At 42.0% G+C, this 57,671-nt stretch carries 54 protein-coding genes, 6 tRNA genes and 1 other RNA gene (1 of these 61 cut by a window edge); 29 read left to right on the forward strand and 32 right to left on the reverse strand.

All coding sequences use genetic code 11. From position 1 onward, the window contains the following. Positions 1 to 120 precede the first annotated feature (120 nt). Together FTU35_RS00555 and sdsA are read right to left on the reverse strand one after the other, a co-directional pair. Positions 121 to 2,181 (reverse strand): site-specific recombinase, encoded by a 2,061-nt coding sequence (locus FTU35_RS00555; RefSeq protein ID WP_154320983.1) that lies wholly within the window; start codon positions 2,179 to 2,181, stop codon positions 121 to 123. Positions 2,182 to 2,193: 12 nt separating this feature from the next. Then, on the reverse strand, positions 2,194 to 3,171 hold the full coding sequence (gene sdsA / locus FTU35_RS00560; protein WP_179991151.1) for an All-trans-nonaprenyl-diphosphate synthase: 978 nt from the start codon (positions 3,169 to 3,171) through the stop codon (positions 2,194 to 2,196). A gap of 472 nt (positions 3,172 to 3,643) precedes the next feature. Between sdsA and rplU the strand changes: the two genes are divergently transcribed. The 7 genes from rplU (at position 3,644) to FTU35_RS00595 (ending at position 9,809) form a co-directional block, all read left to right on the forward strand. Then, on the forward strand, positions 3,644 to 3,955 hold the full coding sequence (rplU, locus tag FTU35_RS00565) for a 50S ribosomal protein L21 (protein WP_004972275.1): 312 nt from the start codon (positions 3,644 to 3,646) through the stop codon (positions 3,953 to 3,955). 19 nt (positions 3,956 to 3,974) lie between these two features. Then, positions 3,975 to 4,229, forward strand: coding sequence for a 50S ribosomal protein L27 (rpmA, locus tag FTU35_RS00570; RefSeq protein ID WP_004760935.1), 255 nt, complete (start codon positions 3,975 to 3,977; stop codon positions 4,227 to 4,229). 230 nt (positions 4,230 to 4,459) lie between these two features. Beyond that, entirely contained in the window at positions 4,460 to 5,158 is a 699-nt protein-coding gene (gene lolA, locus FTU35_RS00575) for an outer membrane lipoprotein chaperone LolA (protein WP_179990204.1), read from the forward strand. 455 nt (positions 5,159 to 5,613) lie between these two features. Next, the gene (locus tag FTU35_RS00580; RefSeq protein WP_180050600.1) at positions 5,614 to 6,411 is read left to right on the forward strand and encodes an RsiV family protein; all 798 of its coding nucleotides are present in this window, start codon (positions 5,614 to 5,616) and stop codon (positions 6,409 to 6,411) included. Positions 6,412 to 6,531: 120 nt separating this feature from the next. Beyond that, the gene (gene serS / locus FTU35_RS00585; RefSeq protein ID WP_004972265.1) at positions 6,532 to 7,803 is read left to right on the forward strand and encodes a serine--tRNA ligase; all 1,272 of its coding nucleotides are present in this window, start codon (positions 6,532 to 6,534) and stop codon (positions 7,801 to 7,803) included. A gap of 63 nt (positions 7,804 to 7,866) precedes the next feature. After that, on the forward strand, positions 7,867 to 9,237 hold the full coding sequence (gene cysG, locus FTU35_RS00590; protein WP_179991149.1) for a siroheme synthase CysG: 1,371 nt from the start codon (positions 7,867 to 7,869) through the stop codon (positions 9,235 to 9,237). A gap of 92 nt (positions 9,238 to 9,329) precedes the next feature. Continuing rightward, positions 9,330 to 9,809, forward strand: a complete 480-nt coding sequence (locus FTU35_RS00595) for a tRNA (cytidine(34)-2'-O)-methyltransferase (protein ID WP_004972260.1) — start codon at positions 9,330 to 9,332, stop codon at positions 9,807 to 9,809. Positions 9,810 to 10,003: 194 nt separating this feature from the next. Here the strand turns inward: FTU35_RS00595 and FTU35_RS00600 are convergent, their stop codons facing one another. The 6 genes from FTU35_RS00600 to rpoD all read right to left on the reverse strand — a co-directional run bounded on the left by FTU35_RS00600 (position 10,004) and on the right by rpoD (position 16,563). Then, complete coding sequence (locus FTU35_RS00600) at positions 10,004 to 11,398, reverse strand: APC family permease (protein ID WP_004972258.1); 1,395 nt, start codon at positions 11,396 to 11,398, stop codon at positions 10,004 to 10,006. Positions 11,399 to 11,665: 267 nt separating this feature from the next. Next, positions 11,666 to 12,850 carry an iron-containing alcohol dehydrogenase gene (locus FTU35_RS00605; protein WP_096901030.1) on the reverse strand — a complete coding sequence of 395 codons (1,185 nt, stop codon included), beginning with the start codon at positions 12,848 to 12,850 and terminating at the stop codon, positions 11,666 to 11,668. Position 12,851: 1 nt separating this feature from the next. Continuing rightward, positions 12,852 to 13,385 carry a hypothetical protein gene (locus FTU35_RS00610; RefSeq protein WP_179991148.1) on the reverse strand — a complete coding sequence of 178 codons (534 nt, stop codon included), beginning with the start codon at positions 13,383 to 13,385 and terminating at the stop codon, positions 12,852 to 12,854. 75 nt (positions 13,386 to 13,460) lie between these two features. Further along, positions 13,461 to 14,117 carry a lipoyl(octanoyl) transferase LipB gene (gene lipB / locus FTU35_RS00615; protein ID WP_004972253.1) on the reverse strand — a complete coding sequence of 219 codons (657 nt, stop codon included), beginning with the start codon at positions 14,115 to 14,117 and terminating at the stop codon, positions 13,461 to 13,463. Positions 14,118 to 14,269: 152 nt separating this feature from the next. Continuing rightward, positions 14,270 to 14,563: a YbeD family protein gene (locus FTU35_RS00620; protein ID WP_019837061.1), complete on the reverse strand. Its 294-nt coding sequence runs from the start codon at positions 14,561 to 14,563 to the stop codon at positions 14,270 to 14,272. A 113-nt stretch (positions 14,564 to 14,676) separates the two neighbouring features. Continuing rightward, entirely contained in the window at positions 14,677 to 16,563 is a 1,887-nt protein-coding gene (rpoD, locus tag FTU35_RS00625) for an RNA polymerase sigma factor RpoD (protein WP_180050603.1), read from the reverse strand. Between the two features lie 373 nt (positions 16,564 to 16,936). On the opposite strand from rpoD, the gene FTU35_RS00630 reads away from it, so the two are divergent. Together FTU35_RS00630 and FTU35_RS00635 are read left to right on the forward strand one after the other, a co-directional pair. Then, positions 16,937 to 17,146 carry a PA3496 family putative envelope integrity protein gene (locus FTU35_RS00630; protein ID WP_004972246.1) on the forward strand — a complete coding sequence of 70 codons (210 nt, stop codon included), beginning with the start codon at positions 16,937 to 16,939 and terminating at the stop codon, positions 17,144 to 17,146. Positions 17,147 to 17,214: 68 nt separating this feature from the next. Continuing rightward, a complete protein-coding gene (locus FTU35_RS00635) occupies positions 17,215 to 17,739 on the forward strand; it encodes a YecA family protein (protein ID WP_004972244.1) in 525 nt (174 codons plus the stop codon). Between the two features lie 105 nt (positions 17,740 to 17,844). On the opposite strand, the gene FTU35_RS00640 is transcribed toward FTU35_RS00635, so the two are convergent. The 5 genes from FTU35_RS00640 to FTU35_RS00660 form a co-directional block, all read right to left on the reverse strand. Beyond that, entirely contained in the window at positions 17,845 to 18,387 is a 543-nt protein-coding gene (locus FTU35_RS00640; protein ID WP_096901027.1) for a hypothetical protein, read from the reverse strand. Between the two features lie 225 nt (positions 18,388 to 18,612). After that, positions 18,613 to 19,029 carry an ABZJ_00895 family protein gene (locus FTU35_RS00645; RefSeq protein WP_004972241.1) on the reverse strand — a complete coding sequence of 139 codons (417 nt, stop codon included), beginning with the start codon at positions 19,027 to 19,029 and terminating at the stop codon, positions 18,613 to 18,615. Between the two features lie 48 nt (positions 19,030 to 19,077). Further along, positions 19,078 to 19,692 (reverse strand): DedA family protein, encoded by a 615-nt coding sequence (locus FTU35_RS00650; RefSeq protein WP_004972240.1) that lies wholly within the window; start codon positions 19,690 to 19,692, stop codon positions 19,078 to 19,080. Between the two features lie 75 nt (positions 19,693 to 19,767). Then, complete coding sequence (locus FTU35_RS00655; protein WP_180064425.1) at positions 19,768 to 20,055, reverse strand: hypothetical protein; 288 nt, start codon at positions 20,053 to 20,055, stop codon at positions 19,768 to 19,770. A gap of 342 nt (positions 20,056 to 20,397) precedes the next feature. Continuing rightward, complete coding sequence (locus FTU35_RS00660) at positions 20,398 to 21,330, reverse strand: rhodanese-related sulfurtransferase (RefSeq protein WP_104853141.1); 933 nt, start codon at positions 21,328 to 21,330, stop codon at positions 20,398 to 20,400. Positions 21,331 to 21,547: 217 nt separating this feature from the next. Between FTU35_RS00660 and FTU35_RS00665 the strand changes: the two genes are divergently transcribed. Continuing rightward, on the forward strand, positions 21,548 to 22,033 hold the full coding sequence (locus tag FTU35_RS00665) for a DUF1289 domain-containing protein (protein ID WP_004972234.1): 486 nt from the start codon (positions 21,548 to 21,550) through the stop codon (positions 22,031 to 22,033). 95 nt (positions 22,034 to 22,128) lie between these two features. On the opposite strand, the gene panD is transcribed toward FTU35_RS00665, so the two are convergent. The 11 genes from panD to FTU35_RS00720 all read right to left on the reverse strand — a co-directional run bounded on the left by panD (position 22,129) and on the right by FTU35_RS00720 (position 28,230). Continuing rightward, on the reverse strand, positions 22,129 to 22,509 hold the full coding sequence (gene panD / locus FTU35_RS00670; RefSeq protein WP_004972232.1) for an aspartate 1-decarboxylase: 381 nt from the start codon (positions 22,507 to 22,509) through the stop codon (positions 22,129 to 22,131). 146 nt (positions 22,510 to 22,655) lie between these two features. Then, positions 22,656 to 23,237 carry an aminoacyl-tRNA hydrolase gene (gene pth, locus FTU35_RS00675; protein ID WP_004972230.1) on the reverse strand — a complete coding sequence of 194 codons (582 nt, stop codon included), beginning with the start codon at positions 23,235 to 23,237 and terminating at the stop codon, positions 22,656 to 22,658. A gap of 18 nt (positions 23,238 to 23,255) precedes the next feature. Continuing rightward, entirely contained in the window at positions 23,256 to 23,552 is a 297-nt protein-coding gene (gene rplY, locus FTU35_RS00680; protein WP_004972228.1) for a 50S ribosomal protein L25, read from the reverse strand. A 101-nt stretch (positions 23,553 to 23,653) separates the two neighbouring features. Next, positions 23,654 to 24,607, reverse strand: coding sequence for a ribose-phosphate pyrophosphokinase (locus tag FTU35_RS00685; protein ID WP_004972226.1), 954 nt, complete (start codon positions 24,605 to 24,607; stop codon positions 23,654 to 23,656). A 36-nt stretch (positions 24,608 to 24,643) separates the two neighbouring features. Next, positions 24,644 to 24,718, reverse strand: a tRNA-Gln gene (locus FTU35_RS00690). Positions 24,719 to 24,811: 93 nt separating this feature from the next. Then, positions 24,812 to 24,886, reverse strand: a tRNA-Gln gene (locus FTU35_RS00695). A 19-nt stretch (positions 24,887 to 24,905) separates the two neighbouring features. After that, positions 24,906 to 24,980: transfer RNA gene (locus FTU35_RS00700), tRNA-Gln, on the reverse strand. A 27-nt stretch (positions 24,981 to 25,007) separates the two neighbouring features. Then, positions 25,008 to 25,082 (reverse strand) — tRNA-Gln (locus FTU35_RS00705). After that, entirely contained in the window at positions 25,081 to 25,911 is an 831-nt protein-coding gene (gene ispE, locus FTU35_RS00710; protein ID WP_131260682.1) for a 4-(cytidine 5'-diphospho)-2-C-methyl-D-erythritol kinase, read from the reverse strand. The genes FTU35_RS00705 and ispE overlap by 2 nt, the downstream gene beginning before the upstream one ends. Positions 25,912 to 25,930: 19 nt before the next feature. After that, positions 25,931 to 26,509 carry a lipoprotein insertase outer membrane protein LolB gene (lolB, locus tag FTU35_RS00715; RefSeq protein WP_154320977.1) on the reverse strand — a complete coding sequence of 193 codons (579 nt, stop codon included), beginning with the start codon at positions 26,507 to 26,509 and terminating at the stop codon, positions 25,931 to 25,933. Between the two features lie 8 nt (positions 26,510 to 26,517). Beyond that, the gene (locus FTU35_RS00720) at positions 26,518 to 28,230 is read right to left on the reverse strand and encodes a tetratricopeptide repeat protein (RefSeq protein WP_180050609.1); all 1,713 of its coding nucleotides are present in this window, start codon (positions 28,228 to 28,230) and stop codon (positions 26,518 to 26,520) included. A 78-nt stretch (positions 28,231 to 28,308) separates the two neighbouring features. Between FTU35_RS00720 and hemA the strand changes: the two genes are divergently transcribed. Beyond that, entirely contained in the window at positions 28,309 to 29,583 is a 1,275-nt protein-coding gene (hemA, locus tag FTU35_RS00725; protein ID WP_131260679.1) for a glutamyl-tRNA reductase, read from the forward strand. A gap of 63 nt (positions 29,584 to 29,646) precedes the next feature. Here the strand turns inward: hemA and FTU35_RS00730 are convergent, their stop codons facing one another. After that, positions 29,647 to 31,602 (reverse strand): DNA primase, encoded by a 1,956-nt coding sequence (locus tag FTU35_RS00730; RefSeq protein ID WP_131260678.1) that lies wholly within the window; start codon positions 31,600 to 31,602, stop codon positions 29,647 to 29,649. Between the two features lie 198 nt (positions 31,603 to 31,800). Continuing rightward, positions 31,801 to 32,781, reverse strand: coding sequence for an outer membrane protein assembly factor BamD (locus FTU35_RS00735; RefSeq protein ID WP_154320974.1), 981 nt, complete (start codon positions 32,779 to 32,781; stop codon positions 31,801 to 31,803). Positions 32,782 to 32,852: 71 nt separating this feature from the next. Here FTU35_RS00735 and rluD point away from each other — a divergent pair, with 71 nt between their 5' ends. The 3 genes from rluD (at position 32,853) to FTU35_RS00750 (ending at position 35,329) form a co-directional block, all read left to right on the forward strand. Continuing rightward, entirely contained in the window at positions 32,853 to 33,905 is a 1,053-nt protein-coding gene (gene rluD, locus FTU35_RS00740) for a 23S rRNA pseudouridine(1911/1915/1917) synthase RluD (protein ID WP_004972212.1), read from the forward strand. A 71-nt stretch (positions 33,906 to 33,976) separates the two neighbouring features. Next, the gene (gene pgeF / locus FTU35_RS00745) at positions 33,977 to 34,720 is read left to right on the forward strand and encodes a peptidoglycan editing factor PgeF (protein WP_167845845.1); all 744 of its coding nucleotides are present in this window, start codon (positions 33,977 to 33,979) and stop codon (positions 34,718 to 34,720) included. A 39-nt stretch (positions 34,721 to 34,759) separates the two neighbouring features. Next, positions 34,760 to 35,329 carry a flavodoxin family protein gene (locus FTU35_RS00750; protein ID WP_004972210.1) on the forward strand — a complete coding sequence of 190 codons (570 nt, stop codon included), beginning with the start codon at positions 34,760 to 34,762 and terminating at the stop codon, positions 35,327 to 35,329. A 78-nt stretch (positions 35,330 to 35,407) separates the two neighbouring features. Here FTU35_RS00750 and smpB read toward each other — a convergent pair whose 3' ends face one another. Further along, positions 35,408 to 35,884 (reverse strand): SsrA-binding protein SmpB, encoded by a 477-nt coding sequence (smpB, locus tag FTU35_RS00755; RefSeq protein ID WP_004972209.1) that lies wholly within the window; start codon positions 35,882 to 35,884, stop codon positions 35,408 to 35,410. Between the two features lie 179 nt (positions 35,885 to 36,063). Here smpB and coaD point away from each other — a divergent pair, with 179 nt between their 5' ends. The 4 genes from coaD (at position 36,064) to FTU35_RS00775 (ending at position 37,375) form a co-directional block, all read left to right on the forward strand. Beyond that, positions 36,064 to 36,555 (forward strand): pantetheine-phosphate adenylyltransferase, encoded by a 492-nt coding sequence (gene coaD / locus FTU35_RS00760; protein WP_004972207.1) that lies wholly within the window; start codon positions 36,064 to 36,066, stop codon positions 36,553 to 36,555. Between the two features lies 1 nt (position 36,556). Next, positions 36,557 to 36,820: a YfhL family 4Fe-4S dicluster ferredoxin gene (locus FTU35_RS00765; protein WP_004972206.1), complete on the forward strand. Its 264-nt coding sequence runs from the start codon at positions 36,557 to 36,559 to the stop codon at positions 36,818 to 36,820. Positions 36,821 to 36,847: 27 nt separating this feature from the next. Beyond that, positions 36,848 to 37,225: RNase P RNA component class A (gene rnpB, locus FTU35_RS00770), an RNA gene on the forward strand. A gap of 73 nt (positions 37,226 to 37,298) precedes the next feature. After that, positions 37,299 to 37,375: transfer RNA gene (locus tag FTU35_RS00775), tRNA-Met, on the forward strand. 38 nt (positions 37,376 to 37,413) lie between these two features. Here the strand turns inward: FTU35_RS00775 and FTU35_RS00780 are convergent. Continuing rightward, positions 37,414 to 37,827: a hypothetical protein gene (locus tag FTU35_RS00780; protein ID WP_096901016.1), complete on the reverse strand. Its 414-nt coding sequence runs from the start codon at positions 37,825 to 37,827 to the stop codon at positions 37,414 to 37,416. A 193-nt stretch (positions 37,828 to 38,020) separates the two neighbouring features. Here FTU35_RS00780 and FTU35_RS00785 point away from each other — a divergent pair. Continuing rightward, positions 38,021 to 38,097, forward strand: a tRNA-Met gene (locus tag FTU35_RS00785). Positions 38,098 to 38,241: 144 nt separating this feature from the next. On the opposite strand, the gene FTU35_RS00790 is transcribed toward FTU35_RS00785, so the two are convergent. The 3 genes from FTU35_RS00790 to gltA all read right to left on the reverse strand — a co-directional run bounded on the left by FTU35_RS00790 (position 38,242) and on the right by gltA (position 42,208). Continuing rightward, positions 38,242 to 39,867, reverse strand: a complete 1,626-nt coding sequence (locus tag FTU35_RS00790; protein ID WP_004972204.1) for an NAD+ synthase — start codon at positions 39,865 to 39,867, stop codon at positions 38,242 to 38,244. Between the two features lie 355 nt (positions 39,868 to 40,222). Further along, entirely contained in the window at positions 40,223 to 40,738 is a 516-nt protein-coding gene (locus FTU35_RS00795) for a hypothetical protein (RefSeq protein ID WP_373683190.1), read from the reverse strand. Positions 40,739 to 40,933: 195 nt separating this feature from the next. After that, positions 40,934 to 42,208, reverse strand: coding sequence for a citrate synthase (gltA, locus tag FTU35_RS00800; RefSeq protein WP_004972202.1), 1,275 nt, complete (start codon positions 42,206 to 42,208; stop codon positions 40,934 to 40,936). A 1,156-nt stretch (positions 42,209 to 43,364) separates the two neighbouring features. On the opposite strand from gltA, the gene sdhC reads away from it, so the two are divergent. The 9 genes from sdhC to sucD all read left to right on the forward strand — a co-directional run bounded on the left by sdhC (position 43,365) and on the right by sucD (position 55,441). Further along, a complete protein-coding gene (gene sdhC / locus FTU35_RS00805) occupies positions 43,365 to 43,763 on the forward strand; it encodes a succinate dehydrogenase, cytochrome b556 subunit (protein WP_026438062.1) in 399 nt (132 codons plus the stop codon). Beyond that, positions 43,763 to 44,128, forward strand: a complete 366-nt coding sequence (sdhD, locus tag FTU35_RS00810; RefSeq protein WP_004972200.1) for a succinate dehydrogenase, hydrophobic membrane anchor protein — start codon at positions 43,763 to 43,765, stop codon at positions 44,126 to 44,128. Before sdhC ends, sdhD begins: the two co-directional genes overlap by 1 nt. 12 nt (positions 44,129 to 44,140) lie before the next feature. Beyond that, positions 44,141 to 46,039: an FAD-binding protein gene (locus tag FTU35_RS00815; protein WP_004972199.1), complete on the forward strand. Its 1,899-nt coding sequence runs from the start codon at positions 44,141 to 44,143 to the stop codon at positions 46,037 to 46,039. 14 nt (positions 46,040 to 46,053) lie between these two features. After that, positions 46,054 to 46,764 carry a succinate dehydrogenase iron-sulfur subunit gene (locus FTU35_RS00820; protein ID WP_004972196.1) on the forward strand — a complete coding sequence of 237 codons (711 nt, stop codon included), beginning with the start codon at positions 46,054 to 46,056 and terminating at the stop codon, positions 46,762 to 46,764. An 883-nt stretch (positions 46,765 to 47,647) separates the two neighbouring features. Continuing rightward, positions 47,648 to 50,470, forward strand: a complete 2,823-nt coding sequence (locus FTU35_RS00825; protein WP_178866163.1) for a 2-oxoglutarate dehydrogenase E1 component — start codon at positions 47,648 to 47,650, stop codon at positions 50,468 to 50,470. A gap of 16 nt (positions 50,471 to 50,486) precedes the next feature. Then, positions 50,487 to 51,701, forward strand: a complete 1,215-nt coding sequence (gene odhB / locus FTU35_RS00830; RefSeq protein ID WP_004972191.1) for a 2-oxoglutarate dehydrogenase complex dihydrolipoyllysine-residue succinyltransferase — start codon at positions 50,487 to 50,489, stop codon at positions 51,699 to 51,701. A gap of 60 nt (positions 51,702 to 51,761) precedes the next feature. Continuing rightward, positions 51,762 to 53,195, forward strand: coding sequence for a dihydrolipoyl dehydrogenase (lpdA, locus tag FTU35_RS00835; protein ID WP_004972188.1), 1,434 nt, complete (start codon positions 51,762 to 51,764; stop codon positions 53,193 to 53,195). A gap of 174 nt (positions 53,196 to 53,369) precedes the next feature. Further along, entirely contained in the window at positions 53,370 to 54,536 is a 1,167-nt protein-coding gene (gene sucC, locus FTU35_RS00840) for an ADP-forming succinate--CoA ligase subunit beta (RefSeq protein ID WP_180050621.1), read from the forward strand. 11 nt (positions 54,537 to 54,547) lie between these two features. Next, complete coding sequence (gene sucD / locus FTU35_RS00845; protein WP_180050624.1) at positions 54,548 to 55,441, forward strand: succinate--CoA ligase subunit alpha; 894 nt, start codon at positions 54,548 to 54,550, stop codon at positions 55,439 to 55,441. A 592-nt stretch (positions 55,442 to 56,033) separates the two neighbouring features. Here sucD and trpS read toward each other — a convergent pair. Then, positions 56,034 to 57,047 carry a tryptophan--tRNA ligase gene (trpS, locus tag FTU35_RS00850; RefSeq protein ID WP_004972183.1) on the reverse strand — a complete coding sequence of 338 codons (1,014 nt, stop codon included), beginning with the start codon at positions 57,045 to 57,047 and terminating at the stop codon, positions 56,034 to 56,036. A gap of 206 nt (positions 57,048 to 57,253) precedes the next feature. Between trpS and FTU35_RS00855 the strand changes: the two genes are divergently transcribed. Then, positions 57,254 to 57,671, forward strand: the 5' end (the start) of a protein-coding gene (locus tag FTU35_RS00855; protein ID WP_004972181.1) for a DUF808 domain-containing protein. The gene runs 509 nt beyond the window's last position; the window shows 418 of its 927 coding nt (coding positions 1–418); the start codon lies at positions 57,254 to 57,256; its stop codon lies beyond the right edge, outside the window.

The raw sequence follows: 57,671 nt of genomic DNA on the forward strand, positions 1-57,671 counted from the left end.
ACCGATTTGAGCACGGTTGATGAATGGAATAAAGTGTACTAGTCAGTACACTTTATTTCAAGCCAATGTAAATGAGAAGAATTTCTTTTTTTGTTACTTTGTGCGCAATGTAAATGTGCACTAAATTTTAGCATTTCGTTCAGTATTTGAGGATGAATCGTCATCCACTGTAATTGGTTGTTTCGGTGGCCAAAAGAAATCACTTGGACGGGTTAAGAAGTGAGTCAGCACCAATTTTGCCAAAGGTTTCCACTGTTCAAAACGTACCCGACGCGCACGCAATGCCACAATAATGGTTAAAGTAAAGCTGACAAATAAGTTGGTTAAACCAATTAGCAGTACGCCTAAAAAGGACACAATAATCAGGCCAATTTCAGGTGAGCCATTAATATTCATTAAACCCTGAATAAAGTTGGCAGAAGCGAAGGCAATGTGGCGAATATCAATCGGTAAACCCAAAATATAACCCAGTGTGGCGGTACTGCCGAGCATAATCCCGAACAGGAAATTACCTGCCAAAGCCCCTAAGTTTCGTTCTATATAATTGGCAAATATATTGAGACGTTCTTGCCCGAGTAGCTTTTTTAAATGCAGATGGGCTTTTAGGCGTGGCCCGACTTTACGATACACGGCCATGTTATCGAAATAACCTGCAATCAAACCAGACAGAAATAAAAATACCCCTGCAATGGCGGCATGTGGAATGGCAAGTGAAGTAAACGGATTCAAGTCGTGCAGCATATTGGATGCTTTGGCATGTGACATCAACGGTTCATGCAACATGGCATCCCAACTAAAAGCAATTAAGGCTGCGACTGGAATGGCAATCGAGATATTGCCCAAAATGGCGACGAACTGCGTGCGGATAATATTAATAATTAAGGCAGCAAGTTCGGCAATTTGTGCCATTTTAGAGCCTTTACGATGCTGTACCGTAGAAGCCAATGCTGCAGCAGTCATTGCGGGTTGTTTGGTGGCAACAGTAAAGTGCAAGACATGAATCAGCATAAAACCAAATGAATAAATCATGCTGTTGATGATGGCCTGCATCATCGGAGCGAGCACTAAACGCGAGGCGAGGGTTTTTAAAGTCGCCATCGTGGCAATTAAAACACCTGCACCTGCCGCAGCTTTATACATGCCCCAAAAGCCGTCTTTGTCGGTACTTACATAATGCTCACCCGTTTTACTGGCATTTTCAGTGACTTGTAAGGCAATTAACTCACTGTTTTCTGCAAGCAAGGAGCGTACACTGCGTTCGCTATACAATGCCGCAGTGACATCTACCAGTAATTGTCCTGCCGAAACATAACGGACTTTGTCTTGCGCCACGATTAAATTCAGCAACAGTTCAATCCGCTCTAAACATTGTTCAAGTAAAGACAATAAGTAGGTCAGACTGATGCTGACGCCAGTTCGTTTGGTGGCACGACGAATTTTACTGCTGACATCATGACATTGGTCAATCATCACCAAAGCTTGAGAGGCATCGGGTGGTTGAATGGCACTGATTTGATCGTGTTGTTGATCGGCAACTTTATAAAGCTGAATAAATTCGTTGATTTCACGGTTTTGTGCCAAAAAAGGTGAATCATATTCACTCAGTTCAGGGTAGGCATTAATAAATTCAGGATACAAACCAATGCCACTGACCCGATACGACAACACTGTCAGGGCTTTAATAATTTCACTGCGAATCAGGCGTTTTTGCGTTTGTCCACCATGTCCGCGATTCAGTAAAGTAAATAATTGCTGCCATTCGGTATCTTCAATATTGTCGAGCCAGTATTTATCACTACGTAGTGGAAAAACTCGACGGACTAAATCTTGCAGTTGGCTTTCATCATTAATCAGCGGTAAAAAGTGCGCGCCCAAACGCTGAAACAACTGATTCCAAAAACCATCGAGCGATAAAATTCCCGTGTCGGCATATAAACTGGTTTGTTTGTATTGATTGATTAGACGTAAAACAAAATGTTGCAAGGTTGAGCTGGCATCGGGTGTCAGCAGCAAGGCTTGTAAGAAAGCTTGAAACTTTTGATGAGTTTCTTCTAAATCTTGAGTGTCACTTGGACGGATACGATTGACCAGTTCAATCAGCAGATTTTCATCCAGAACAGCTTTTGGTGTATCCAGCTGTTCTTGCATTTTTCTAAATAAATCGTTGAGTTTTATATGCATAAGCTGCTTAAATTATTGAATGCGATGTAAAGCCAATAAGGCTAAATTCTTTAAGGCCTGACGATACTCCGAGTCTGGCAGTGCTTCTAAAGCGGCAATAGCGGCTTCTGTTTCTTCTGTGGCACGTTGGCGGCAATAATCGAGAGCGCCAGAGGACTGCACAATGGCAATAACCTGATCGAGGTCAGAAGTACCACCTGTCGCAATACTGCGACGAATAATTTGATGTTGTTTGCCAGTGGTATTTCTTAATGCAGAGATTAAAGGCAAAGTTGGTTTGCCTTCCATTAAATCATCGCCAATATTTTTACCTAATGTTTCAGCGTCTGATGTGTAATCTAAAATATCATCAATAATTTGGAAGGCATTGCCAAAGTGTCCTGCAAATAAACGCAACGGCTCACGGTACTGTGGCGTGCCTGTTAAAATTGCTGCACCTTCAGTGGCAAGTTCAAATAAACGTGAAGTTTTGCCGTGAATAATGTCTAAATAAATTTGTTCTGTAGTGTCAGGTTGATGCTGTGCCTGTAATTGTAAAACTTCACCTTCGGCAATTTCACAAGTCCCTGTAGAAAAGTCTTTTAGCAATACCAAATCGTTTAAATCGACCAATAAGTCAAAGGCGCGGGAGATTAAAAAGTCACCGACTAAAACCGCTGTTTGGTTATTCCAAGTGGCGTTAGCAGTAGGTCGACCACGACGTAAACCAGACTCATCCACCACATCATCATGCACCAAAGTTGCGGTATGCAGCATTTCAATAATTGCAGCCAGTTTACGTTGACGCTCTAAATCTTCTGCACCACAAGCTTTGGCAGCAAGTAAGCACATAATTGGACGCATGCGCTTACCGCCAGCTTCGACCACATGCTTACTAACCGCCATCACTAACGCGACTTTAGAGGTAATCCCTTCATTAATAAATGTATCCATCGCGGCAAAATCAGAAGCAACAGGGGCGAGAATGTCTTGCTTAAAGTCGATGGTCATGTGAAGAGAAACCTCAATAATATTGAATGACAACTTAGTTGAATCAGTTGTAACTTATGTTACAGCCAAGAAAACTGCTTAAGTCTGCGAAAATAACGCAATGAATGCAATAGTTAGGCACCTGCCAAATGCTGTAATTGTTAATTCTACTAGAAAACGAAGTCAATAACTTTGTGGGTAAATTCAGTTATTTGCTCAAGTTGGGCCTGATTTTAACAAGCACAGCAGTTTACGCCAACACAATCTGTCTGTATTGATTGATCCATTGAATATGGATGAGGCTGCAGAAAGTCATTTACGCGGCTGGGTATTAAATAATCAACCTTGTTGTGCAATAATTGCCGTAAATGGCTTGTTGTTTGTGCGAATATCGCTTAAAATCTTTGCCCTTGAATAACCCCCAGTGGCGTTCGTTTTAAGATCGATATATCCCTTTATCGGCACGACGACACGGGCATGTTTGGAGTACATTATGTACGCAGTAATCCAAAGCGGTGGTAAACAGCACCGTGTTGTTGAGGGTGAAACCCTTAAAGTTGAATTATTGAAAGCTGAAACTGGCGCAACTATTACGTTTGATGACGTATTAATGGTTGTAAACGGTGACAACGTTCAAATCGGTGCTCCAGTTGTTGCTGGCGCTAAAGTAACTGCAGAAGTGGTTGGTCATGGTCGTCACGACAAAATCCGTATTGTTAAAATGCGTCGTCGTAAACACTACCGTAAGCAACAAGGTCACCGTCAATGGTTTACCGAGTTGAAAATTACTGGTATTGCAGGCTAATCACTAGGAGTAAATAGACATGGCAACTAAAAAAGCCGGTGGATCGACTAAGAACGGTCGTGATTCGAATCCTAAGATGTTAGGTGTTAAAGTTTACGGTGGTCAAACTGTAACTGCTGGTAACATCATCGTTCGTCAACGTGGTACAGAATTCCACGCTGGTGCAAACGTAGGTATGGGCCGTGACCATACTTTATTTGCTACTGCTGACGGCGTAGTAAAATTCGAAGTGAAAGGTCAATTTGGCCGTCGCTACGTATCTGTTGAAGCGTAAGCTGAAATAGTGAAAAAACCCACAAGTGATTGTGGGTTTTTTTATGCTTGTATGATGGAAAATTAGGGTCAAAGGATAACTTTTAGTTCTTCATCATGATGGATAAATTTCTACATTTTATATTAATAAGCATACAAAACTTCTTATTTTCTATCATATTAGCGCCAGAAATTGGTTTAAGATGGGACATCCAAAACATTGCGATTGAGCAAATATAAAAAGGTGAATCTATGAATATGCTTCGTAAAACGATGTGTGCTGTGGCATTGGGTGCAACCACTTTGGCGCCAATCATGAGTACTACAGTGTTTGCTGCGCCAGTGGCAGCATCGGAGCAACAAGCGACAGCAAACCTTGTTAAACAATTGAATGGTATTAAAAGTTTTACCGCCAATTTTGAGCAAACCACAAAAGTTAGCAACAATGGCAAGGCTTTGCCAAACCGTGGTTTATCGGCACAGCACATGAACCAGAATTTTAAAGGGGTTATGAAAGTTGAGCGTCCGGGTAAATTCTTTTGGGAAACCACCAGTCCAGCCAAACAAACAATTGTGACTACGGGTAAAACCGTATGGATTTATGACCCAGACTTACAACAAGCTGTACGCCAAAGCCTAGATGATCAAGTGGCAAATACGCCTGCGTTGTTGCTTTCGGGCAATACCAATCAAATCATGCAGTCGTATCGTGTGACCCAGCCGAATAAGTCAAAGACTTATTACACCTTATACCCAAAAAGTGATGATGGCGTATTTCAAAGTTTAACCATTAGTTTTGGTGCACGTAACGCGCCAACCTTAATGATTTTGCAGGATTCATTGGGACAAACCACGCATGTGCGTTTTAACAATGTGAAAGTCAATGCCAAAATTCCTGCATCGACTTTTAATTTCACGCCGCCAAAAGGCACGGACATTATTGATCAATAATTGAATGTTTTATACGTTCTTTTAAAAGCATAATTTGCTATCCCTTTCTAGCCTTCTCCCACAGGGAGAAGGTTTTCAGCTTCAGCATAGCGGAAATTTATTTGAATATTCTTCCTGAGAAATCCACAATTTCTGTGGATAAATCTCGGGATAATTCATATTTTGCAGTATGCGGGATATAGATTGAGTCATCACAGATCATTATTTTATATTAAGGATTTGTTATCAAAATTTTGATTTATAATGAAAAAATAAAAATAATCACGCAAAAATTTGAGTAGTAATTTTAAACAGTTTTATCCACCGATTATTCCGTTACACAACTGCTCTAGGATTGAACAGCAAGAGTTATCTATAGTCTTGACTAATTCAATTGAAGCAATTTTATCGCAAGATTTGTGCAGGCTTGCATTTCAAATCATTAGACTTTGTGAATCGTGGCTGAGGGGAATTTAATGCAATATTTAAAATCACAGGTGTTTTTGGGTGCTGTCGCTTTAAGTTCAGTATTGCTATTGACTGCATGTCAGCCAAAGAGTGAGGCAACTTCTAAAACCGAAGCAGAGCAAGCTGCGCCTGCATCTATCGCAGCTGATATTCCTGTGATTCAAGCTAAAGTGGTGGCGCTTAAATTGCCACAACAGCAAATTTGTGATGAAGGTGGTTGTACTGCTTACGATATTCAGACGGTAAAAACCAATGTGGCGTGGATTGATGAATATTTTATGCAGCGCTTGCAAAAGGCAGACCCAATTGCATTTTCAAAAGCTGCGGCATCAACTGCAACGCCAAAGGTAGAAGAAACTGATCCTATGCGGCTGAGTCAGAGTTCAAGCTATGTGCGATATATCGGGCAACATGCCAATTTAGCGACGTTTAGTTTGCAAAGCTACAGTTACCCTGCGGGTGCGGCGCATGGTATCCATCACCAAGAATTTGTGACTTTTGATTTAAAACAGAAAAAGCGTTTGGCGTTGCAAGATATTATGCTGCCCAATACGGAAGCCAAAATGACCGAAGAATTGTTTAACCATAATTATAATTGGTTAAATGAACATGATATTTCCCGTGAAAAGTTTAAATTGAGCGATAATTTTTATTATGGCGCTAAAGGTTTGGTCTTTGTCTATCCGTTGTATGAATTAGCATCTTATGCAGAAGGTATGCCTGAGTTGATTCTGCCTTACTATGCGACGGAAAAATTAATTAAGCCTGAATATTTGCCAAGTTTGCCGCAGTATCCTCGCCAATAAAATTGCACAAAAATACGCAGAGATTGCTGTAATAAGGTGCAGCCGTGAATCGGGTTACTGTATTTTTTAACCCGAAGCGCTTACACTATAGCCAGTTTTTTTCTTATTCCAAGATTGGCTATGATTGACCCGAAATTACTCAGAAATAATATTGAGGCTGTAAATTTAGCCTTGGCAAAACGTGGTGTGCAATTAGATGTGGCAGAGTGGGCAGCACTTGAAGCACGTCGTAAAGAATTGCAATCTAAAACCGAAGCATTACAGGCAGAGCGTAATTCGGGCGCAAAACAAGTCGGTCAGATTAAAAAAGCAGGTGGTGATGCTTCTGAAATTATGGCGCGTATGGCTGCTATTGGCGATGAAATCAAAGCCGCTGAAGTGGCTTTGGCAGAGTTGCAAGATGAGTTAGAAGCTAAATCATTGTCTATTCCAAACTTGCCAGATGAGTCTGTGCCTGAAGGTAAAGACGAAGCTGATAATGTAGAAGTATTGAAATGGGGCACACCACGCCAGTTTGATTTTGAAATTAAAGATCATACCGACCTTGGCGAAATAATGGGTGGTTTGGAATTTGAAACTGCAACCAAATTAACAGGTTCTCGTTTTAGTGTTTTAAAAGGGCCATTGGCACGTTTACAACGTGCAATTACACAGTTCATGTTAGATACACATACTGTTCAAAATGGTTATACCGAAGCGTATGTGCCGTATTTGGTCAATGCAGATTCATTGCGTGGTACAGGTCAGCTGCCTAAATTTGAAGAAGATTTGTTCAAATTACAAGGTGAAAAAGAATACTATCTAATTCCAACTGCCGAAGTTCCAGTAACCAACTTTGTGCGTGATGAAATCATTGACCCTGAACGCTTGCCATTAAAATATGCAGCGCATACCCCTTGTTTCCGTAGCGAAGCAGGTTCTTATGGTCGCGATACTCGTGGTTTAATCCGCCAACACCAATTTGATAAAGTCGAAATGGTGCAGATTGTAAAACCAGAAACCTCAATGCAGGCTTTAGAAGAATTGACTGGACATGCAGAAGGTATTTTGCAGGCACTTGGTTTACCGTACCGTAAAATTATTCTATGTGGTGGCGATATGGGCTTTGGCGCAACCAAAACCTATGACTTAGAAGTTTGGGTGCCAAGTCAAAACACTTACCGTGAAATTTCATCATGCTCGAATATGGGTGATTTTCAGGCACGCCGTATGAAAGCACGCTACCGTGCCGACCAAAAGAAAACTGAATTTGTGCATACATTAAACGGTTCAGGTTTGGCGGTAGGACGTACTTTATTGGCTGTTATGGAAAACTATCAACGTGCCGATGGTTCGATTGAAATTCCTGCAGTATTACGTCCGTACATGGGCGGTTTAGAGTTTATTGACTAAGTTGAGTGCAGGTCGACTTAGGATGAAATTGCTTACAATCAGATTTAAATATTGAGGTTTAGTGTGGATATTTTTCCAATCTCGTTAAAGTTGCAGCAGCAACCTTGTCTGATTGTGGGCGGTGGGCATATTGCTTATCGCAAAGCGGTGTTACTGGCTAAAGCGGGCGCAAAAGTTGATGTGCTTGCCCCTGAAATTGATGTCAATTTATTGCAACTGGTGCAACAAAGTCAGGGGCAGTATGTACAGGATGTTTTTAGTCCATCTACTGCGTTACGTCACTATCGTTTGGTGATTGCTGCAACGGATAACAATTTGGTCAATCAGCAAGTTTTTGCAGCTTGCGAAGCCGAAAATGTGCTGGTCAATAGTGTTGATGATCCACCACATTGCCGTTTTATGGTGCCTGCCATCATTGACCGTTCGCCTTTGGTGATTTCAGTCGCGAGTAATGGCACATCGCCTGTATTGTCACGTCAAATTCGTACACAACTGGAAAGTACCATTCCGCATGGTATGGGCAAACTGGCAGAGTTTTCAGGTCAGTGGCGTGCCGCAGTAAAACAGAAAATTGTCAATCCAGATGAGCGCCGTATTTTTTGGGAGGAACTCTATGCGAGTCCCCTGAAAGAACAGGTGTTCAATGACAATCTTGAGGCTGCTAATCAAAGCATCCAACAAGCTTTGGCTGAATGGGACACGCCAAAAGGTGAAGTCTATTTAGTGGGTGCAGGCCCTGGTGATCCTGAATTATTGACTTTAAAAGCACTGCGTTTAATGCAGCAAGCCGATGTGGTGATTTATGACCGTTTGGTGTCTGCTCCCATTTTGGAGTTGTGCCGCCGTGATGCCGAAAAAGTTTATGTCGGCAAAGCACGTTCCAATCATGCCGTGCCGCAGGAAGGCATTAATGCCTTATTGGTCAAATACGCACAAGCGGGTAAACGTGTCTGTCGTTTAAAAGGCGGTGATCCCTTTATTTTTGGGCGTGGCGGTGAAGAAATTCAAGAATTGTATGAAGCAGGTGTGTCATTTCAGGTCGTACCGGGCATCACCGCAGCCTCGGGCTGTTCGGCTTATGCTGGTATTCCACTGACTCATCGAGATTATGCGCAAAGTGTGCGTTTTCTTACTGGACATTTAAAAGAAGGTTCGCCTGAATTGCCGTGGTCAGAATTGGTGTATGAACAGCAAACTTTGGTGCTGTATATGGGCTTGGTTGGCTTAGAAAGCATTTGTGAAAAACTGATTGCACATGGACAACGGGCGGATATGCCTGTCGCCTTAATTTCTAAAGGCACGACACCTGAACAAAAAGTGGTGGTGGGGACGTTGGCGGATATTGCCAGTAAAGTCGCACAGCACCACATTCAGGCGCCTACCTTGACCATTATTGGTGAAGTGGTCAATTTACGTGAACAGTTGAAATGGTAATGAATCTCCCCCAACCCCTCTTTTAAAAAGAGGGGAGTTCCTACATTTTCTAAAGGGAGCTGGGGAGGGATTGTGAAAAGTAGAGAAAATTTGTGATCCACGTTGTTTTATATGAGCCTGAAATTCCAGCCAATACAGGAAATATCATTCGTTTGTGTGCCAATACAGGTGCGCAATTACATTTGATTAAGCCATTAGGTTTTGAGTTGGATGATAAAAAGCTGAAACGTGCAGGTTTGGATTATCACGAATGGGCACGTATGCAGATTTGGGACAATCTTGAGCAATGCTTGGCTGATTTAGACAGCAAAGGCGTGGGTTTAGATGCGATTTATCCATTAACCACCAAAGGCACAGAAACACCACATACTTCGGATTTAAACCGACCTGTTGCCTTGTTGATGGGGCCTGAAACACGCGGTTTGCCAGAAGCCGTACGCATGTTGTTTCCGCAGCAGCACTGGATTCGTTTACCCATGGCAGAAAACTCACGTAGTTTAAACTTGTCCAATGCAACGGCTGTGATTGTGTATGAGGCATGGCGTCAGCAAGGTTTTAAAGCATTGCTCTAATTTGAGCATCAATTCATTTCAAATTTAATGCGATCTTTAGCATCAATGCGTACAATTGATAGATAAAAAGCTGAGACAAAACTGTACTCAGCTTTTTTGTTTTCGCTATTTTGCTGATTTAACGCTGCAATCCATTTGAGGCATAAGAAAAGGCGCATAAAGCGCCTGATCTTAAAGTTGTGATGCTATTTGTCTTAGCGATCATCAAACTCATTGTGCTGCGGAGCAGGGTGTTTAAAGCCTTTGGTTTTATAACCGAGGTATAAAACCCCAAACATTGCCCACCATAAGCCATACTTCAATGAAGTTTCATCGACTTCGAGCCATAAAGCAAAGACTGCAATAAAGCCGCACAACGGTACGATCACAAAATTGAGAAGGTCTTTAAAGCCTTTGGTACGACCATCACGTAGCGCGTAACGTGAAATCACCGATAAATTCACAAAGCTAAATGCGGTGAGGGCACCAAAACTGATTAATGAAATGACAAAATCCAAGTTCATAAAACCAGCAGTTAACGCCACAGCACCTACAATTAAAATATTGTATGAAGGTGTATAGCTACGTGGGCTGATATGACCAAAGATTTTTTTGTTAATCACGCCATCACGACCCATCACGTACATTAAACGCGAAACGCCTGCATGAGCCGAAATACCAGATGCCATTACCGTTACAATAGCAAAGGCAAGCACATAAGACTGGAACAGCGAGCCGCCTACCAAGAGCAGAATTTCTGGCTGCGTTTCTGCAATATTTTTAAAGTAGCTGCCCGGTTCATTTGGGAAGAAAATCTGCATGAAATAGGTGCTGACAATAAAAATTACACCCGCAATTAGCGCAGTTAAGAACATTGCCTTCGGTAAGGTTTTTTCAGTGTCTTTGGTTTCTTCTGCAAGTGAGCTGAGTGAGTCAAAACCTGTAAATGAGAAGCAGAGTAGGGTTGCACCTGTAATCAATGCGCCTACCGAAGTAAGTTCATTCCAGAAAGGTTCTAAGCTCCATAACTGATAACGTTGCTCGGCAGTAATTGGACCATCGGCATTGAAGCCTGCCTGAAGTTTGGTGTACATCATCCATGTAAATACGCCAATGACCACCAACTGTACCAAAACGATCATACTGTTAAAGTTGGCGACAAAACGCGCGCCACGCAAGTTGACACCCGTCATAAATGCCGTGAGTACCACCACCCAAATCCAGTGATTCACATCAGGGAATAAGGCTTCCAGATAAATCACCGCCAAGATGATGTTGACCATTGGCGAGAGTAAATAATCTAGCCAAGATGACCAACCCACCATAAAACCAACGTTGGGATGAATCGATTTTTGTGCATAGGTATACGCCGACCCAGAAGAAGGATAACGACGAATCATGTGACCATAACTTAAAGAAGTTAAAAGAATGGCAACCAGTGCAAAAATATAAGATGTGGGTACGTGAAAATGACTTTCTTCCGATACTAAGCCGAAAGTGTCGAATAACGTCATCGGTTGAATGTAGGCTAAACCAATAATAATAATGTGCCAGAGTCCTAGCGTTTTTTGCAGTTTAGCTGCCGATTGAGTCCCAGAGATATTTGTCAACGGCGTTATCCTCTTAATCGTTGATCAAGGATCAGTCATGTTTGTTCAGGATTGTTTGAGACGAACAATCCCCCCTACATAAAAAGTAAAAACGCGCCAATCTACTCCATAATGACGCGCCTTGTCAGTATCTTTGCTTTCTTTTTTAGCAGAAAAAACGCCATATTGATGAAAAAACATCAGACGCAGCAGTCTACCAATGAAAAGCCCGATGTTTAGAAAAACATCAGGCTAGATTTTCGGCTATGTTCGCCTATTTTGTAGGAATTACCAAGCCTTTTTTAAGATAGCTTTGAGTTCTTCTAAATTGGCTTCTTTCGGGTTGTAAATAATCGAACCATCGTTCAGGGCTTTTTCAGCGACTTCATCTAATTGTGCTTCGCTGACTTTACCAGTTTCTTGTAAAGTGCGTGGCAATTTGGTCAGTGCATATAAGCGGTCACGAATAGCTAAGAGTGTCGCAATGGTTTTATCGGCACGTAAATGTGCAGGGGTTTGCGCATAGACGTCTGCGCCTGCCAACGGTAATAGCAGCTCGGCAATTTTATCGGCATTGACGTCTTTGTTGTATTCCAACACGTATGGCAAGAATAAATTCATGCACAGTCCATGTGGCAAATGTGCCACAGCACCCAAGGCATGACCTAAGGAATGCACCAACCCGACCATAGAGTTTGAAAACGCAATCCCCGCCATAGTCGATGCTTGTGCCAGTTCCAAACGGCCTTGTTCATCGCTTGGGTTGTCTAATACATTGAACAGGTTATTGCTGATTTTTTTAATTGCTGCAGTAGCATAAGCATCAGAAATTGGGTTGGCTGCCATGCAACTATAAGCCTCAATGGCGTGCGTCATGGCATCCATAGCCGTCATTGCCGTTAAATGTGGTGGCAAAGTTTGCGTCATACGTGAGTCTAAAATGGCTGCATGTGGCATTAAGTAATACGATGCAAATGGCATTTTGACGTTCTTTTCGGTGTCGGATACCACCGCAACCATAGTCACTTCTGAACCTGTGCCTGATGTGGTTGGAATCACAAAAAAAGGTTTCAGTGGACGTGGTAAGTTATGCGCACCTGAATATTGCAATAAGTCATCACCACCTTCACTGACTAAAATATTGGTGGCTTTAGAGGTGTCAATGACTGAACCGCCACCCACCGCGATAATGGCATCACAGTTGTTTTCGCGGTACAACTGCGCAGCACGGCGAACTGTCGCCACACTTGAATCTTGCGGGACATCATCAAAAACATAGCCAATCACGGCATCGGTAGATTCAAAAGCCGCTTCAATCGGTGCAAGCAAATTGTTGGAACGCACGCCTTTGTCGGTAATGATCATTGGGCGCTGCGAACCGAGTGTCGCCAATTCAAACGGAATATGTTCAAGCGCGGCATGACCTGCAATGACTTTGACTGGGCAAAAAAATTCGTAATAAGGCTTCGCCATGTTATGCACTCCGTTTGAAATAAGATTGGGCAACTTTTAGATAGATACTGGCTGCACCTGATAGTTTTTCTTTTAAGCTGAGTTCAGTCGGATATTGTTTTACCGCCAGTTCTGCCAGTAATTTAGGCAAGATCAGTGCTTCCATTTTGTTCAGGCAACGTACCAAGCGAATTGCATAAGACACATCACCATCGGCAATCATGCGGTCATGCGCAAAGGCCTGTGCGGTACTTTCCTGAAATGAAAACACTAAAAATGCATGATTTAAGTGTTTAAAGGTAATGGTTAAATCGGGTTTTTGTGCCGTATTCTGTAACAGTTCTAATTGATGATCTGCAGTGACTTTGGCAACAAAGGCTGGACCATTCGGAAAAACTTTCATAGACAACACAAAGTTGCTGGGAAATTTGGCAACTTCTTGTTTAATTTCTTCATCGACCTGACTTGCCATGACTAAACCTCTGCCAATCACATCCATCATGAGTTTGACATAGGCCAGTTGCAAAGCGGGTTTCACAGATTTAGTTGAAATCACGCGCTGAATCCCTGTGTTATAAATCATTATTTAGAGTAAATACTCTATTTTATTTCTTATTGAAAAGAAAGCCATTTATACGTGAATGACTTGAACGTCATTAAAGTAACCGCTGTTTTGTAAAGTTTCAATGATATCTGCGCAGAAGTTTTCAAAATGTGGATAGTCATTGACTAAATCCATCACACGTACCATTTCCAAACCTGCATAGCCGCAAGGGTTGATACTTTGAAAACCAGTCAAGTCACAATCAATATTAAGGGCTAAACCATGATAACTACGGCCTTTACGAATTTTAAAACCAAGTGAGCCAATTTTCCGTTCATTGACATATACCCCCGGTGCATCGGCTTTGGCATAGGCTTCAATGCCGTATTTTTTAAGCAGCTCAATCATCAAGTTTTCAGCATAAGATACCAAAGTGCGGACATTCCAGCCTAAACGGTTCAGGTCAAACATGAAGTAGGCGACCAATTGGCCTGGGCCATGCCATGTGACTTGACCACCACGATCAGTCTGTACCACAGGAATATCTGTCGCCATTAAAATATGTTCGGCTTTGCCTGCTTGCCCTTGGGTCAGTACATTCGGATGTTGCAAAATCCAGAGTTGGTCAGGGCTGTCTGCATCACGTTGTTCAGTCCAGTCTTTCATTTCCTGAAAGCGAGCTTGATAGTCAGTCAGGTCATGATATTGACGAATAATCAGGTTTGGCCGTTGTGCAGTATCCACAGTGATGCAGTCCTATCCATAAAAGCAAGAAATTGATTTTATTATACGAAAATGTGGCGGCTGTAGGGGATTTGTGGATTGAATAAGATTTTGGCAGCGCAGAAACAAAAAACACGCCCGAAAGCGTGTTATTTGAAAATCAATCTACAAAATTACAATGCAGTTTTAATCAGTGGGCAAGCTGCCAAATCTGCATAAATGGCATGCACTTGTTCCAATTCTTCAAAACGCAATTGTGCTGTAATTGAATGATACTTGCCTGTGCGTGATGGGGTAATGCTGATGCTTTGTGCATCAAACTCAGGGAAGTGCTTCACTAAAATTTCAACCACAGCAATACGCAGTTCATCACCCGCGTCACCAATGAGTTTAATTGGGTAATCCATTGGAAACACCCAAAGATGCTCTTGTAGTTCACGAGATGGGGTACGGTTGAATAACGTCATAAGCGTGTGTCTCTATCTCTATATCAAACGCCTGCATAGGGCAGGCGTTTTTTGTCTTGTTGAATAAATGAGGCTGAATTTAAAAATTTCAATAGCTCATTTATGCAGCAATCTTAGTCATTTTCCAAGAACGAGCGTAAGTGTTCAGAACGAGAAGGGTGACGAAGTTTACGTAAGGCTTTGGCTTCAATCTGACGGATACGTTCACGGGTCACATCAAACTGCTTCCCAACTTCTTCCAAAGTATGATCGGTTGGCATATCAATACCAAAACGCATTTTCAGAACTTTGGCTTCACGTTCAGTCAAGTTTTCAAGCACTTCACGAGTCGCTTCTTTTAAGCCTTCAGAGGTTGCCGCATCAACAGGTGAGGTGATGTTGCTGTCCTCAATGAAGTCACCCAAATGTGAATCTTCATCATCACCAATTGGCGTTTCCATAGAAATCGGCTCTTTGGCAATTTTCAGAACTTTACGAACTTTAACTTCATCCATTTCCAAGCGTTCGCCTAATTCTTCTGGAGTCGGTTCACGACCCATTTCCTGAAGCAATTGACGCGATACACGGTTGATCTTGTTAATGGTTTCGATCATGTGTACTGGAATACGAATGGTACGCGCTTGGTCGGCAATAGAACGGGTAATCGCCTGACGAATCCACCATGTTGCATAAGTCGAGAACTTATAACCACGACGGTATTCGAACTTGTCTACCGCTTTCATCAAGCCGATGTTACCTTCCTGAATCAAGTCTAGGAATTGTAAACCACGGTTGGTGTATTTTTTTGCAATCGAAATAACCAGACGCAAGTTGGCTTCAACCATTTCTTTCTTCGCACGACGGGCTTTGGCTTCGCCTACTGCCATACGCTTAGAAATTTCTTTGATGCCTTTAACATCTAAGCCTAACTCTTTTTCAATGTCGGCAATTTTTTGTTGGAACGCCAAAATATCTGGACGTACTTTTTCCAAATAGCCTTTTTGGTCGGCAGGTGCTTTGGCAATGTGCTCGTCTAACCAAGCAAAGTTAGATTCCTGACCTGGGAATGAGGTACGGAATTGAGTACGATCCATACGACCACGACGCACCGCATAACGCATCACTTCACGTTCAGCAGTACGAATTTGTTCATGTGTACCACGAATCATTTCCGAAATAATATCGAATAAACGTGGCGTAAATTTAAACATCATGAATACAGTCGCTAAAGCTTCTAAAGCCTCTTGAGCTTCGGCACTTTCACGACCATGTTTTTCAATGGCAGCAATTTTTGCAAGATAAGCCTGTTCCAATTCACCAAAACGCATTCTTGCAATTTCTGGGTCTGGACCTGAATCTGCTTCAGATTCTTCTTCGGCTTCAGCTTCTTCTTCCTCATCGTCATCATCAAGTTTGACGTCTTTGGTTGGTTTGTTGCTGGTGTCTTCTTCTTTGTCTAACTCGGCTTCGTCTTCTAAAACTTCTGGAATTTCTTCATCGGTTTCAGGGTCTAAATAACCTGATAAAATATCGGCAAGGCGACGTTCGCCTGCTTCATAATCTTTATATTCTTGCAGTACCACTTGCACTGCGTTTGGCCAGTAGGCAATCGAGTGAAGTACATCGCGAATCCCTTCTTCAATACGTTTCGCAATGCTAATTTCACCTTCACGCGTTAACAGCTCAACCGTACCCATTTCACGCATATACATACGCACAGGGTCTGTGGTGCGACCAGGCTCATTTTCTACAGAGGCAAGTACCGCTGCAGCTTCTTCTTCAGCAACTTCGTCGGCAGCTTCCGCATTATCCTCGAACATTGCATCATCAGATTCAGGCGCACGTTCATGCACAGGAATACCGACGTCTTGAAGCATTTGAATAATGTCTTCAATCTGCTCGCTTTCTGTGATTGAGTCCGGGAGATGATCGTTAACCTCAGCGTAAGTTAGGTAACCTTGCTCTTTGCCTCGGCTAATCAGAGCCGCTACTTGCGAAGTAGGGGAATTCATATCGCTCATCTTTGCTTACTCTTCGTTGAATCTGTGGCAGTGAAAAACCGTGCATGATAGCACAATTCGCTTTAAATAGGGGGTGAATTGATCAATCAAGCATGATTTTAAAATGATGTTTGAATGAAGAATGTGATAGGAATATGGGGCTTCATTACTGTTTTTCAAGTCAATTTCCTTTTTGCCCGCAAAATATTTTTATGATTGGGGCGAATCTCAAATAATGATACTAACTTGTTCATAAATACACAAATTTGCCGCAATGTTGCAAGCTGTCTATGTTGCAGTTTTTTGAAAAAAATAAATAAAACTTGACAATATTTATAAAGGCAGATAAATAGCGGCTAGACCCTTCACATTTTTTCATTCTGAGGTAGTTTTAGTGTCTTCTACAGATTTTGAACTAGATGATAACTACGGTGATGATGATGTTAATTTCGATGAGGCATCAAACAAAATAAGCGCGAAAGAATCTTTAGAAAAGCGCCGTTTGATTGATGATTTACTCGCACAACGTCGTTTGGAACGTGAGCTCAAAGATTTTGATTATGATTTTGACGATGACGACGATTTTGACGATGAAGATGACTAAAATCAGGTACTGTATCTGGCATTGAAAATGCTATGCTACACCCCTAAATTGACACCGATGGATTTGAAATGACTGCTTTAGATTTAGACCTGTTAAGTGAATATCTAGATGGTGACCAAAACGAGTATGGTCTAGACTTCGCTGCAACGCATGGTTTCTTGTGTGCCATTGCAGTTGGACCTCAATTTGACCCATGGTTAAATGAATTGTTTGAAGGCAACCAAAAGAAAGTGCCTGCTGAAATTATTGCGCAAATTCAGGCTTGGTTAGAAAGCATTCGCCAAAGTTTAGCCAATGAAGAAGGCATTGAGTTTCCATTTGAAATTGAAGAAGCAGAAGTTGATTCAAGTTTGGGTGATTGGAGCGTTGGCTTTGTCGATGCGATGTTCTTAAACGAAGAAGCATGGTTTACGCCTGAATTTGAAGAGCAATTGGTTGATTTAACTTTGCCAATGATGGTGTTTAGCGGCATTGATGAAGAAGATCCACAAATGGAATCTTTCCGTCGCAATGGTCAGTTAATGGACGAAATTGCAGAAGAAATTCCTGAAAACCTGAATGAATTATATTTGATGTACCACACGCCTGATTAATGGCTTGGTTTACATATTGTGTAATATGTAATCCTCATAAAAAAAACGCACTGCGCAAATCGCAGTGCGTTTTTTATTATGGCGCTTCAATGATCATGTTACCAATTAGCGTGTCGCACGATCCCAAGCATCTTTGACAGCAAATTTAGCTTGTTCCCACGTTAAGCGTGAACTGCCTTTAATTTGCTCCCATTTGCTTCTTAGATCGGGCTCAACATCTTCGAAACGTGTGTGCGTATCATAATGTGGGCGGTTTTCATAACCAATGCGATAGGCATTTTGATAGTCACGATCATAATCTAAATCATGATAATGGTTGCGTGTTTCTGTAAAGTAGGTTGTATTTAAGCTATTGGTACGCCAGTAAGCTTCTTCTTCGGTAGGGTTCACAACTTCTGCTGCACCTTTACCTGCCAAACCACCCACTACAGCGCCTACAGCACCACCGACCACAGCACCTACTGGACCACCCAGCGCACCTACTGTTGCACCAGTAGCCGCACCGCCAACAGCACCTAAACCAGTACCGACAGGGTGTGCACCAGGTTCTCCTGTAATTGGATCGGCATTTAAGCGATCACGTTCTTCTTTTGGTAAGTTCTTAACCACATCACGGTCAATTTTTTCATTGCGTTCAAAATCTGACATTCGAATCACCTTTTTATCTTTGTATGCGTTATAGCGTTCCTATATTCATAAATCGCTATGAATAGGCTTAATCTACGCTGCTACAATGTAGGCTTATAGCCTATTCAGAATGCATTTCAGTTACAGCGCATGTCAGACGTAAATTTATGTGTGATATATCAGCCTGATGTTGATTTTAAGTGTTTGATGTTGCGGTTCAGTGTGAAATACGTACTTTAGGTAAGCTTATAAGTACTTTTTTTGATAATAACGGTTCGCATACCAACCATAGGCAACATGAAAAACTGCACCATGAATCGCAATCAAACACAGCATCACCACCGCAGCCAGTGCTAGTCCTGCTTTATCTGCAGCTTTTAAAATGGCTTCTGCATTCGGATTCATCAGCACCAAGAAAAACACAAAGAAGCTACCAATAATAATTGCCACCGCACTTGAGCCCCAAACCAGTTGAATTTTTTCATCACTGCTCGGTAAGCGTTGTTCTTTTTTGACAAAATGTCCTGCGCTAATGAATGCTGCGGCAATTAATGCAGGGAGCAAGGTCAAGCCACCTAAGTTCAGACCAAAAATCAATACGGTAATGAGTAAGACCAGCGTAATACTGTAAACCGCAGCAAAAAATAATAAATATGGTTTCATGTCTGATTTTCCCCAAAAAATTGATTCAATTGCGCAGCAACACAAGCATTAGTCACGCATTTTACGGCGATGCCTACGGTATAAAATAATTGCGATGACTAAGAGCACCAAGCCTATAATGACATGGCTGACCTGACTGAAAATTTGCTGCATCAATTGTTGGTTTTCACCAAAATAATAACCCACGCAAGCTAAAAAAGTGGTCCAAATAATTGTGCCTAAACCACTATAAAACATAAATTTCCAAAATGGCATGTGGCTCATGCCTGCAGGAATACTGATGAGAGAACGAATAGCGGGAATCATGCGCCCAAAAAATACAATCCGATGTCCATATTGTTCAAACCAATGCAGGGAGTTTCGGACGTCTTGTTCTTTAATCCATAGATATTTACCGTAGCGATTGACCCAGTGGTAAATACTTTCATGTTTGCAGCGATAACCTACCCAATATAACACTGCCGCTGCGAACAACGAGCCGATACAGCCTGCAATGATGACACCCAATAGCAGTAATTGCCCTTGCGATGCAGAATAGCCTGCAGAGGGCATAATAATTTCAGAAGGAACGGGTGGAAAAACATTATCCAGAAACATTAACAGGGCAATACCAAGGTAGCCCAGTTGTTCCATAATGGAAATAATCCATTCAGTTAAGTTCATGCCAGTTGTGCTTTAGAAAAGTGCTTCTATCCTAAGCAGTACTGGACGAACAGTAAAGTCTTGCGCAATCTAGACTTAATCAAGCTCTGCATGGGTCAGGGTATAGATATATACACGTCTTAAGCTATATGCCACAAGTATAGGAATGGCACAGAGCAGGGCGTAATTCAAGAAATGCGCTTGCAGATGGTAGCCCACAAATGCTGCAATAATACCGCCTAAAATTGCACCTAAAGCCACAATAAAAGTATGAGATTCATGTTCCAAACCATCTTGCATTGTTGTGCTATGCGCAGCAGTCACAGATTTTACAGGCGTAAAACGTAGTGTGTGAATTGAATTTGAAATTGTTGTTTTAGGCATAGCGTCACTCCTGATTGCGGCATATAAATTTAGGAATACATAACGATCCTTGAATTTTGGGTTATGGGAGATGTTGAGTTTGTGCTAAACATCTGCACCAATATAGCCACAGATTTTGTGGCTTATTTTGATTGAATGCTATCACCCAATCTGGGGATATTGCGCAATGCTTGGTAAACAAGCGTTGTATTTTTATGTTCTATGTAATCTTGCGTGAAGCATATATGTAGACATAAAAAATCCCCATACTGGATGAGGACTTTTTCAATATGATTAGAGTGGTCGATACAACATCAACATGGCTTTTGTTAGACCTTGTTGATGTGTATGAGCCTGTACGGATTACAGACGTTTACGTTTAGCTGCGGCAATTTGTGATTGGCGCATACGGAAACCTTCTTTTTGTTTCTCACTGGTTTTATCAATACAGTACACACAAGATACACCGTGTTCATAGCTTGGTAATTCAACTTCTTCAGGCAGTAATGGCCAACCGCAAGCATGACATTTGGTGTTTTGACCTTCTTGCATACCATGTGTCACCGCAGTACGGCCATCAAATACGAAACATTCACCTTCCCATAAGCTTTCATCTGCTGGTGTTTCTTCTAAGTATTTAAGTACGCCACCTTTTAAGTGGTAAACCTCGGTAAAACCTTCTTGCAACAATAAAGAGGTCGATTTCTCACAACGAATCCCGCCTGTGCAGAACATCGCAATTTTTTTATCTTTATGCTGTTCTAGGTTTTGTTTCACATATTCTGGAAATTCACGGAACGTTTCAGTTTTCGGGTCAATTGCGCCCTTAAACGTTCCTGCTTTGTATTCATAGTCATTACGGGTATCAATCAGAATGACATCGTCACGGGCAATCAGTTCATTCCATTCTTTCGGGTCTAGGTAGTGACCGACTAAATCACGTGGTTTTACTTCTACACCCAAAGTCACAATTTCTTTTTTCAGCTTGATTTTCATTTTACGGAATGGCTTTTCAGAGCTGTGCGACTCTTTGTATTCCATTGTAGTAAAGCCTTCATTCAACAGAAATTGGTGAACTTGATCAATCGCGGCACGATCACCCGCTACAGTTCCATTAATGCCTTCACCTGCCACAATAAGAGTACCGCAAAGGTTGATTGAATTTACCAAATCTAATAAGCGTTGTTGAAGATCGGCAGGATCTGCAACTTCTTTGAATTGATAAAGTGCGGCAACAACCCAAGTCGTGGTCGCTGGCTGTTCTACAGGTGCAAGCTGTTCTACAGTAGCGTTCATGGAGTACTCCAATAGATGAAAGACAAAAATTTAAGGCGCATATTCTAACCTGCTTTGTGTGAATATGCGAGAAAACCGAGTGCGGTACATGGTTTTAAAGCACGACACAACATTTTAAAAATGTAGCAGAACGGGGTATGATGCCACTCGTTTCAAAGAAGAATGTTGTGTTCATGTTGATGCGCCAACAGGTGTTGTTAAATATTGGAGTGTTGTGTTGAGTAAGGATCGTCAAATTGCCACTTTAACCCCGTGTGCAGGTCGTTGTTCTACGGTGTTTGGTGATGCTGTCTGTCGAGGTTGCCGTCGCTTTAACCATGAAGTGATTCAATGGAACAGTTATACGTCTGAACAACACACTGCCGTTTGGCGTCGTTTAGATGCACAGCTCGATCAGATTTTAGTGCCTATGTTGCCTTTTGCTGACCTGCGTCATGTCGAAGGGTTTATCCGCTCTAAGCGGGTGCGTTTACGTGATGATGCTTCAAAAGGGCGTAAGTTGTATCATGCACTGAAAATTTGTGAAAAAAATCGACATTTCACCGATGAAAGTGGCTTGGGCATTCACTACAAAGAAGTGCGACCTTTGTGGCAGGAATTTGAGCGTCGCGTGTTGGCGCTTGCAACCGCAAGTTATGATTTTGCATTTTTAAGGGCTGATGGTATTAGCCATAGCTTATTGCATAGCTTGCACGATGACTAATTTGTAATTCTTGCGATTAAAGACTAGAAAGACTTTTATTGAGCCATAAAAAAACTCGCAAAATTTGCGAGTTTTTTATTTTATACAGGAATGGCTTAAGCCACTTGTACAGGAATACAGTTTGCAGTGTGGCTTACGGTATTGTCTGGGTTTGCATAGACCAAACGTGGTTCGTGCGCATTGGCTTCTGCTTCAGTGAAGTCACCAAAGGTTGCAATAATAATAATATCGCCTACATCGGCTTGGTGTGCAGCACCACCATTGACTGAAATGATGCCTGAGTTGTCTTCACCACGAATTGCATAAGTTGTGAAGCGCTTACCATTGGTCACGTTCCATACGTGGATTTCTTCATATTCACGAATGCCAGCCAAATCCATGAGTGTTCCGTCAATTGCACATGAACCTTCGTAGTGAAGTTCTGCATGAGTTACAAAAGCACGGTGGATTTTGCATTTTAATAAACGAGATAGCATGGTGAGCGTCTCCTTAGTGGACCTAAGATTTTATCTTATGGTTGAATTCAAACACTGCTTGCTGGATGTCAGTTCCGAGCAGAAAGCGCATTTTGCTCTGAAAATTGCGACATGGCAAGTGTGATTGTTCAACAATTGTGGATTCATCAGTTCGGTTTATAGGCATTGATTTGATTCATGGCTTGTTGTACTTCGCCATTGACCAGTAACTTGATACGACCTAATGCATGTGCAAGTGCATCATCCATTAAAGTTTGCTCGCTACTTGGTGCTTTGCTCAGTACATGACCAGACACGCGTTCTTTTGAACCCGGATGCCCAATACCAATGCGTAAACGATGGAAGTTTGGACCTGTGTGCGGCACGATGTCACGTAAACCATTATGTCCACCATGACCACCACCCGTTTTTAGGCGAATGATCCCTGGGTTCATATCCAGTTCATCATGAGCAATCAGCATTGCTTCAGGTGCAATTTGATAGAATTTGGCGAAGGGAACAACACTTTGACCAGAACGATTCATAAAGGTTGTGGGTAATAACAGACGAACGTCTTGACCTTCGATATTACCACGTCCGCTGATCCCGTGAAATTTAGGATCGGCTTTTAATGTAATGCCATATTGATCTGCAAGGCGTTCTACAAACCAGAAGCCTGCATTATGGCGGGTTTGGGCATACTCTTTACCAGGGTTGCCCAAACCAACAATCAGTGAAATATTAGCCACTAATTATACCATGAACACTTATGCGCGTTTGAAGTCAGCGTGCATAGGTGTGTTTTTAGCAGGGTGACGTTGTAACGCTTGGATTTTCACGTTTTCAACTTTGTCGCCTACTTTGATTTCTACAACTTCTTCAAAGAAAGCATTGCTTTCTAAAGCTTTTACAAGCTCACGAAGTTCTAAAGTGATTGTTACAGGCTCAGCGTCGCCACCATAAATGATAGCTGGAACTAATGCAGCGTGACGAAGGCGGCGGCTCGCACCTTTCCCTTGGTTAGCTGCTTCACGCGCTTGAGCGTTTAATACGAAGTTTGCCATGATAGACATCCTTATTTTGAGTTTAAATAAACTAGATCTGCGACCAATCTAGTGATAGAAAACCCTGCCAAGTGGCAGGGCTTTGAAAATTTAGCGCTCTATTATAGATAAGAATCGAACATTGCGCTAATAGATTCTTCGTTGTTAATACGGCGAATTGTTTCTGCAACCATACTTGCTACAGATACTTGGCGAATTTTACCAAGTGCTTGAGCTTCTTCTGAAAGAGGAATGGTGTCTGTAACAACCAGTTCATCAATCACAGAATTTTTCAGGTTTTCAATCGCTTTGCCTGAAAGTACAGGGTGGGTAGCATAAGCAACAACGCGGCGAGCACCAAAAGTTTTAAGTGCATCGGCAGCTTTGCATAATGTACCTGCAGTATCCACCATGTCATCTACAATGACACAGTCACGATCTTTTACATCACCAATCAAATGCATCACTTGTGATTCATTCGCTTTTTGACGACGTTTATCGATAATTGCAAGATCGATATCACCCATTTGTTTTGCAACAGCGCGCGCACGAACCACACCACCAACGTCTGGTGAAACTACCATGAGATTGTCGTGTGACTGTTGACGCAGGTCAGCCAATAGCGCAGGCGTACCATAAATGTTGTCTACAGGGATGTCGAAGAAACCTTGAATTTGGTCTGCGTGCAAGTCAATCATCACTACACGGTCAATCCCTACAGTGGTGAGCATATCTGCAACCACTTTAGCGGTAATTGGAACACGTGTAGAACGAGGACGACGGTCTTGGCGGGCATAACCGAAGTAAGGAATAACGGCAGTAATACGACCTGCACTTGCACGACGCAACGCGTCAGCCATCACCAAGATTTCCATGAGGTTGTCATTGGTTGGCGCACAAGTAGGTTGTACGATAAATACGTCTTTACCACGGACATTCTCGGTAATCTCTACAGCAATCTCACCATCAGAGAAGGTAGAAACTGATGCAGCACCTAAAGGAATGTGCAAGTGGCTTACGACTTTTTGAGCGAATTGTGGATGCGCGGTTCCACTAAAAACGACAAGATTGGGCATGAAGCACCCTTGGCGGTTGGTGTATGTAAGAATAGATGGCAGGGGTAGCTGGATTCGAACCAACGGATGCCGATATCAAAAACCGGTGCCTTACCACTTGGCGATACCCCTAATGCGGCAGAACTTTAATATTTTTACTGCGTTCTGTCAAGGTAAATTAACAGGATAGCGGTAATATTGGGGGTTCTGTCTAATGCGAGAAAATGGCAGGGGTAGCTGGATTCGAACCAACGGATGCCGATATCAAAAACCGGTGCCTTACCACTTGGCGATACCCCTAGATTTGATCACTGTAAGATGGCAGGGGTAGCTGGATTCGAACCAACGGATGCCGATATCAAAAACCGGTGCCTTACCACTTGGCGATACCCCTAATACAGTAATCTACAGGTGAAAGAGATGGCAGGGGTAGCTGGATTCGAACCAACGGATGCCGATATCAAAAACCGGTGCCTTACCACTTGGCGATACCCCTATTGTACTGTGAAATGTCGTAATGGAGATTCATCTAAGCTGTTCACAACGTACGCAGTACATGGTGAGTGTGCCAAAATGTCGTCTACATTCATTTCTGCAGTCACTTCAGTAAAGACACAAGCACCTGTACCTGTAAGCTTTGCTTGACCAAATTGGTCTAAATAACGCATTGCTTCATCAACTTCGGGGTATAAATTTCGTGCCACAGGCTCAAAATTATTTCCAAAGTCAGATGGCTTTATCTGATAGCCGCAGAATTTAGTGGGCTTCGTGTTTCTTGTCAATGTTTTTTGTGAAAAAAGTAGTTGAGTGCTGATAAAACAGTCAGGTTTTAACACAATATATTGTTTTGGGGCTAAGTCTATGAATGTTAACTGTTCACCAATGCCTTCTGCCCATGCATTACGACCATGCACAAAGATCGGTACATCTGCTCCGAGCTGTAAACCAAGTTCAGCTAGTTTTTGAGTATCCAAGCCACATTGCCAAAGTTGATTGACTACAATTAAGGTGGTTGCGGCATTGGATGAACCTCCGCCAAGCCCTGCACCCATAGGGATGTGCTTCTCAATTTTAATATTTAAACCTGTGGCTTGTTTCGCGTAGGGTTTTAAAATTTGCGTGGCTTTGTAAATCAGGTTTTGCTCTAAATTGACACTGTTTAAACCCTGAATTTGAATGCTTTGAGTATCATTGACTTCAAATTCTAGCCAGTCGTATAAATCAATCAGTTGAAAAATAGTCTGCAATTCATGGTAGCCGTTGTCACGACGCCCAGTAATGTGCAAAAACAGATTTAATTTGGCAGGTGAGGGTACACGAATCATGGCGAAACTTGGCAAGTGATTAACGATTTTGGATGAGCATTGTAATACGGTTTTCTTGCCCTGATTCAAGTGCTTGTTTCAAAATCAGACGGTTTGGCAAACTGGCACTGTCGTTATAGCTCAAATCGACCGTCCAACCATCTTCAATAAATTGAGTCGGGCGCTGTTGGGGGTCTTTTTGAATTTGGGCATTGACCGTTGCAGGTCGGGCTTGTACCCAATCGACCAAGTGGGTGATGGGCGCTTGCCAACCTGTGGCTTGTTCTAACAGTTCTTCAGGACTTTCGGCATAAATTATCCCTGTTTTGGCACTGTTGAGGGTGACTTGTCCTGGTTGTCCGCTAATTTGCGTTTTACCAACGCCCAAAATGCCGCTCAGTTCAATATCAAACTGCTGTTGCTGCTGTACCCAAGTAAAAAAGGCACTGCCAGATTGCTGCGGAGTGCGCACACCAATTTTGCCTTGTAGGTTAAACTGATTTTCGGCTTCAACTTGCTGTGAAACATGGGCAGGAGATTGCACAAAAGGCTGACAACCTGTGATGAACAGACTGGTACTGACAAACAGGGTAAGACCTAATTTTGAGAATAAACGCATAAAATCACTTAACTCTTTTTAACGGGCTGCGCTAACAATAGCGAATTTAATTGTTGCAATTGCGGATCATTCGGATGATTTTGTTGTAATTGTTGTAACACTTGGCTGAATTTTTGAATATCTCCTTGCATATACAACGATTTTGCATAACGTGAGCCAATCGCGGCACTATGACTCAGCGCGTAGGCTTTTTCCAAAGCCTGTGCCGAAGCAGTGTAGTCATTTTGCAAATAGCTGACATAACCTAAAGTATCTAAAATAGAGGCTTGTTCAGGTGCAAACTCAAGTGCTTGCTCTACATAGCGACGCGCTTCATCCAAACGACGATTTTGCAGTGCAAGAGTATAGGCGTAGGCATTTAAATAGGTTGGGCTGTTCGGCTCAATTTCCAGTAACTTGGTGAGCAGTTGATCCAGTTTGTCTTTTTCCTGATGTGCATCCAATAGTAAGACTTCTGAATAGATCAGGTCAGGATCATCGGGCAGGTTTTTGATGGCTTCATCTAACAAACGCAGTACTGCTTTTTTATTGTCCATGCGTTTTAAAATATCGGCCTGTGCCTGATATAAAAAACTGGCGTGCTGCGGATAGTTGACCCGTTCCTGCGTTAAAAAGCGCAGGGCATCGTTCAGTTTATCTTGCTGGGCAAAAATACTGATCATGTTGCGACGTGAAACCGTATAAAGGCTACCATCGACCAAACGATAATAGGCTTTGGCTGTTTCAAAGTGCTGTTTACGCTCGGCATTGACTGCCAAATAGAAATAGGCTTCGTTTTGATATTGGGCTGAATAGCGCAACTCTACTAAATATTTTTCGGCTTTTTCGTATTGTTTCAAGTCAATACTGGTCAAACCTGCAATAAATAAGGCTTCATCTTCCGTAGGCCATTTTTTTAAAATAGCTTCTAGCTTTGTTAGCGCCAAAGTTGCTTCATTTTTTTTGACCAAATATTTGGCTTCGGCTAAACGGACTTCAAAATTATTTTTGTGTTTACGGCTGGATTTTGCATACCAAGCTGCCGTTTCTTCTTCATTGCCAAGTACGCTCAACAAATTGGCTTTCATTAAAATATAGCCAGTGACTTTCGGGCGTTTGCGCAACGCTCTGTTAATGGTGTCGAGCGCGGCTTGATATTGTCCATTTTGCGCTTTTAAACCTGCAATCAATACCAAAATAGATGGATTGTCTTTGGCTTTGCTGGTGCGCAGGGCTTGAATCAGAAATTCACGGTCTTCTACAGATTCAGGGGAAATTCCCGCCAAAATTTGTTCTAAGTCAGCCGTGGCATCAATATTTAGAATTTTATCTAAGGTTTCTGCAGCCAAGTCATATTCATGCGCTTTGAGTGCAATGTGCGCCAAATAAAACAGTGCAGGGACATCGGATGGTTCTTGTACCACCCAATGTGTTGCAATATCTAATGCGGCACGTAGGTCATTTTGTTCAATGGCAATATTCAGGGCGCGTTGTTTAATGGAAGTCGAATTGTTCTTAATTGCCAAGACCGTGTAGTTGTGTAATGCAGTTGGAATATCGCCATAAGCCAAGGCAAATTCTGCCACCATGGTTTGTTTTACCGCATTATAATTTGAATTTGCATGATAAATTTCTTCAGATGCTCTAAGATGAGCAACTGAAGCCATGCTACCGACCAGTAAGAATGTGGTAGAATATTGCTTAATTGTCGCGCCGTATGGTCGGCTATTTGTTTGACGCAATTTTTCTTGATCCAAGTAATGCTTTTTATGACACCGTTATTGCACAATAGCATAAATTTAGCGAAATGATGATCTGATATGTCTTTCTTTGCATTGGGTGTCAACCATCAAACCGCCTCTGTAGAGTTGCGCGAGCAAATTGCATTTAACCCAGAAAAGTTAAGTGCCTTACTTGCTGAGCAAAGCCAACATCCCGAACTGAATGATTTGGTGGTGGTGTCTACCTGCAACCGTACCGAAGTCTACGCCATGTCTGAACATCCAGAACAGGTGTTGGATTGGCTTGCACACGTCAATGGTATTGATGCGAAGCAATTGAGTCGTCATGTTTATCGTTATGAAAATGCACAGGCGGTGTCGCATTTAATGCGCGTAGCCAGTGGGCTAGATTCACTCATGTTGGGTGAGCCGCAAATTTTAGGTCAGGTCAAAACTGCGCTGTCTTTAGCCAAAGACTCACATACGGTTTCGCAACAACTCAACCGAATTTTTGAATATGCGTTTTATGCTGCCAAACGGGTACGTTCAGAAACTGCCGTAGGCAGCCATGCCGTGTCTATGGGTTATGCGGTAGCGCAACTGGCGTTACAAGTATTTAGCCATCCTGAAAAACTAACAGTGATGGTGGTGGCTGCAGGCGAAATGAATAGCCTTGTGGCGAAGCATTTGGCCGAGATGGGCGTCGCTAAAATTTTAATTTGTAACCGTACCCGCGCTCGTGCCGAAGCTTTGGCACAAGAAATTGCGCATCGGGTTGAAGTTGAAATTATTGAATTTGATCAGTTAGCGGCCAATTTACACCGCGCTGATGTAATTTCAAGCTGTACGGGTAGTTTGCATCAGGTGATTGCTTATCCTGAAGTAAAAGCAGCGTTAAAGAAACGTCGCTATCAGCAAATGTTGTTGGTCGATTTGGCCGTACCACGTGATATTGATCCTAAAATTGAAAACTTGGATGGCGTGTATTTGTACGGGGTCGATGACCTGCAAAGCGTGATTGATGAAAACTTGGCGCAGCGTCGTCAGGCGGCTGTGGAAGCAGAGCTAATGGTCAATCAGCTTGTGACTGAGTTGGTGACCCATCAAAAAGTTCAGCAAGCAGGTGCGACCATTCATGCTTACCGTGAACATGGCGAAAGCTTGCGTCAGGAAGAATTAAATTTGGCGATGGCGCGTATTGCCAAAGGTGAAGATGCTGCACAGGTTCTGCAGGAATTTTCCTATCGTTTAACCCAAAAACTGCTGCATCCAACTTCTATTTTATTGCGTGAAGCAGCCAAAGGTGATGAGCCTGAATGTTTTGAGTTTATGCAGGAAAATTTAGCAGCGACTGCCAAACATCGTCGCAAATAAGCAAGATTAACGTGATTCACAAAAAAGATTTTTGATGATACAAACTTAATCTAATCAGATCGCTTATTCCTCTAACAAGGTCAGCGATCTTTTTTTATCAATTTCATAAATTTGATGTTTCAATCGCTTCATTTCTTCAATACTGCTGAATTTTTTGGAGCGAATTTTTTGCTGTAAACAGTCGTATTGCAATTTGGTTGAAAAATCCTGCGCCAACTTATCAACATGCTCAGGAGAAGTTGTGTAATCACTGACATTGGCTTGTTGCAAAATGCGCTGCAATTCATAGTGATATGCTGAGCATGCACCCAAAATATAATATTTGGCTTGTTCAGGATCGTCGGGTAGATCATCAAAAATAGTATTTAAAATATTTAAGATTTGATGCAGCAGGTGATCATTTGGAATCAGCGCACGTAACGGTTCAAAGTGAATATATAAATATGGATGATTGATAAGAATCGCAATCACATATTCTTCGGCATCGACTTTGGTGCTAAAACTCAAAGATGCATCGTTATTGGTCTGTGCCTGCCATTTACGGTTAAAGCCTAATTTTTCGCGGAAAAACTGTTGCAGCAAATAGCGATAAGAACCCGTTTTGGGCAAAAGTTCGGTCAACTGCCGCAGTTCACCCATGACCTGACTTTTGCCTTCAGGGGTACTGATATTATGGTTTTGGGTGAGATGCGCAAAGACAAAATCTGATAGCAAAGGTGCTTGATCTAATAAACGTCGGAAATTTTCGATGCCTTCACGACGAATAAGTGAGTCAGGGTCGTGCTCATTGGGTAAAACAAAGAACTTCAGTTCACGTCCATCATTGAGCAAAGGCAGTGCAATTTCCAGTGTACGACGTGCGGCTTTTTGACCTGCGGCATCGCCATCAAACGCGATGGTAATGCGGTTGTTTTGGCGGAATAGAATGTTTAAATGATCGGTATTACTGGCTGTACCGAGTGTCGCTACAGCACCATGAATGCCGTATTGCTGCAAGGCAATCACATCCATATAGCCTTCGACCATTAAATAATCTTGGGCTTTTTGTTTGCGTCCTTCATATAAACCATAGAGCAATTGGTTTTTATGAAACACTTCCGAATCGGGCGAGTTGATGTATTTGGGTTTGATTTCATCATTAAGTGCGCGACCACCAAAGCCGACCACACGTCCTTTGCTGTCACGGATTGGAAAAATCACCCGATCACGTAATAAATCGAAGTCACGTCCCTTGTCACTGGTACGAATTAAGCCTAGCAGTTTTAAACCTGCAATGTCTTGCGGAAAGGCTTTTTCTAAATGCTGCCAATCTTCGGGTGCGTAACCCAAGCGCCAAAACTGCAAGGTTTGTGCGGTTAAACCACGTTTTTGAAAATACTGTTGCGCGGCAGGGCTGTGCGGCAATTGCTGCTCATAATATTGCGCTATATTTTCTAGCAAGTCGTATAAGTTGCCTTCTTGTGCAGGTGTGTCCTGCATGGTGTCCCATTGCTCAAAACCTGCAAACGGGTCGGCATTGTTTTGAAATTCCGAGTTTGCGTATTCAGCACTTTGAAACTCGGCAAAAGGATCAAAGTCGATGCCAGAAGCTTCAAAAGTATGTTCGCTTGATGTGGTTTGAGCTGCAGAAGTTTCATTCTGGTCTTTTGCTGTTGGCTTGGGTTGAGCTATCGGTGTTGGCTTTTTGGCTTCACGTTTATAAGAGAGTTTTTTATTGTCGTGCTGATCTTTTGGGAGTTCGATGCCTGTTTGACTGGCCAAGTCTTTCATGACATCTACAAAATTGCGGTTATCAATATCCATTAAAAAACGGATGGCGTTACCATTTGCCTGACAGCCAAAGCAATGATAATACTGCTTGTCACGGTAAACGTGAAAAGACGGGGTTTTTTCCTGATGGAACGGGCAGCAGCCCGAATAGGTACGACCAGTTTTTTTTAATTTCACGCGCTGACTAATCAGATCGACAATATCAGTGCGATCTAAAATTTGATCAATCGTGTGCTGTGGAATGGCCATACGGTTTTGTCTGTTATCTCTTGGTAGTGAAAGGTTCGCCGAACAGGTTGAATACATCAGACTGTGCTGATTGACTCAATGAGTATTCTCTTTTGTATCTTTTTCTAGGACAGGAAACAAGCCCATAAAAGAACAAAGGGCAAGTATCATAACTTGCCCTTTGCATTTTTCAAAACTGAAAAATCAGTCGGAATGGTTTTATTCAGTGCTGTCGTTTTGAGATTTTGGACGATCGAGCAAGCCAAAACTCAAACGGTTGGTGAGGCTGCGTGATGGCTCTGCTTGTGCTTTAGTATCTGACTGTTGTGTTTCAGTGCTGCTTTGCGCTTCACGTCCGAAAATACCCAAAGTTGCACGGTTAATCCAGCTTGCGTCATGACGGGCAGCACGTAAATTCACGCTACCATCTGCTTTAACCAAATTTGGATAGTTCAGTTTCAACACATCAATATATTGCTGAGCTGTGGCTTGATCGCCCAGTTTGCCATAACCATAAGCCACCGTTGCCAACGCTTCTGGAATTTGCGGAGTTTGCGGATAATGCTCAACTACCCACAATGAACGCTCTACTGCAGCCACCCATGCTTTACGTTTAATGTTATAACGTGCCGCATTCATTTCGGCTTCCGCCAGTTCCTGACCAATAAACTGCATGCGCTGTGCAGCATCTACCGCATAAGTGCTTGATGGATAGCGACGGATAAAATCGACAAAGTTTTGATAGGCCAGTTTTAAATAGCTAACATCACGGTGTGATTGCTTGAGCGAGGTATAACGCAACAAACCATCATAGTTTTGTTCCATATTCGCCACACCACGTACATAGTAGGCATAATCGGCTTTAGGATGCTGCGGGTTCATGCGGATAAAACGATCTGCAACAGCAATTGCGCCTTCATAATCTTTTTGCTGGAATTTTGCATACAACAATTCAAGCTGCGCTTGCTGCGCATAATCACCCGTTGGATAATAGGTTTCTAAAGCTTCAAGATGCTTAACGGCATCGGTGTATTGACCACGATCCAGTGCTTTTTCTGCTTTTTCAATATAAACCTGTTCGCTAGATTGCGGACCAGTATCGACCACTTCTTTTTTTGGATTGCTGCTACAGCCCACAATTGCAGACGCAACGCCGAGTGAAAGAGCAAGCATTGTTATTTTATAACGTGGTAGCGACATAAAAATTCCTCTGTTAATACGGGCAATGAGCTACAATTGCGCTATTAAACCACTTTTGTCTGAATGAGCAAATGAGTCAAGCACAATCTACCCATTCCAATTTACCTGAAACTGAGTTCAATTTACTTGAAGATGCTGAGGATGCAGATAACCATACTTCAGACTCAACTGCAACACGTTTATCGTTGCAATTTCAATTGGATGACAGCCACTTAGGACTACGCATCGACCAAGTTGCAGCCATCATTTGGAGTGAATTTTCACGTGAAAAGCTAAAACAGTGGCTCAAAGACGGTCATTTGTTGGTAAATGGTAACACGGTCAAACCTAAATATAAGTGTGAAGGTGATGAGCTTCTTACCCTAGAAGTCGAGCTTGAAGCGCAAACCCGCAGCCTGCCTGAAGATATTCCACTGGATATTATTTATGAAGATGATGACATCATGGTGATTAATAAACCTGTGGGCATGGTGGTGCATCCGGGGGCGGGAAATAGCTCTGGAACTCTGGTAAATGCCTTGCTGCATCATTATCCAAAATCGGCAGAGTTAACTCGTGCAGGTTTGGTGCATCGTATTGATAAAGATACTTCGGGTTTGCTGGTGGTTGCCAAAAATCTGGAAGCACAGTTTGCCTTGACCAAGCAACTGGCGAAAAAGTCAGTTTATCGTTTATACGACTTGGTGGTGTACGGCAACATGATTGCGGGAGGCACTGTCGATGAGCCGATTAAACGCCATCCTGTAGATCGAGTGAAAATGGCTGTTTTGCCGGGCGGCAAAGACGCCGTCACACATTACAATGTTAAAGAACGCTTTCAGCATTTCACTCGTGTTCAGGCGCGTTTGGAAACTGGACGTACTCATCAAATTCGTGTGCATCTAAGTTATATTGGTTATGGTTTGGTTGGCGATCCTGTTTATACGCCACGTGTACGTGTGCCAGCAGGCGCATCGGCATTATTAAACGATACCTTGCGTAACTTTAAACGTCAGGCCTTACATGCCGTCAAACTCGGTTTGGTGCATCCACGTACTCAAGAAGAAATGATGTTTGAAGCGCCGTGGCCTGAAGACTTTAAACAATTGGTAGACGTGTTACGCAGTGAAAATGCTGCCTATTAATTGTTGCATAGACAGCATTAACAAGATCAACTCAGATACGGCAATGCCAGAAAACGACTAAGGATAGATTTATGCAATTTGTTCAAGGATTACCTGCAGGTGTGTATGTTGGGCAAACCCGCATACAACATGTGCAAGCTTTAGCGACAGACTGTGCCGATGTATCTGGTTTTAATCTGGCGCTGCATGTGCAGGATGATGCATGGCGTGTGCAGCAGCATCGTATGAGTTTACTGGCAGAGTTTGCTGAATATGGGGTCGATAAAATGACGTGGATGACGCAAACACATAGCGTGTTGTGTCAGACCATTAATGAGCAAATCACTTGTGAAGCTTTAGAAGGCGATGGTTTGGTCACTCAGCGTAAAGCGCATGCTTTAATGATGATGACCGCAGACTGTTTACCTGTGGTTTTGGGCAATGCCGAAGGCACTGAGGTTGCGAATCTGCATGCAGGCTGGCGTGGTCTTGCCAACGGTATTATCGAAAACACCATCGTCGAAATGCAAAGTGCTCCAACATGGGCGTGGTTGGGTGCGGCTATTAGTCAGCCGTGTTTTGAAGTTGGGGCTGAGGTGAAACAGGCATTTTGCGATAAATATCCTGAATTAGACACGGCTTTTATTGCAGGGCAGCAGCAAGGTAAATATCTTGCTGACTTGTATGCGATCGCGCGTTTTATTTTGCAGCAGCATGGTGTTACAACGGTCTTGGGCGGTGATCAGTGCTCGTATCAACAAGCCGATGATTACTATTCTTACCGCCGTCAAGCACGTACAGGACGTATGGCAACATTCGTGTTTATGCAGGCTTAGTGTTAAACTTGACTTAATTATTTGGTTTTAAACATTCTCATGTCAGTGACTCATTCAACATCTTCTTGCGCTGCTATTCGTGTGGCGGTGGTTTATCACAGTCCTTATGGTCATACTGCTAAGGTGGCACAGCATATTGCACAAGGTGCTGCGCAAATGGATGCTCAGGTGACTTTGATGGATGTGGCTGAAATTGAATGGGATAGCCTAGATCAAGCCGATATTATCATTATGGGCTGTCCAACTTATATGGGCAGCATTACTTCGGCTTTAAAACAGTTTATGGAGCAATCGTCTAAGCGTTGGTTGGCCAGAACTTGGCAGGGCAAACTGGCGGCAGGTTTTACCAATGGCGGTGGTTTAAGTGGCGATAAACTGGCGGTGCTGCAACAAATTAATTTATTTGCGATGCAGCATGGCATGTTGTGGTCAGGTTTACCGTTTATGCCGACAGGGCGTAGTCCACACGATATTAACCGCATGTCGAGCTTTTTGGGTTTAATGACGCAGTCTGATAATGCCAGTGTTGAAGTTACGCCACCCGAAGGTGATTTGGAAACTGCAGTCAAATTTGGTAAATATTTGGTGGAATTAAAACTTAAAGACTAAGCATTTTTAGTTTTAAAACTTCCATAAAAAATGCTCGAGATCAACATCGAGCATTTTTTATGGGCGGAATGTGCAAAATTATTTGTGCATCAAACGTGCTTTATCACGCTGCCAATCGCGGTCTTTTTCAGAAGCGCGTTTATCGTGCAATTGTTTACCTTTCACCAAAGCAATTTCAAGCTTCGCTAAAGGGCCTTTCCAATAACATGCTAAAGGTACGCAAGAATAACCTTTTTGATTGACTGCACCCATCAACTTTTCAATTTCACGTCGTGAAAGTAAGAGTTTGCGGGTACGGGTCGCTTCAGGCACTACATGCGTTGAAGCCGACAAGAGTGGTTGAATTTGTGCACCAAATAAAAAGGCTTCATTGTCACGAAACAGGATATAACTTTCGGTAATAGTCATACGTCCTGCGCGCAAAGATTTGACTTCCCAACCTTGCAAAGAAAGTCCTGCTTCAAATTTTTCTTCAATAAAATAATCGTGGCGTGCACGTTTATTCTGTGCAATTGTTCCGCCCGTATTTTTTTTAACTACAGTTAGCTTCGCCATATTCAATTACTTCCAAACTTATGACTATTGTGCCTCAAACCAAGGCTTGCTGACAAATCAAAATCATCACAACTGTTGGCTAAACTGCTTTGATATTTCATAATTTGGTAGACTTTAGTTCACTAAAATTTTTTGTATTTGTTAAACTAACTTTGACAAAACCAACTAGAGCATAATGGATGTCTAAAACTCGCGTAATTTATCCGGGCACCTTTGACCCGATTACTAATGGTCATATTGACTTGGTGACACGTGCTGCAAAAATGTTTGATGAAGTCGTGGTCGCAATTGCCATTGGACATCATAAAAATCCAATTTTTACTTTGGAAGAACGTGTGGAATTGGCACAGGCATCTTTAAAGCATTTGCCTAATGTTGAATTTGTCGGATTTGATGGTTTATTGGTTAATTTTTTCCGTGAGCAAAATGCGACTGCAGTTTTGCGTGGTTTGCGTGCTGTTTCAGATTTTGAATACGAATTTCAGTTGGCAAATATGAACCGTCAATTAGATGCGAAATATGAAGCGGTATTTCTGACTCCTTCAGAGCAATATTCATTTATTTCTTCTACATTAGTTCGTGAAATTGCACGCTTAAAAGGTGATGTGACTAAATTTGTTGCACCTGTTGTGGTCGAAGCCTTTGAGCGTAAATTACGACAAGGTTGGTAGCGTGTCTTTATATATTACCGATGAATGTATTAACTGTGATGTCTGTGAACCTGTATGCCCAAATGAGGCAATTTATATGGGTGAGCTGATTTATGAGATTAATCCAGCATTATGTACTGAATGTGTAGGACATCACGAGCAGCCGCAGTGTCAGTTATTTTGCCCAGTCGATTGTATTCCGCTCGATCCAGAGCATGTAGAAACACAGGAACAATTGCTGGAAAAATATAAAAAACTGATTGCTCAAAAAAGCGCAAGCAATTAACTTATAATTTTGCTAAGATGCGCCTTCGAAGTGAACCAGACGATCGCTGCTGTGGAGGTCTCCGTGACTGAAACAGGGGAGGAAAGTCCGGGCTTCATAGGGCAGGGTGCCAGGTAACGCCTGGGCGGCGTGAGCCGACGGAAAGTGCAGCAGAGAGTAGACCGCCTTCATATGGTTTCTTTTTCGGAAGAAATTGAAGGTAAGGGTGAAAGGGTGCGGTAAGAGCGCACCGCATGGCTGGTAACAGTTCATGGCATGGTAAACCCCACCAGAAGCAAGACCAAATAGGAATCCTGAGGTACGGCCCGTACTGGATTCGGGTAGGTCGCTTGAGCGTATGAGTGATTGTACGCCTAGAGGAATGATCGTTCTCGACAGAACCCGGCTTATCGGTTCACTTCACCAAATTTTAAGCAATTGATGCGTGATAAGGCTTGACGTTACCTAGATTACAGCAGATAATGCGCGCACAGTTTTTGGCTATGTAGCTCAGTTGGTTAGAGCACCGCACTCATAATGCGGGGGTCACAGGTTCAAGTCCCGTCATAGCCACCATTTTTCAGACCACGTTCACTAACGTGGTCTTTTTTTGTTTAAAATTTGTCTGTGCAATCTATTTGAGCTGTATCCAGTTGAATCTGCATTTGTAGGTTTTGAATCTGTTGCCAATTGGCTTGTTGATCAGAGTGAGCAAAAATTTTGGCATCGACCTGATTTAATTTTTTTAGCGAAATGTGTTGTGATGCACAATAACGCCCTACAGCACGCTCATAAGCCAGTTGTTGCTGCGCTGCAGCATTGAGTTGATGTGCCGTTAAAATCTTTTGCTGCCCTTTGGCATAAGCAACCAAGACACGTCGGTCTGCGATGCTATAACTCATTTTAGAATTAATAAATTGCGCAACATCACGCCGTACACCGTTGTAATCTACAAAAATAGGTGAAACCAAAGCGCAGGAACTTAAGCCAACAACAAGGCTACTCAGTATTATAGACTTCAAGATCATGGTTGAATTTATTCTCTTTTTTCTGTGTGACTTGATATAGATTTTGCTGCAAATATTTAAGAATCTCCGTAAGAAAATAGTAATTTGATTAAAATTAAACAAATTGCACTGTTTTTGCTTAAACTGTGAGCGTTTGTAAGTTAAAATACTTGACGATGCAGGGCTAAGTTTAGATAATGCGCACACAGTTTATGGCTATGTAGCTCAGTTGGTTAGAGCACCGCACTCATAATGCGGGGGTCACAGGTTCAAGTCCCGTCATAGCCACCATTTTTATAGACTAAGCTCTCAGCTTGGTCTTTTTTTTATGTCAAAATTTTAGGCTACTTTTTGCAGCATTGGTTTAATGGCAGGTACAAAAAAACCAAGCCGTAGCTTGGTTTTTTATATCTTTGTTTAAGCAATGCTTTAGCGTTAAATCCCTGCTTTCCAACCATTGACGAGCGGATAGCGACGTTCACGACCAAAAGCGCGTGAACTAATACGTGGTCCTAATGCACCTTGGCGACGCTTGTACTCGTTGCGATCAACCAATTGAATGACTTTCTCGACCATCGCGCGTTCAAAGCCTTTGCTAATGATGTCTTCTTGGCTCTGATCTTCTTCAATATACGCATACAAAATCGCATCGAGCACTTCGTATGGTGGCAAAGAATCTTGGTCTTTTTGGTCAGGACGTAATTCTGCTGAAGGTGGGCGCGTGATCACACGCTCAGGAATCACAGGAGTATCGGCAATACTGTTACGGTATTTAGCCAGTTCAAACACAATGGTTTTGTACACATCTTTGAGTACCGCATAACCACCGACCATATCGCCATAAAGCGTGCAATAGCCAACTGCTAACTCAGATTTGTTACCTGTAGAAAGCACGAGGTTACCAAACTTATTCGACAGACCCATTAAGATTGTGCCGCGGGCACGGGCTTGTAGATTTTCTTCTGTGGTATCGCTAGGGCTGTTACCAAAGAAAGGATACAGCGTTTGCATAAAGCTATTTACGATCGGGTGAATTTCGGCAATACCAAAAGTCACGCCTAAAGTTTTGGCTTGCTCTGCAGCATCTTCCACACTAATTTGCGCGGTATAAGTGTACGGCATCATTACCGCTTGTACCTTATCTGCACCAATTGCATCAACCGCAATAGCAAGAGTGAGCGCTGAATCAATTCCGCCCGACAAGCCAAGAATTACACCAGGGAAGCCAGAGCGTTGCACGTAGTCACGGGTTGCGAGCACTAAACCTTGATAGATTTCTGCAAGGGTGTCTAAAGCTGGGCTAATTTCGGCAGTTTTAAAGTGCTTCTGTGCAGCGTCATATTCTGCGTAGAATAAACCTTCTTGGTAGGTTGGGGCTTGTAATGCAACATTGCCTGCTTGGTTAATCACAAAGCTCGTACCATCGAAGATTAAATCATCTTGACCGCCAACTTGGTTTACATACACCACATTGAGATGTAATTGTTTTGCCAGTTCGGTCATGGTCTGTACACGATGCTGCGGTTTACCCACTTCATAAGGCGATGCGTTCAAGACCAATGCAGTTTCTACATTCAACTGTGCCAATTGCTGCACGGTTGGCAAAGACCATAAATCTTCGCAAATCAAAACGCCAAATTTATGACCAAGGTATTCAAAAACTAAGTGTTGATGACCTTCATCAAAATAGCGTTTTTCATCAAATACAGCATAATTTGGTAAATTTTGCTTGTTGTAAATACCTAAGATGTTGCCATCTTTCATGACGGCAGCCGAGTTAAAGCGCTGACCATCTTCAGTTTCATTGACAAAGCCGAAAACTAAAACAATATCTTTAATTTCACGTAATTGTTCAAATGCTTGTTGTGTGCGTTGATTCAAGCTTGGGCGCAGTAATAAATCTTCTGCAGGGTAGCCCAAAATTGAAAGTTCAGGAAAAATAATCAAATCTGCATGTTGTTTTTTCGCTTCATTTGCTTGTTCAAGCATTTTTTGCGCGTTTGCTTCGAGATTGCCAATGTGTGGAGAGAACTGTGCAAGGGCAATTTTAAAAGATTTCATTTAAATTAAGTCCTATTCCTATAGGTGTAGAATACACGTAAGTGGCTGATGATTATTGTTATAAAAATTTCAGCGTAGTGTATTGTGGATTAAACGACTGCCGAAAGGCACAAATAAAAACCATTTATTATCTAACAGATAAAGATCTTATTTTGCAGTGCAAAAATGGAGACTTTTGCTATTTTATCTTAATTTAGAATAGATGCTAGCATCGAATACACTTTATTGTCTTGTCTGCAAGAATATCATTGAAATGTGACAGAATTTTTATGCTATTTATTTGAAAAGCATTATATTTTTAGGTTGTATGATGCATGTGTTTTTCGTGAAATAAGCATGTACCAAGATGAGTGAGCTAAGTCGAGCGGTGCGGGCTGTTTAAAATAATATTGTCTATTTTTTTAAGAAAAATATCTTTGGCAATTTCACCTTGTTGCTCAATGTTGTAAGCAAAAAAAGGTTTCGCTTCAATTAAGCGATAATGATATGGATTGTAACGCTTAAAACTCAAAAAATACGCGGTTTGCAATACCGCACCACGCAGTAAGACATTGATGTGATGTTGATGCTGTAAAATGTGCGCCATCTCATGAATAAAGATCGCTTGATAGCCACGGTGTGCTTGGCTGTAGTCGGCTAGATAATGCCGATTACGCATATGAATATAGCCACAGGGGGCCATAAAAATGTGCTGTGGCTGCCAAGGCAAATAAGGATGGTTCATGACTTTGACTTGGCTGTAGTCAATCAGATTGCCAAACACAGATTGGCACAACTGTATTTCCATTGCAGTTAGGCTTCGACATCTAAACTGATCTAGTTTGAGCAGTCGCATCAATAAGCTGAGAATGAATAAATGCAGTTGTAGCATGGAAATGAGTCGTAAGTGGCAGACATCAAAAATATAGCCTAAATCCGCAATGATCTAAATTTTATTTTGTGGCTTGGTGGTTGTTTGGAATAAGTAAAGCAGTAACGAGTTTTATCGGCTAAATAAAAGCAATAAAAAACCACCCGAAGGTGGTTTTTTTGTCGTGTCGTTTTACACGCTACAACGCAGACCGAATTAACGGTTGATGTCGCGTTGAGTGTGGCCAGTGTAAAGCTGACGAGGACGACCGATTTTGTAAGGACCGCTGTGCATTTCTAACCAGTGGCTGATCCAACCAACTGTACGTGCAAGTGCGAAAATTACAGTAAACATTTCTGTTGGGATACCAATCGCTTTAAGGATGATACCTGAGTAGAAGTCTACGTTAGGGTATAAGTTACGCTTGATGAAGTATTCATCAGATAACGCAATACGCTCAAGTTCCATTGCAAGAGCGAGTTGTGGATCGTTGATACCTAAGTCGTTAAGTACTTCGTCACAAGTTTGCTTCATTACAGTTGCACGTGGGTCATGGTTTTTATAAACGCGGTGACCAAAGCCCATAAGTTTAACTTCTTTAGTCTTCACTTTTTCCATGAACTCAGCAACGTGTTCTACAGAGCCGATTTCATCAAGCATCTTAAGAACAGCTTCGTTCGCACCACCGTGAGCAGGACCCCAAAGTGCAGAAATACCTGCAGAGATACATGCGTATGGGTTAGCGCCAGTAGAACCAGCTAAACGTACAGTTGAAGTAGACGCGTTTTGTTCGTGGTCAGCGTGAAGCGTGAAAATACGATCCATTGCGCGAGCGTGAACAGGGTTTACTTTGTAATCACGGTCTGCTGGTGTAGCAAACATCATGTACAAGAAGTTTTCTGCGTAGCTTAAGTCGTTACGTGGGTAAACAAATGGTTGACCAACAGTGTACTTGTAGCTCCAAGCCGCTAAAGTAGGAATCTTCGCGATTAAACGAATCGCTGTGATTTCACGGTGGTTAACATCTTCGATGTCTAAGTTGTTGTGATAGAACGCAGATAACGCACCAACAACACCTACCATGATTGCCATAGGGTGAGCGTCACGACGGAAACCGTTATAGAAACGTTTTACTTGGTCGTGAACCATAGTGTGGTTACGAACTTTAGCGTCAAAATCAGCTTTTTGTTCTGCAGTTGGAAGCTCGCCATTTAATAATAAGTAGCAAGTTTCTAAGTAGTCAGCTTTAGTCGCTAATTGGTCAATTGGGTAACCACGGTGTAAAAGAATACCTTTGTTACCATCAATGAACGTAATTTTAGACTCGCAAGACGCTGTTGCCATAAAACCAGGATCAAAAGTAAAGTGACCTGCCGCCAACACATCCTTAACGTCAATTACATCTGGGCCTAATGTGCCGCTGTAAATTGGTAATTCAATTTCTTTTCCATCAAGCTGTAATACGGCTTTTTTGCCAGTTGCTTCAGACATTCAATAGATCTCCTGTCCTGGTGAATGTTGATCTGACTCGAAGTATCAATCTTTTAATGCGCAAGTCAGACGGATTAAAAATTAGCTCTAAGATTAGAGAGTACTGAAATTTTGTCAATTATACTTATGGATTAAGCAGACGACTATTTATAGAAAAAGTCGAAAAAATTCCAGTAAAAAAATCAATAAAATCACAGCACAGCCGCCGTATCATAAGTCAAAATTTGTCGGATGTGCAGAAAAAAATCATCAATACGGATTAATTGTAAGCAATTTTAAATACTGGTTTTGATGTGCTATTTCTTTAGCAGGATTCAGTCCAATACTTAAATTTATCTAATTCTCATAACTTACACGTTTTTACATACACGGTAGGGTGGTCAGATTGGTTGTAATAGGCAGTAAGTCTGGTATTTAAATTCGATATTGATTGATCAAAAAATGACTGATTAAACTCCTGAAAATAGCCATAACCCATCATATTTTGATTAAAAAATGACGAAATCTTTGTGAATAAAGTGTGGTTTTGTGCCCATACAGATACAGAAAATACTGGATAAGTCATTCATTCGCATGATGATTGTCATTTTTAATATTTATTCAGGTGTGGTGTTTAAAGTAAATATAAGTTGTATAAATAGATTGAGGTATGTGCCGACATTAAAGTTTAATCCATGATCAGGTGTACCTTGACCAAAGCAAAGTGATGGGCTGTCTGGGTCTAAGAGTCTTGTGTTGTGGTTGTAAATTGCTGCAACGAAGTAGAGTGCATACATATATAGCGCTACATACTTATATATAAGTATGTGAAAATCCAAAGAACATCAGAAAATCAAAGTACAAATTTATCTTTAGTCTAAATATTCTAAAGCTGTTTATTGCGCTTCTAAGAATTTTTATTTTAATAATTGATTTAAAAACAAGGTTTTATGTTTTCTTGTGTGGCTATTGATGGCGAGTGGTTTACTTTTATACTTGTTAATGATTCTTATTTAAAGGATTTTTAGCCAAAAAGCCGAGTAGAGTTGTTTGTATTTTAACAGTTGACGTTTTATAATTCAGTGTCGTTTTAAGGTTAGGCATGAATTTGCCTAACAATGCCAGCTTTCCTTCGAATTTATTCCAACAAACTCCGGATGGAGTTTTTACTTACAGGATGCCCGCTGTGAAAAGCAACAGACCTGTCAATTTGTCCATGGGTCAAGTTTTAGAAGTAAACTTAAAATCGCCCGTGGCTATTGCATCAATTCTACACCGTCTTTCTGGTGTCATCGTATTTTTACTCGTACCGGTACTTTTATGGTTGTTAGACAAGTCTTTGTCTTCACCTGAAGGTTTTGCTCAAGTTCAAGAAATTTTTAACGGTTTCTTCGTGCGCTTTATCGTATGGGTATTTGTAGCCGGCTTAATCTATCACTTCATTGCTGGTGTTAAGCACTTACTTGCTGACCTTGGTTTTGCAGAAGAACTGCAAAGTGGTCGCATTGCAGCTACTATTTCATTGATCTTGTCTGCTATCGGTATCGTTGCAGCATTTGTATGGATTGTAATCTAATGAAAAGTGCTACAGGTTTAACGGGTTCAGGTTCTCGCGATTGGTTTATCCAACGTATTAGTGCTGTTGTTCTTGCTGTTTATACCGTTGTGGTATTTGGTTGGATTCTTCTTAACGGTGGATTCAACTTTGAACAGTGGTACGGCTTTATGATGACATTACCAATGAAGATTATGTCTTTATTGGCAGTCTTATCTCTTGTTGCACATGCTTGGATCGGTATGTGGCAAGTATTCACTGACTATGTGACTACTCGTCAAATGGGTCCTTCAGCTTCAGGTTTACGCCTAGTGCTGACTTCAGCAGTGATTATTGCTGTTTTTGCATACGCAATCTGGGCAATCCAGATTTTCTGGGCGAATTGATAGGAAAATATCATGGGCGCGATTAACCCTAAAGAAGATTATACAAATATTCCACACCAATTCTTTGACGCAGTCATCGTTGGTGGTGGTGGTTCAGGTATGCGTGCATCTTACCAACTTGCTCAAGCAGGTTTGAAAGTTGCGGTATTGACCAAAGTATTCCCTACACGTTCACACACTGTTGCAGCGCAGGGTGGTATTGGTGCATCTCTTGGTAACATGCAAGAAGATAACTGGCACTACCACTTTTATGACACAGTAAAAGGTTCTGACTGGTTGGGCGACCAAGACGCGATTGAATTCATGACGCGTGAAGCGCCACAAGTGGTTTATGAATTAGAACACTTGGGTATGCCATTTGACCGTAACGCAGACGGTACAATTTACCAACGTCCATTCGGTGGTCACTCTGCAAACTACGGTGAAAAAGCAGTTCCACGTGCATGTGCTGCAGCTGACCGTACAGGTCACGCACTTCTTCACACGCTTTATCAAAGCAACGTGAAAATGGGCACTCAATTCTTCGTAGAATGGATCGCTCTTGATTTGATCCGTAACGAAGCTGGCGATGTACTAGGTGTGACTGCAATTGACCAAGAAACAGGTAAAATTGCAGTATTCCAAGCGAAAGCGACATTGTTTGCTACAGGTGGTGCAGGTCGTGTGTACCGTGCATCTACAAACGCATATATCAATACTGGTGACGGTCTTGGTATGGCTGCGCGTGCAGGTATTCCATTACAAGATATGGAATTCTGGCAGTTCCACCCAACAGGTGTTGCGGGCGCGGGCGTATTGTTAACGGAAGGCTGTCGTGGTGAGGGTGGTATCCTTCGTAACGATTCAGGCGAGCCGTTCATGGAGCGTTATGCACCAACTTTGAAAGACTTGGCGCCACGTGACTTCGTATCACGTTCTATGGACCAAGAAATTAAAGAAGGTCGTGGTTGTGGTCCAAACAAAGACTACATCTTGCTTGATATGACGCACTTGGGTGCAGACACAATCATGAAGCGTCTTCCATCTGTATTTGAAATTGGTAAGAAATTCGCGAACGTTGACTGTACTAAAGAGCCAATTCCTGTTGTTCCTACAATCCATTACCAAATGGGTGGTATTCCAACCAATATTCATGGTCAAGTGGTTGTTCCAGAAAGCCGTGAAACTCAAGAGTTGGTTGCGAACTACAACGCAGAAACTGATACATATACAACCAACGCGGGCGACCGTGACTTTGCTAAACCAGTAAAAGGTTTCTATGCAATTGGTGAGTGTTCATGTGTATCTGTACACGGTGCTAACCGTTTAGGTACAAACTCATTGCTTGACTTGGTTGTATTTGGTAAAGCTGCGGGTCAACACATCATTGAGTATGTGACTAAGCAACATGATGGTGAGTACGAACCACTTCCAACAACTGTACTTGAAAATACTGTGAACCGTATTCGTAAACTTGACGAATCGACTTCAGGTGAAAACGCTCAAGAAGTTGCTGATGCAATTCGTAACATCGTTCAAGACCACGCAGGTGTATTCCGTACTTCAGCATTGCTTGATGAAGGTGTGAAACAAATTCTTGCGCTTGAGCCACGTGTTCGCAACATTCATTTGAAAGACAAATCTAAAGTATTCAACACTGCACGTGTAGAAGCATTAGAAGTTGAAAACTTGTATGAAGTTGCTAAAGCGACACTAATCTCAGCTGCTGCACGTAAAGAATGTCGTGGTGCGCATACGGTTGTAGACTTTGAGTTACCACCAGATCACCCAACTTATTCTTATGGTCGTCGTGATGATGAGTGGATGAAGCATACTTTATGGTTCTCTACAGATAACCGTCTTGAGTACAAACCAGTACGTTACAAGCCGCTTACTGTAGCTGCTATTCCACCTAAACCACGTACATTCTAATTGGGAGAAGTAAGATGAGTAGAGGTACTCGTACATTTAATATCTACCGCTACGATCCTGATAAGGATAAAGCACCGTACATGCAAACTTTTAAGCTTGAATTGACTGATAAGCACCGTATGTTGCTTGATGCACTTCTTGAATTGAAAGTACAAGACGAATCTTTGACATTCCGTCGTTCATGTCGTGAAGGTATTTGTGGTTCTGATGGTGTAAACATCAATGGTAAAAACGGTTTAGCGTGTCTTTGGAACCTAAACGATTTACCAGAAGTGATCACAATTCGTCCGCTTCCAGGTCTTCCTGTAATTAAAGACTTGGTTGTAGACATGAATCAGTTCTACGATCAGTACAACAAGATTCATCCGTTCTTGATCAACAACCAACCTGCGCCACCAAAAGAGCGTTTACAATCTCAAGAAGAGCGTGAGCATCTTGATGGTTTGTATGAATGTATTCTTTGTGCATGTTGTTCAACTTCATGCCCATCATTCTGGTGGAACCCAGACAAGTTCTTGGGTCCTTCAGCGTTGTTGAATGCATATCGTTTCATTATCGATTCGCGTGATACTGCAACTCAAGAGCGTTTGGCTCGTCTTGACGATCCATTCTCTTTGTTCCGTTGTAAAGGTATTATGAACTGTGTATCTGTATGTCCTAAAGGCTTGAACCCAACTAAAGCAATCGGTCACATCCGTAACATGCTTTTAGATATGGCTGGCTAATAGACTGCGTGATCAGTTGAAAAAAGCACACCTAGGTGTGCTTTTTTTTGTGCCAAAATTACGATAAAAGTCGTGTGATAAGTTGCTTGTTTTTGATGAGTACGTAAATGAAAAATGTTGCATGCAAAGAAGTGATTAAAAAGTGAGTATTTGATATTTTTTAGGTATAACTGTTGGATAAATAGACAAAAACAGCATTTAGCCGACTAAAGTTGCACACAATTGTAATCCAGTGCTGCTATTTTGTTGTAAAGCATGGGCAAATGCCAAGTTTAGCTGCAATATTTATTTTTAGATGTTATCATGTAACGTGTAAGTGAGAGGGCAGATTGAGAGATGTGCTCTCTTTTATTTTATCTGAAATAGCGGTGTTGGACTTTGGTCTAAATTGCATCTGTTTTTTAAATAAAGCACCATATGTTAGATGAAAATAGAATCAGTGTATTTCGCCAATTTATACGAGGTATGTGTCAAAAAAATCAATTGCATTTCTGAGATCATGTTACGATTAACAAATGACTATATCTGAAAAATGTTAAATTTTTGTACATTTTATCAACATTTTAAGTGCAAATGATGTGTTATTAAATCAGGACTATTGCAGAAAAGTCGTATTAGAAAAGCTAAGACTGAGCACTTATTTTTTCTAAAACGATTTTGCAAAAAATTGCTCGGCTTGGGTCGAGTATATAAATGAGTGATGATGCCAATGAGGGCGTTATGATTCATAAATGACATTGGGTTTTCCTAATGTAGTGATAACGCCTCATGACATATGTCAACTGGGGACTAATGTCATGTTACCAATTTGACATTATCAATCATGGGTTTTGCTTAAAAAGCATCCTGGAAAATGTTTTTGCAATAGGAAATGGGTCCACAAATGCAAGAAGTTGCTGACGCACTGCGTCTTGACACTGAACTTTCCGCTGATAGTGCAGCGTATATTGAAGAACTTTACGAGCATTATTTGACGTCACCGGAATCAGTCGGTGCTGATTGGCGCGAATATTTCGATAAATTCCCGAAGGGTGATCAACCACACAGTAATGTACGTGAGCAATTCCTTTTATTAGGTCGTAATTCAAATCGCGTTCAAGCCATTGTTCAAGGTTCAGTGAGTTCTGAACATGAACAACGTCAAATTGGCGTGTTGCAACTGATTGCTGCTTACCGTAACCGTGGTCACCAAAAAGCAAAATTAGATCCACTAGGTTTGGCAAAACGTGAAGACGTGCCAGATCTTGATCTTGCTGCACATGGTTTAACCAAGTCTGATTTAGATACTGTTTTCCATACAGGTAATTTGGAAATTGGTAAGTCTGAAGCAACACTAGGCGAAATGGTTGATGCCATGCAGGCGATCTACTGCGGTTCAATTGGTGCAGAATACATGCACATTGTTGATACCAAAGAAAGACGCTGGATTCAACAACGCTTAGAAAGCGCACGTGGTAAGTTCACATTTACTGCAGATCAAAAGAAACACGTTCTTGAACGCTTAACAGCAGCTGAGGGTCTAGAAAAATATCTAGGTAATAAATACGTTGGTGCGAAACGCTTTGGTGTAGAAGGCGGTGAATCATTTATCCCTATGGTGAATGAAATCATTCAACGTGCGGGTGCTGTTGGCTGTAAAGAAGTCGTGATTGGCATGCCACACCGTGGTCGTTTGAACCTGCTTGTGAATATCATGGGTAAAAACCCAGCAGACCTATTTGGTGAGTTTGAAGGTAAGAGCTTGCATAAAAAAGGTTCTGGCGACGTAAAATATCACCAAGGTTTCTCATCTAACGTGATGACTCCGGGTGGTGAAGTGCACTTGGCACTTGCGTTTAACCCATCGCACTTAGAAATTGTTGGACCTGTGGTTGAAGGTTCTGTACGTGCGCGCCAAGTACGTCGTAAAGACATTGGTGGTGATGATGTATTGCCATTAATCGTTCACGGTGATGCCGCATTTGCAGGTCAAGGTGTTAACCAAGAAACCTTCCAAATGTCACAAACTCGCGGTTATACCGTAGGTGGTACAGTTCACATTGTGATTAACAACCAAGTTGGTTTCACAACATCTGACCCACGTGACGCACGTTCTACTGAATACTGTACTGACATTGCAAAAATGATTCAGGCGCCAATTTTCCACGTGAATGGCGATGATCCTGAAGCGGTGATTTTTGTATCTCAATTGGCACACGATTTCCGTCATACATTCCGTAAAGACGTTGTGATTGATTTGTTCTGCTACCGTCGTCGTGGTCACAACGAAGCTGACGAGCCAGCAGCAACTCAGCCAATGATGTATCAAGTGATCAACAAAAAGACTACAACACGTACTTTATATGCTGACCAATTGGTGCAAGAAGGTGTGTTGGATCGTGCTGCGGCAGATCAAATGGTTGAAGACTACCGTTCTGATTTAGAAGCGGGTAATCACGTTGCGAATGCGTTGGTACTTGAGCCAAATACCAAAATGTTTGTAGATTGGTCTCCGTACTTAGGTCACGATTATACAGACGTTTGGGATACGACTTTCCCTGTTGAGCGTTTGAAAGAACTTGGTCAAACCATGCGTAAACTTCCAGAAGGTTTCGTGATGCAGCGCCAAGTTGCCAAAGTGATTGACGATCGCTTGAAAATGCAAACAGGTGAAATGCCACTGAACTGGGGTGCAGCTGAAACTTTAGCTTATGCAACTTTGTTGGATGAAGGCTATTTAGTTCGTTTGACTGGTGAAGACGTAGGTCGTGGTACTTTCTCACACCGTCATGCGAAATTGCACAACCAAGTCGATGGTAAAACTTATATTCCGTTATGCCATATCAAAGAGAACCAACCACGTGTTGCAATCTACGACTCTTTATTGTCTGAAATGGCAGTATTGGCATTCGAATATGGTTATGCAACGACACTTCCAAAGAGCTTGATCATTTGGGAAGCACAATTTGGTGACTTCGCAAACTGTGCTCAAGTGGTGATTGACCAGTTCATCTCATCTGGCGAAACCAAATGGGAGCGTGTATGTGGTTTAACGATGCTTCTTCCACACGGTTTTGAAGGTCAAGGTCCTGAGCACTCATCTGCACGTTTAGAGCGTTTCTTACAGCTTTGTGCGGAAGAAAACATGCAAGTGATGACACCAACAACACCTGCACAGATTTTCCACGCTTTACGTCGTCAGGCGATTCGTCCAATCCGTAAGCCAATGATCATCATGTCGCCGAAGTCTTTACTTCGTCATAAGTTAGCAGTGTCTAACCTTGATGAGCTTGCAACTGGTACATTCCAGACTGTGATTGATGAAATTGACAACATCAACAAATCAGACGTGACGCGTTTGGTATTGTGTGGTGGTAAAGTGTATTACGACTTGCTTGAAAAGCGTCGTGAATTAGAATTGAACAATACTGCAATTGTTCGTATTGAACAGTTGTACCCATATCCAGAACAACGTCTTGCTGAAGTTCTTGCTTCTTATCCAAACGTAAAAGAATTAGTTTGGACTCAAGAAGAGCCGAAGAACCAAGGTGCTTGGTTATTCATCGCGCCACGTTTATATGATGACGTAATGAAAACTGGTAAACAGATTCGCATTAGTTATGCGGGTCGTGAAGCATCTGCAGCACCAGCGTGTGGTTCACCATATTTGCATGCAAAACAACAAGCTCAGCTCATCAATGACGCGCTTGCGATCGTAGCTGAATAACAGGAGATTCGAAGTAATGGCAACCGAAATTAAAGCACCGGTATTTCCAGAGTCAGTTGCAGACGGTACGATTGCAACTTGGCACAAACAACCAGGTGAAGCAGTTTCACGTGATGAAGTGATCTGTGATATTGAAACCGATAAAGTTGTTTTGGAAGTAGTCGCTCCTGCTGATGGCACAATCTCTGCAATCATCAAAAACGAAGGCGATACAGTTCTTTCTGACGAAGTAATTGCTCAATTTGAAGCGGGTGCTGTTTCTGGCGCTGCTCAAACTCAAGCAGTTCAGTCTGAAGCACAAGTAGAGCAAGCTGCGGCGAAAACTGAAGCAGGTGCTGCGCCAGTTGTTGAGCGTGCACAACCAGTTGCTGACCAAGCACCAGCAGTACGTAAAGCGTTGACTGAAACAGGTATCAATGCTGCAGACGTTTCTGGTACAGGTCGTGGTGGTCGTATCACTAAAGAAGATGTTGCAAATCATCAAGCTAAACCTGCTGCTGCAGCTGCGCCATTAAGCGTTGCGGTAGGTGAGCGTATCGAGAAACGTGTTCCTATGACACGTTTACGTAAGCGTGTTGCAGAGCGTTTACTTGCAGCGACTCAAGAAACTGCAATGTTGACAACATTCAACGAAGTGAACATGAAGCCAATCATGGAAATGCGTGCACAATACAAAGACGCATTTGAAAAACGTCATGGTGCACGTTTAGGCTTTATGTCTTTCTTCGTGAAAGCTGCAACTGAAGCATTGAAACGTTACCCAGCAGTAAACGCTTCTATTGATGGCGAAGACATCGTATATCACGGTTACTACGACATCGGTGTAGCGGTTTCTTCTGACCGTGGTTTAGTGGTTCCTGTATTACGTGATACAGACCGCATGAACTACGCTGAAGTAGAAAACGGTATTCGTGACTATGCTTATAAAGCACGTGACGGTAAGCTAGGTATTGAAGATATGACTGGCGGTACATTCACCATTACTAACGGTGGTACTTTCGGTTCATTGTTATCTACACCAATTCTAAACACGCCACAAACTGCAATTTTGGGCATGCACAAAATCCAAGAGCGTCCTATGGCGGTAAATGGTCAAGTTGAAATCTTGCCAATGATGTACTTAGCGCTTTCTTATGACCACCGTTTAATTGATGGTAAAGAAGCTGTAGGTTTCCTTGTAACAATCAAAGAATTGTTAGAAGAGCCAGCTAAACTCATCCTTGACCTTTAATTCTAAAGAATAAATCAGTGGGCTTGGAGCGATCCTCTAAGCCCATTTTTGGAGATAAAAATGTCTCAACAATTTGATCTTGTTGTTATTGGCGGTGGCCCAGGTGGTTATGAAGCGGCAATTCGTGCGGCTCAACTTGGCTTTAAAGTTGCGTGTATCGAAAAACGTATTCACAAAGGTAAACCATCTTTGGGCGGTACATGCTTAAACGTGGGTTGTATCCCATCTAAAGCATTACTTGATTCTTCACATCGTTATGAAGATACGGTTCATCACTTGGCTGATCATGGTATCACCACAGGTGAAGTACAGTTTGACCTTGCGAAGCTATTAGCACGTAAAGACAAAATCGTTGACCAATTAACTGGCGGTATTGATCAGTTATTAAAAGGTAACGGTGTTGAGTGGTTAAAAGGTACAGGTAAATTACTTGCAGGTAAAAAAGTTGAGTTCGTTTCTCACGAAGGTGAAACTCAAGTTTTAGAGCCTAAATATGTGATTCTTGCGACTGGTTCAGTTCCTGTAAATATTCCTGTTGCTCCTGTAGATCAAGACATTATTGTTGATTCTACTGGTGCATTAGAATTCCCAGAAGTGCCTAAGCGTTTAGGTGTGATTGGTGCAGGCGTAATTGGTCTTGAACTTGGTTCAGTATGGCGTCGTCTAGGTGCAGAAGTTGTTGTATTTGAAGCAATGGATGCATTCTTACCAATGGCTGACAAAGCTTTGGCGAAAGACTACCAAAAACTATTGACTAAGCAAGGTATGGATATCCGTATCGGTGCGAAAGTTTCAGGTACTGAAGTTAATGGTCGTGAAGTGACTGTTAAATATACCCAAGGCGGCGAAGACAAAGAACAAACTTTCGATAAATTGATCGTTTGTGTAGGTCGTCGTGCTTATGCTGAAGGTTTATTGGCAGATGACTGCGGTATTAAACTGACTGAACGTGGTTTGGTTGAAGTAAACGATTGGTGTGCAACTTCTGTTGAAGGTGTATATGCAATTGGTGACTTGGTACGTGGTCCAATGCTTGCACACAAAGCAATGGAAGAAGGCGTAATGGCAGTTGAGCGTATTCATGGTCATGCTGCACAAGTCAACTACGACACAATCATTTCAGTAATCTACACACACCCTGAAGCGGCGTGGGTTGGTTTAACTGAAGAGCAAGCGAAAGAAAAAGGCCACGAAGTGAAAACTGGTCAATTCGGTTTCGCGGTAAATGGTCGTGCTTTAGCTGCAGGCGAAGGTGCTGGTTTCGTGAAGTTTGTTGCAGATGCAAAAACAGATCGTTTATTGGGTATGCACGTGATTGGACCTGCTGCGTCTGACATCGTTCACCAAGGTATGATTGCACTTGAGTTTGTATCTTCAGTTGAAGATTTACAATTAATGACATTTGGTCACCCAACCTTCTCTGAAGTGGTGCATGAAGCCGCTTTAGCTGTAGATGGGCGTGCGATTCACGCGATTCAGCGTAAACGCAAATAAAACTAAAAAGAGCGGCTTAGGCCGCTCTTTTTGCATTTGATGGTTGTATTTATGGGAATAATCATCTAAAAGTAAAGAGCATAGGAAAAACACCACACAAGGAAAGCAATATTAAAACTTCGGTTTGATATTGGTGGTGATAACTGAATAAAAGAAGTAGTAAAAGGTTAGTCAATGAATCTACATGAGTATCAAGCAAAAGCGCTATTAAAAAAATATGGTATGCCAGTACAAGAAGGCATTTTGGCAACTACAGCCGTAGAAGCCGTGCAAGCTTTCGAGCAACTGGGCGGTAAATTTGCGGTGATGAAAGCTCAGGTGCATGCAGGTGGTCGCGGTAAAGCGGGCGGCGTGAAGGTCGTAAAATCTGCACAAGAAGCAGCAGACTATGCCAACCAAATTCTTGGAACACGTTTGGTAACCTATCAAACCGACGCTTATGGTCAGCCTGTAAATAGTATTTTAGTGGCTGAAGATGTTTATCCTGTAGAGCGTGAACTGTATTTGGGTGCAGTGGTAGATCGTTCTAGCCGTCGCGTCACTTTTATGGCATCTACCGAAGGTGGTGTTGAAATTGAGAAAGTGGCTGAAGAAACCCCAGAAAAAATTATTAAAGTAGAAGTTGATCCTTTGGTGGGTTTATTGCCATTTCAGGCACGTGAAGTGGCTTTTGCATTAAAACTCAAAGACAGTCAAATCACGCAGTTTGTGAAGATTATGACATCGGCTTATCAGGCATTTATCGACAATGATTTTGCCTTATTTGAAATTAACCCATTGTCTGTACGTGAAAATGGCGAAATTTTATGTGTGGATGCCAAAGTTGGTATTGATTCCAATGCGTTGTATCGTTTGCCTGAAGTCTTAGCACTGCGCGATAAAACACAAGAAAATGAACGTGAATTGCGTGCATCAGAATTTGACCTGAACTATGTTGCCTTAGAAGGCAATATCGGTTGTATGGTGAATGGTGCAGGTTTAGCAATGGCAACTATGGATATTATTAAACTCTATGGCGGTCAGCCTGCGAACTTCTTGGATGTAGGTGGTGGTGCAACCAAAGAACGCGTAATTGAAGCCTTTAAAATTATTTTGGCAGATCACTCGGTTAAAGGCGTATTGATTAATATTTTTGGTGGAATTGTACGTTGTGACATGATTGCAGAAGCAATTATTGCAGCGGTTCAGGAAGTAAATGTGACAGTACCTGTAGTGGTTCGCCTAGAAGGGAACAACTCGGAACTTGGTGCAAAATTACTGGATGAATCAGGATTAAAACTTATTTCTGCTAATGGCTTATCTGATGCCGCAGAAAAAATTGTTGCTGCAGTGAAAGCTTAAGGAGAATCAGGATGAGCGTATTAATTAATAAAGACACCAAAGTATTGGTACAAGGTTTCACTGGTAAAAATGGTACTTTTCACTCAGCACAAGCACTTGATTATGGAACCAAAGTGGTGGGCGGTGTAACGCCAGGAAAAGGTGGTCAAACTCACTTGGAATTACCCGTATTTAACACCATGAAAGAAGCCGTACGTGAAACAGGCGCAGATGCATCGGTGATTTATGTACCTGCACCGTTTGTTTTAGATTCGATTGTAGAAGCAGTCGATTCAGGCGTGGATTTGATTGTGGTGATTACGGAAGGTGTGCCAACCATCGACATGCTCAAAGCCAAACGTTATTTAGAAACCAATGGCAATGGTACACGTTTGGTGGGACCAAACTGCCCAGGTGTGATTACACCAGGTGAATGTAAAATTGGCATCATGCCAGGGCATATTCATCAACCAGGACGAATTGGCATTATTTCACGTTCAGGTACTTTGACCTATGAAGCTGTGGCACAAACCACCAAATTAGGCTTAGGGCAATCGACCTGTATCGGGATTGGTGGTGACCCAATTCCAGGTATGAACCAAATTGATGCTTTAAAATTGTTCCAAGACGACCCAGACACCGATGCGATTGTTATGATTGGTGAAATTGGTGGTACGGCAGAAGAAGAAGCTGCGGAATATATCCAGTCGAATGTTAGCAAACCTGTGGTGGGTTATATTGCAGGAGTGACAGCACCTAAAGGTAAGCGTATGGGACATGCGGGTGCAATTATTTCAGGCGGTAAAGGCACTGCGGAAGAAAAATTTGCAGCCTTTGAGCGTGCTGGAATTGCTTATACGCGTAGCCCTGCTGAATTGGGTTCTACCATGTGGCAAGTATTAAAAGATCAAGGTTTGCTTAAATAACAAATTTTGAAGATCTTGATTTTATTCAGTACTCAATCCCCAATTTTGGGGATTTTTTATGTTGAAAAATTAGCCACATTTGAGAGATAAAGTATATGATAAGAGTTAATTTGGTATTGCTTTGTTGCATAAATATGTAAGCATCTGATTTAAATAAATTTAATTTTGTATCAAAAAATAATCAAAACTTTTAAATCATATAGTTATGAAATCTTTGTGCGACAAAGCCGTTCAAGTAATTTTTTGCATCTCGGGAAATTATTTTTATTGTTGTACAAGCTGTATAAACAGCTGATTCAAATGAAAAAAATACGCAATGATTGGGGTGATCATTGCGTATGAAAAACGAATCTGCTTTCACAGCTTCGATAACGGAGAAATGTTATGAAATTAGGATGGCTCCTAAAGCATGTAAGTATACTAAACTGAGAATGAATACTATTCCGCAGTATTCAGGTTACGTGATGTTAAATCACGTAAGTAATAAGTGTTTTTTGTGAGTCGAGTCAGCTTGTGTTGATTTTTCACTCAAATAAAAAGTCTCTTATTCATGTGAATAAGAGACTTTAAAATATTTGTATCTACAAAATGCTTAGAAGCGGAATACACCCAAGCCAGCTTTCACTTCATCTAAAGTTTGCTGGGTAATATCACGGCATTTGTCGGTGCCTGTTTTCAAAATATCCATAATGTAGTCAGGATCTTTAGCAAGTTCGATACGACGTTCACGGATCGGCCCAATCAATTCTTTTAGAATGCCTTCCAAACGCTTTTTCACCGTACCATCGCCCAAACCACCACGACGATAATGCGCTTTCAGTTCTTCAAGTTCTTCTTTGTTGGTATCGAAGGCATCTAAATAAGTAAATACTACGTTGCCTTCAACCTGACCTGGGTCTTCGATACGCAGGTGATTTGGGTCGGTGTACATTGCATTGACAGCTTTTTTAATGTCTTTGTCTGTGGCATCTAACACAATGGTATTGCCCAGTGATTTTGACATTTTCGCTTTACCATCAAAACCAGGTAAACGTCCGACATTTGACAACAATGCCTGACATTCAGGTAGCAAGTCATGACCAATTTGACGATTCACCCGACGCACAATTTCATTGGTCTGTTCAATCATTGGAATTTGGTCTTCACCTACAGGAACGACCGTTGCTTTAAATGCAGTAATATCGGCTGCTTGAGCTACAGGGTAGCACAGGAAACCTGCAGGAATATCACGCTCAAAACCACGCATCTGAATTTCAGATTTAATGGTTGGGTTACGCTCCAAACGTGCCACAGTCACGAAGTTTAAATACAACATGGTGAGTTCGTTTAATGCAGGCAGGCAAGATTGCACGCAAATGGTGGTTTTTGTTGGATCAATCCCCACCGCTAAATAATCGGTTGCTACCTCAATAATATTACGACGGACTTTTTCAAAGTTATCGGCGTTATCGGTCAGAGCTTGAGCATCGGCAAGTAACAGATGTTGATGATGTGAGTCTTGTAAACCTACACGTGAACGTAAAGAACCCACAAAGTGACCTAAATGTAGTTGTCCAGTTGGACGATCGCCTGTCAAAATCACAGGACGATTATCTTGATTACTCATTTTTTATTCCAAGTCGTATCTACGACATCTATGTACCGATGAATTGCTACATTGTAAGGCATAACATTTTTCAATGTCACTTCCTTAAGTGAGTTGAATAGAATTTACTGTAAAAAATTTTGCTGTAAAAATTAATGAAGTAAATACAGACCCTATATAAATTCAGTTTTAAAATAACTTGAAAATCATATAAGGATAACAACGCAATGGCGAGCAGCTTATTACTTTTATTAGATGACATTGCAACAGTTTTAGATGATGTGGCAGTTATGAGCAAAATGGCTGCAAAAAAAACCGCAGGGGTTTTGGGCGATGATTTGGCGTTGAATGCGCAGCAAGTCAGTGGTGTACGTGCAGAGCGTGAGTTGCCTGTGGTATGGCGTGTGGCTAAAGGTTCATTCATCAATAAGCTAATTTTAGTACCGCTCGCGTTATTAATTAGTGTCGTTGCGCCGTGGTTAATCAATCCTTTATTGGTGGTTGGTGGTCTATTTTTAAGTTATGAAGGTGTGGAAAAAATCATGCACACCTTACAACACAAAAAAGCCCAAACGGCTAAAGAAGCGCAACTTGAGCTAATTCAAACTGAGCAAGACCTTGCGGCTTATGAAACCGAAAAAATTA

Origin of the sequence: Acinetobacter sp. YH12095, assembly GCF_013419245.1 — a bacterium.
Taxonomy (GTDB): domain Bacteria; phylum Pseudomonadota; class Gammaproteobacteria; order Pseudomonadales; family Moraxellaceae; genus Acinetobacter; species Acinetobacter towneri.

Bases quoted from the DNA above. Each gene is read 5' to 3' on its own strand.
- FTU35_RS00555 (WP_154320983.1), bottom strand. From the start codon at position 2,181: ATGCATATAAAACTCAACGATTTATTTAGAAAAATGCAAGAACAGCTG.
- sdsA (WP_179991151.1), bottom strand. From the start codon at position 3,171: ATGACCATCGACTTTAAGCAAGACATTCTCGCCCCTGTTGCTTCTGAT.
- rplU (WP_004972275.1), top strand. From the start codon at position 3,644: ATGTACGCAGTAATCCAAAGCGGTGGTAAACAGCACCGTGTTGTTGAG.
- rpmA (WP_004760935.1), top strand. From the start codon at position 3,975: ATGGCAACTAAAAAAGCCGGTGGATCGACTAAGAACGGTCGTGATTCG.
- lolA (WP_179990204.1), top strand. From the start codon at position 4,460: ATGAATATGCTTCGTAAAACGATGTGTGCTGTGGCATTGGGTGCAACC.
- FTU35_RS00580 (WP_180050600.1), top strand. From the start codon at position 5,614: ATGCAATATTTAAAATCACAGGTGTTTTTGGGTGCTGTCGCTTTAAGT.
- serS (WP_004972265.1), top strand. From the start codon at position 6,532: ATGATTGACCCGAAATTACTCAGAAATAATATTGAGGCTGTAAATTTA.
- FTU35_RS00605 (WP_096901030.1), bottom strand. From the start codon at position 12,850: ATGGCGAAGCCTTATTACGAATTTTTTTGCCCAGTCAAAGTCATTGCA.
- FTU35_RS00620 (WP_019837061.1), bottom strand. From the start codon at position 14,563: ATGACGTTATTCAACCGTACCCCATCTCGTGAACTACAAGAGCATCTT.
- rpoD (WP_180050603.1), bottom strand. From the start codon at position 16,563: ATGAGCGATATGAATTCCCCTACTTCGCAAGTAGCGGCTCTGATTAGC.
- FTU35_RS00635 (WP_004972244.1), top strand. From the start codon at position 17,215: ATGACTGCTTTAGATTTAGACCTGTTAAGTGAATATCTAGATGGTGAC.
- FTU35_RS00640 (WP_096901027.1), bottom strand. From the start codon at position 18,387: ATGTCAGATTTTGAACGCAATGAAAAAATTGACCGTGATGTGGTTAAG.
- FTU35_RS00645 (WP_004972241.1), bottom strand. From the start codon at position 19,029: ATGAAACCATATTTATTATTTTTTGCTGCGGTTTACAGTATTACGCTG.
- FTU35_RS00650 (WP_004972240.1), bottom strand. From the start codon at position 19,692: ATGAACTTAACTGAATGGATTATTTCCATTATGGAACAACTGGGCTAC.
- FTU35_RS00655 (WP_180064425.1), bottom strand. From the start codon at position 20,055: ATGCCTAAAACAACAATTTCAAATTCAATTCACACACTACGTTTTACG.
- FTU35_RS00660 (WP_104853141.1), bottom strand. From the start codon at position 21,330: ATGAACGCTACTGTAGAACAGCTTGCACCTGTAGAACAGCCAGCGACC.
- panD (WP_004972232.1), bottom strand. From the start codon at position 22,509: ATGCTATCTCGTTTATTAAAATGCAAAATCCACCGTGCTTTTGTAACT.
- rplY (WP_004972228.1), bottom strand. From the start codon at position 23,552: ATGGCAAACTTCGTATTAAACGCTCAAGCGCGTGAAGCAGCTAACCAA.
- FTU35_RS00685 (WP_004972226.1), bottom strand. From the start codon at position 24,607: ATGCCCAATCTTGTCGTTTTTAGTGGAACCGCGCATCCACAATTCGCT.
- ispE (WP_131260682.1), bottom strand. From the start codon at position 25,911: ATGATTCGTGTACCCTCACCTGCCAAATTAAATCTGTTTTTGCACATT.
- lolB (WP_154320977.1), bottom strand. From the start codon at position 26,509: ATGCGTTTATTCTCAAAATTAGGTCTTACCCTGTTTGTCAGTACCAGT.
- hemA (WP_131260679.1), top strand. From the start codon at position 28,309: ATGTCTTTCTTTGCATTGGGTGTCAACCATCAAACCGCCTCTGTAGAG.
- FTU35_RS00730 (WP_131260678.1), bottom strand. From the start codon at position 31,602: ATGGCCATTCCACAGCACACGATTGATCAAATTTTAGATCGCACTGAT.
- FTU35_RS00735 (WP_154320974.1), bottom strand. From the start codon at position 32,781: ATGTCGCTACCACGTTATAAAATAACAATGCTTGCTCTTTCACTCGGC.
- rluD (WP_004972212.1), top strand. From the start codon at position 32,853: ATGAGTCAAGCACAATCTACCCATTCCAATTTACCTGAAACTGAGTTC.
- pgeF (WP_167845845.1), top strand. From the start codon at position 33,977: ATGCAATTTGTTCAAGGATTACCTGCAGGTGTGTATGTTGGGCAAACC.
- FTU35_RS00750 (WP_004972210.1), top strand. From the start codon at position 34,760: ATGTCAGTGACTCATTCAACATCTTCTTGCGCTGCTATTCGTGTGGCG.
- smpB (WP_004972209.1), bottom strand. From the start codon at position 35,884: ATGGCGAAGCTAACTGTAGTTAAAAAAAATACGGGCGGAACAATTGCA.
- coaD (WP_004972207.1), top strand. From the start codon at position 36,064: ATGTCTAAAACTCGCGTAATTTATCCGGGCACCTTTGACCCGATTACT.
- FTU35_RS00780 (WP_096901016.1), bottom strand. From the start codon at position 37,827: ATGATCTTGAAGTCTATAATACTGAGTAGCCTTGTTGTTGGCTTAAGT.
- FTU35_RS00790 (WP_004972204.1), bottom strand. From the start codon at position 39,867: ATGAAATCTTTTAAAATTGCCCTTGCACAGTTCTCTCCACACATTGGC.
- FTU35_RS00795 (WP_373683190.1), bottom strand. From the start codon at position 40,738: ATGCTACAACTGCATTTATTCATTCTCAGCTTATTGATGCGACTGCTC.
- gltA (WP_004972202.1), bottom strand. From the start codon at position 42,208: ATGTCTGAAGCAACTGGCAAAAAAGCCGTATTACAGCTTGATGGAAAA.
- sdhC (WP_026438062.1), top strand. From the start codon at position 43,365: ATGCCCGCTGTGAAAAGCAACAGACCTGTCAATTTGTCCATGGGTCAA.
- sdhD (WP_004972200.1), top strand. From the start codon at position 43,763: ATGAAAAGTGCTACAGGTTTAACGGGTTCAGGTTCTCGCGATTGGTTT.
- FTU35_RS00815 (WP_004972199.1), top strand. From the start codon at position 44,141: ATGGGCGCGATTAACCCTAAAGAAGATTATACAAATATTCCACACCAA.
- FTU35_RS00820 (WP_004972196.1), top strand. From the start codon at position 46,054: ATGAGTAGAGGTACTCGTACATTTAATATCTACCGCTACGATCCTGAT.
- FTU35_RS00825 (WP_178866163.1), top strand. From the start codon at position 47,648: ATGCAAGAAGTTGCTGACGCACTGCGTCTTGACACTGAACTTTCCGCT.
- odhB (WP_004972191.1), top strand. From the start codon at position 50,487: ATGGCAACCGAAATTAAAGCACCGGTATTTCCAGAGTCAGTTGCAGAC.
- lpdA (WP_004972188.1), top strand. From the start codon at position 51,762: ATGTCTCAACAATTTGATCTTGTTGTTATTGGCGGTGGCCCAGGTGGT.
- sucC (WP_180050621.1), top strand. From the start codon at position 53,370: ATGAATCTACATGAGTATCAAGCAAAAGCGCTATTAAAAAAATATGGT.
- sucD (WP_180050624.1), top strand. From the start codon at position 54,548: ATGAGCGTATTAATTAATAAAGACACCAAAGTATTGGTACAAGGTTTC.
- trpS (WP_004972183.1), bottom strand. From the start codon at position 57,047: ATGAGTAATCAAGATAATCGTCCTGTGATTTTGACAGGCGATCGTCCA.